A 54,776-nucleotide genomic window follows, 5' to 3' on the forward strand; every position below is an offset into this window, starting at 1 on the left:
CGACGTCAACCACGACACGCCGCTGCTCGCCGACCGGCGCGTGCGGCAGGCGCTGATCCTGGCCACCGACCGCGCGCAGATCGTGCAGCGCCTGTTCGACGGGCGGCAGACTCTCGCGCATGGCAACGTCAATCCGCTCGACTGGGTGTACGACCAGTCCATCCGGCAATGGCCCTACGACCCCGCCCGCGCCCGCGCGCTGCTCGAGGAAGCCGGCTGGCGTCCTGGCCAGGATGGCATCCGCCGCAACGCCGCCGGCGAGCGCCTGACCATCGAGCTGATGACCACCGCCGGCAACCGCTCCCGCGAGGCCGTGCAGCAGGTCATCCAGGGCATGTGGCGCCAGGCCGGCATCGAGGCGCGGATCCGCAACGAGCCGCCGCGCGTGCTGTTCGGCGAGACACTGTCGAAGCGCCGCTTCACCGGCGCCGTCATGTTCGCCTGGATCAGCGCGCCGGAAAGCGTGCCGCGCACCACGCTGCATTCCGACGAGATCCCGACCGCCGAGCGCAACTGGTCCGGCCAGAACTACACCGGCTTCCGCAATGCCGAGATGGACGCGCTGCTGCAGGCCATCCCGATCGAACTGGACCGCGAGAAGCGCCGGGCGCTGTGGCAGCGCCTGCAGGCCATCTACGCCGAGGAGCTTCCGGCGATTCCACTGTGGTTTCGCGCCGATGCGCATGTCTGGCCGCGCTGGCTGGAGGGCGTGCGCCCGACCGGCCATCTGGCGCCGTCCTCGCTCTGGGTGACGGACTGGGCGGTGCGGTGATCCGCCTGCTCGCATCACGTCTGGTGCAGATCGCGGTGACCATGGCGATTCTCTCCTTCGCCATGTTCCTGCTGATCGGGCTGATGCCGGGCGATCCGATCGACCTCGCCATCGCCGGCGATCCGCGGCTGACCGCGGAGGATGCGGCACGGCTTCGCGCGCTGCACGGATTGGACCAGCCGCTGCTCGCCCGCTACGCCGCCTGGGCGGGAGGATTGCTGGAAGGCCGCTTCGGTCATTCGCGGCTTTTCGCGCAGCCCGTGGCGCAGGTGATCCTGCCGGCGCTGGCCTCCACGCTGGTCCTGCTGGGCGCGGCGCTGGCGGTGGCGGGCGGTGTCGGCATCGCGCTCGGCCTGCTGGCGGCGGCGCGCCCGAGGCTGGCCCCGGCGGTGGATGCGGTCGCGATACTCGGCCAGTCGGCACCGTCCTTCTGGCTCGGCATCCTGCTGATCATCCTGTTCGCGGTGACGCTCGGCTGGCTGCCGGCCGGCGGCAGCAGCGAGACGGGAGGGCTGGATGCGCTGCGCTTCCTGGTGCTGCCGGTGGCCACCCTCGCCATCGCCAACCTCGCTGCCTATGCGCGCCATTCCGCGGCCGCGGTCAGCCTCACGCTGCGCGAACCCTGGATCACGGCGGCACGTGCGCGCGGCAACGGGGAAGCGCGCGTGCTGCTGCGCCACGCCTTTCCCAATGCCGCGGTGCCGATCCTGCAGGTGGCGGCACTCGATGCCGGCGCGCTGGTCGGCGGCGCGCTGATAACGGAGACGCTGTTCGCCCGCCCCGGCATGGGCAAGCTGATCTACGACGCGGTGATGGGCAACGACACCAACCTGGCACTGGTCGCGCTGCTGCTGGTCGCGCTGGTGACGATGCTGGCGACGCTGGTGGCGGATCTTGCGCAGCGCGCGCTGGACCCGCGGCTGCGCGACGCCTGATGCGCCTGATCCTCGGCGTCGCGCTGCTGCTCCTTCTCGTCCTCGGCGCGCTCGGCGCGCCGCTGGTGCAGGACTGGCTCGGCCATGATCCCTTCGCACCCGACCTCTTCAGCCGCCACAACCCGGCCTCGCCCGAGCATCCGCTCGGCACCGACGAGCTTGGACGCGACCTGCTGCTGCGCCTGCTCTACGGCGCGCGCGTCTCGCTTGCCGTGGGGCTCGCGACCGCCCTCGCGGCGGCGTTTCTCGGCACCGGCATCGGGCTGCTCGCGGCCTGGCGCGGCGGCGCGCTGGATGCGGTGCTGATGCGCCTTGCCGATGGCATGCTCGCCCTGCCCGCGCTGCCCGTGCTGGTGGTGCTTGCCGCCGCGGATACCGGCCGCATCGGTCTGCCGCGCGGGGAGCCGCTCTCCGATATCATCCGCATCGTCGCGATCCTGACGATCTTCGGCTGGGTGGGCGTCGCACGGCTCGCGCGCGCCGCCGCGCTCTCCGTTCTCGCGCGCGACTATGTCCGCGCCGCGCGCGCGCTCGGCGCCGGGGAGACGCGCATCCTGCTGCGCCACGTCGTGCCGAACATCGCCGGCCCCATCGCGGTCGCCACGGCGCTCGCGGTCGCCGGCGCCATCCTGGCGGAGAGCACGCTCTCCTTCCTCGGCCTCGGCATCGCGCCGCCCATGGCAAGCTGGGGCAACATGCTGTCCAACGCGCAGGACCTGGTGTTCAGCGCGCCCTGGGCAGCGGTGTGGCCGGGGCTCGCCATCCTGGCGGCGGTCGCCGGCTGCACCCTGGTCGCGGACGGCCTGCGGCGGTAAAGCTTCCTCAACCGGGAGCGACGCCATGCCGCAAGGCGAGGACAGGATCCGCACCACCCATACGGGCAGCCTGCCCCGCCCCCGTGCGCTCACCCGCCTGCACGCCAGGCGTGCACGCGGCGAAGCGGTGGATGCGGCGGAGCTCGCCGCCGCCTCCCGCGCCGCGGTCCAGGCCATCGTGCCGAAGCAGCTCGCGGCCGGCATCGACATCCCCAATGACGGCGAGCAGGGCCGCGAATCCTTCGTGCTCTACCTGCGCGACCGGCTGACAGGCCTCGGGGGCGCTTCCGCCCGCGGCGGCTTCGCCGATATCGAGGCCTATCCCGAATTCAAGGCGGAGATGCAGGCTGGCCTTGCCAATCGTGAGGCCGCGAGCGTCACCAGCAACCTGCCCGCCGCGATCGCGCCGGTGGATTACGTCGGCGCCGACGCGATGCGTGCGGAATGCGCGGAGTTCCGCAACGCGCTCGCCGCCGCGGGCGCGGCGGACGGGGCGGCCTTCATGGCCGCACCCTCCCCCGGCATCGTCGCCGCCATCGTGCAGAACCGCCACTACGACAGCGACGCAGCCTATCTGGCGGCGCTCGCCGCCGCGCTGCGGCACGAATACGCCGCCATCCTGGATGCCGGCTTCACGCTGCAGATCGACTGTCCCGATCTCGCGCTGGAACGCCACGGCGCCTGGCAGGATCGCCCACTCTCCGACTTCCTCGGCTTCTGCGAGGGCGTCGTCGCCGCGATCAACACCGTCATCGCGGACCTGCCGAAGCAGCGCATCCGCATGCATGTGTGCTGGGGCAACTACGAGGCGCCGCATGACCACGACGTCCCCTTCGCCGAGATCTGGCCGGTGATCCGCCAGGCGCGCGTCGGCGGCTTCGTGCTGCCCTTCGCCAATCCACGCCACGCGCATGAACACCGCATCTTCCGCGACGCCCCCCTGGCGGACGACCAGGTGCTGGTCGCCGGCGTGATCGACACCACCACCAACTTCGTCGAACACCCCGAGGTCGTGGCGGAACGGCTGGAACGCATCGCGCAAAGCCTCGGCGATCCGTCGCGGCTGATGGCCGGCACCGATTGCGGCTTCGATACCTCGGCCGGGCGCGGGCGCGTCGCGCCCGACGTGGTCTGGGCGAAGCTGCGCAGCCTTGCCGAAGGCGCGCGCATCGCTTCCGACCGGCTGTTGGGCTGAGCGCCATGTGCTGGCTCTGCACGCTGCGCCAGAAGCCGAGACCGAGACCGAAGCCGGCGGAACCGGCAGGCAGTGGGAGAAACGACATGCAACGACGCAGGCTGATCGCCGCCACCGCGGCCGCCCTCGCCGCGCCCGCCCTGGCGCGCGCGCAGGGTGCGGCCTGGCCGGGCAACCGCCAGGTCCGCATCCTCATCACCTATCCGCCCGGCGGCACCAGCGACTTCATCGCGCGCATCGTCGCCACGCAGCTTGCGGCGCAGACCGGCGGCAACTTCATCGTGGACAACCGCTCCGGTGGCGGCGGCGTGGTCGGCTGGACCAATGTCGTCCGCTCGCCCAACGACGGCACCACGCTGCTGCTGACGGACAATTCGCTGGCGACTGCTCCGCCGCTCTATCCCAACCTCGGCTTCGACGTGATGACGGATTTCACGCCGATCTCTCTGATGCTGGACTACCCGACGGTCTTCGTCGTGCCGGCCAGCTCGCCCGCGCGCACGCTGCGTGAGTATGTCGAGCTGGTGCGCGGCAAGCCGGCGGATGCGAATTTCTACGGATCGATGGGCGCCGGCTCCTCGCCGCATCTCTACACCGAATACCTGCAGGACATCGCGGGCATAAGGATGACGCATGTGCCGTATCGCGGCATGGGCCCGGCCTTCGCGGACCTGCTGGCGGGGCGCGTCGGCCTGCTGATCGCAGCGCCCGCGACGGTGATGGGCGCCGTGCAGGATGGCCGCGCGCGCGCCATCGCGATCGGCACCAGCCACGGTCGCATCCCGCTGCTGCCGGATGTGCAGACCGCGAAGGAGCAGGGCTTCGACTTCGCCTATTCCTTCTGGTACGGGATGCTCGGCCCGAAGGGCATGGACCCCGCGCTCGTCGCCACCATCCGCACCGAACTCGACAAGGTGCTGAACACGCCGGAGGTGCGCGCGCGCTTCGTGCAGCAGGGCGCGACGCCGGTGCTGGGCGACGGCGCCGCGCTGCGCGCCGTGATGCAGAGCGACCTGGCGCGCTGGAGCGAGGTGATCCGCGTGAAGGGCATCACCATCCAGAACTGATCGCACCGGGGCGCCGCAGCAAAGGCGGCGCCCCGCGCCTGTCAGCCGCCGATCTCGCCGCCGTCGCGCTTGACGATGGCCACCACCGAAGGCCGCGGCGGCTCGCCCTCCCTGAAGTCGGGCCAGCGCGTGGAGGGGCGTTCGAAGGTGGATCCCACATCCTCGCCGGGATGCTGGATGGCCAGGAACAGCGTACGGTCATCCGGTGTGAAGCGCGGCCCGCACACTTCCGCCCCGGTCGGCGCCTGGAAGAAGCGGCGCGTCAGCGCGCGGCCGTGCCCGGAGGTGTCAGCCGCCCAGATGCCATCGGCGATGCCGGCATTCTCCGGCCCGCCATCGGTCGAGATCCAGATCCGGCCCTTGCTGTCGAAGGCGACGTTGTCGGGGCAGGAGAGCCAGCCATTGTCGCTGGTCGCGCGATGATAACGCGCGCCGGCATCCATCCCCGGCTTGCCGGCCATCAGGAAGATCTCCCACCGCGCCTCCGTCGCGGCGTGGTCCACGCGGCCGGTGCCGGCGCCGGGCGGGATCACCTCCACCACATGGCCATGCACGTTGTTCGCGCGCGGATTGCCCGGGCCGACCTGCTGCGCCGTCCGGCGGTTGTTGTTGGTGAGCATGACGTAGACACGGCCGTTCACCGGGTTGGTCTCGACATCCTCCGGCCGGTCCATCGGCGTCGCGCCCAGCAGGTCGGCTGCGCGGCGCGTCTCGATCATCACATCGGCCTGCGAGGCGAAGCCGTTCGCCGGTGTCAGCGGCCCCTCGCCGAAGACCAGTGGCAGCCAGCGCATGACGCCCCGCTCCTCGAACTTCGCGACATGCAGCGTGCCGTCGTCGAGCAGGTCGCGGTTGGCCGCGCGGTCATTCGGGTTCCAGGGCCGGGCGGTGACGAACTTGTAGAGGTAGTCGAAGCGCTCGTCGTCGCCGGAATAGAAGGCCACCCGTCCATCCGCGCTGATCGCGTGTGTCGCCCCCTCATGCTTGAAGCGGCCCATCGCGGTGCGCTTCACCGGCACGCTCTCCGGGTCGTAGGGGTCGAACTCGACGATCCAGCCGAAGCGGTTCGGCTCGTTCGGCTCCTTGTCCAGGTCGAAGCGGTCGAAGAAGCGCCCCCAGGCCCAGGTCGCGTTGCGCTGCACGCCGTAGCGCTTGTAGTTCGCGGCTTCGGCCCCGGTCTCGGCCGCGGCGCCGCCGAAGTAGTTGTTGAAGTTCTCCTCCGCGGTGATCACGGTGCCCCAGGGCGTGTTACCGCCGGCGCAGTTGTTGAGCGTGCCGAGCACGCGCGTGCCGGTCGGGTCGGCATTGGTGCGCAGGCGGGGATGGCCTGCGGCCGGGCCGCTGAGGCGCATCGGCGTCTCCATCGTGATACGGCGGTTCAGGCGCCCGCCGGGCACGCTACGCCACACGCCCCCTTCCTTGCGCACCTCCACCACGCTCATGCCGTGCGCGGCGATCTCCACCGCCGCCTGCTCGCGGTTGGTGCGGCCGCGGGCCGCGCGGCCTTCGCCAATCCCCGCAAACATCAGGTTGGTGTTGGTGTATTCGTGGTTCACGCACAGCAGGCCATGCTCGGAATTGCGCGAACCCGCCGGCAGCGGCCAGTAGTCGAGGTAGTCGCAATTGTAGCCGAACTGCATCGCCTGCGATTCAGCGGTCAGCGCATGCGGGTTGAAGGGCGGCGCGTCCCTCAGCACCGCATCGCCCCAGCGGATCACCATCTGCACGTCGTAGCCGTCGGCCACCTGGTGCGTCTGGCTGAGCCCCTGCGGCACTTCGTGGAAGGTCAGCGTCGAGGGTCCGCCGCTGCGCGGCACCGGCAAGGGCTGAGCCGTCGCCTCGCTGACCAGCGCCTCGGCCAGCGCAGCAGCCGCGCCTGCGCCCGCCAGGCCGCGCAACGCGGCACGCCGGGTCAGTCGCGACTCGATCAAGGCACCAATCGGCTCGCCCGGCGCGGGATTGCTGCCGATGTCCTCGATCTCGGGGAGGTCCATTTCGGACTCATCCGGTCGCATGGGACATTTCCTCCTGGTTGTCACTGTAGTGTCACAATGCGCGCGCGGCCACTGCGGTCAACCGGATGACCGGGCGAGATGCGCGTGTCGTTGTCACAGGAGCGCAATCGTCCTTTCGCGGAACCGTCGCGGCCCGCCGCTAAGACGCGCTCATCCAGACAACGCCCGGGAGACGCGACGATGCCGGATGACCTGCTTCACCTGCCCCACGACCTCGAGGCAGGCGACGAGATCCCCTCCAACACCTCGGCGAATCCGACCTTCGCCCAGATCGCCGAGGTCCGGCTTGGCCGCCGCGGCATGCTGATGGGCGGCCTCGCCTCCGCCATCTCCGGTTTCATCGGCGCCGGCCCGGCCCTCGCCCAGGGCTCCACCCAGGCGGCCCAGCGCCCGACCATCGGCTTCAAGCCCGTGCCGATCAGCGCGAACGACACGGTCGTGGTGCCGGAAGGCTACTCTGTGCAGGTGCTGATCCCGCAGGGCACGCCGCTCGATGGCCGCCCGTGGCGCGCCCCGACCGAACTGACCGGCGCCGAGCAGGGCATGGCCATCGGCGCCCACCACGACGGCATGCACTTCTTCCCGATCGAGGGCCGCGAGCCCGACCAGGGCAGCAGCAGCGACGGCCTCCTGGTGCTGAACCACGAATATGTCGAGCCGCGCTTCATGCACGCCCGCGCCGCGGGCTTGTCGCTCGGCAGCGGGCGCATGCCGCTGACCGGCGGCGCGCGCGACCCGGACGAGGCGCTGAAGGAGATCAATGCCCACGGCGTGTCCGTGGTGCGGATCGCGAAGGGCGCGAACGGCCGCTGGGCTGTCATGGCCGATCCGCGCAACCGCCGCATCACCGCCGCGACGCCGATGGAGATCGGCGGGCCGGTGCGCGGCCATGCCCTCGTCCGCACGAAGTACAGCCCGGATGGCACGCGGGTGCGCGGCACGCTGAACAACTGCGCGCATGGCGTGACGCCCTGGAACACCTACATCACCGCCGAGGAGAACTGGGCGGGCTACTTCCGCAACACCGACCAGGTGGACCAGAAGCCGGACCTGCCGCGTGAGCAGGCGCGCTACGGCGTGCCGACCGGCCAGGGCCGCTACAACTGGGACCAGGTGCGCGACGGCGGGGACGAGTTCGTGCGCTTCAACGTCTCCAAGACCGGGGCCGACGCCACGCAGGACTACCGTAACGAGGTCAATGCCTTCGGCTGGCTTGTCGAGATCGACCCCTTCAACCCGGGCGCCATGCCGGTGAAGCGCACCGCGCTGGGCCGCTTCGCGCATGAGGGCGTGGTATTCGGACCGGCGCGGGAAGGCCGGCCGGTCGTCGCCTATTCCGGCGACGACAGCACCTTCGAATACATCTACAAATTCGTGTCCGCCCGGCCCTTCAACCGCGCGACGGCGAACGGCGCGCTGCTGGATGAGGGCGTCCTCTACGTGGCGAAGTTCAACGCCGATGGCAGCGGCGAATGGCTGCCGCTGCAGCATGGCGTCGGCCCGCTGACGGCGGCCAACGGCTTCGCCGACCAGGGCGAGGTGCTGGTCAATACGCGCTTGGCCGCGGATGCCGTCGGCGCCACGAAGATGGACCGGCCGGAATGGGGCGCGGTGGATCCGCGCGACGGGCGCGTCTACTTCACGCTGACGAACAACTCGCGCCGCACACCTGCGCAGGTGGACGGACCGAACCCGCGCGCGCAGAACCGCTTCGGCCAGATCATCCGCTGGCGCGAGGCCAATGACGACCATGCGGCGACGCGCTTCACCTGGGACCTGTTCCTGATTGCGGGGCCGGAGGGTGACAGCCGCATTGCCGGCGGCGCGCCGGTGAACGCGGACAACATGCTGGCCTGCCCGGACGGGCTCTGGTTCGACGCCGATGGCCGCATGTGGATCCAGACCGATATCGGCGAGGCCGAACAGCTCAAGGGACCGCTTGCGCCCTTCGGCAACAACCAGATGCTCTGCGCCGATCCCACGACCGGCGAGGCGCGCCGCTTCCTGACCGGCCCACACGGGCAGGAGATCACCGGCGTGGTCACCACGCCGGACAGGCGCACCATGTTCGTCAATGTGCAGCACCCGGGAGCCACGACCACGCCCGCCGAATGGGCAGCCGGCCAGGTCAACAGCCGCTTCCCGAACGGCGACGGCGTGCCGCTGTCGGCCACGCTGGTGATCACCAAGGACGACGGCGGCATCATCGGCAGCTGACCGCCGCGCCATCTGGATCGGCTCGGGGCGGCGGTCGCAAGGTCGCCGCCCCATCCGTCCGCGGTATCGCCCAGGCCGGCCGGCACGGCCGGGCCAGGCTCAGCAGCGCAGTGCGTCGCGCAACTACGGCGCGGTCGCGCCCTCCGGCGGGGCATGCACGCGGATCGGCGTCAGCTCGCCCTCCCAGCGCGCGATCTCCACCAGGCAGGACTGCGCCGCGGAGCCCTGGCCGAGGCGAGAGGTGCCGACATCCTGCGTCAGAACATTCGCGTTGCCATGCAGGCAGGGCGAATCCGTCGCGCCAGGCCGGGCGGGATTCCACCAGGCGCCGGTGGCCATGGCCACGACGCCGGGGCGGATCGCCTCGGTCACGCGCAGTCCGGCGGCGATGGCGCCGCGGTCGTTGAAGACGCGCACCACCTCCCCATCCGCCAACCCACGCGCCGCGGCGTCGTCCGGGTGCATCAGGATCGGCTCGCGCCCCTGCACGCGGTTCGCAGCGGCGACGCGGCCGACATCGAGCTGCCCATGCAGCCGCGTGAAGGGCTGGAAGGACAGCATGTGCAGCGGGAAGCGTTGCGCGAGGCTTCCGCCCAGCCATTCGCGCGGCTCCTGCCACACCGGATGGCCCGGCACTTCCGCATAGCCGAAGCGCGCGATCGTCTCGCAGAAGATCTCCACCTTGCCGGTGGCGGTGTTGAGCGGGTGCGCCTCAGGATCGGAGCGGAACTCGGCGAATTGCGTGTAGCTGGTCGCGGGCGGCGGGATCTCGACGAAGCCCTGCTCCCAGAATTGCGCGAAGTCGGGGACCTCGATCCCCTGCGCCGCGCAGGCCTGCCGCCAGCGGCCATAGAGGTGATCGAGCCAGGCCATCTCGTCGCGCTGCTCCGTGAAGGCGGCACGGAAGCCGAGCGCGTCGGCGATGTCGGCCAGCATGTCCACGTCGTTGCGTGCCTGCCCGACCGGCGCGATCGCCTGGTGCATGGCCCGCACGAAGCGATCGCGGGAGGCGCTGCCGATGTCGTTGCGCTCCAGCGAGGTGGTCGCCGGCAGCACGATGTCGGCATGGCGCGCCAGCGCGGTCCACCAGGGCTCCTGCACCACCACCGTGTCCGCCCGGTTCCAGCCGCGCAGCAGGCGGCCGAGATCCTGGTGGTGATGGAAGGGATTGCCGCCGCCCCACCAGATCATGCGGATGTCCGGCAGGCGCAGGTCGCGCCCGTTGTACTGCAGGATCTCGCCCGGCCGCTCCAGCAGTTCGGTCACGCGGGCGACGGGGATATAGGCGCCGACCGGGTTCTTCACGGAGACGCCCGCCACGCTCGGCACCTCGTGCCGCGGCGTGCCGATGCCGTTCATCGAGCCATAGCCGAAGGCGACGCCCTGCCCTGCCTTGCCGATGGTGCCCAGCGTCGCCGCCAGCGCCACCAGAGCCCACCAGGGCTGCTCGCCATGCTCCGCGCGCTGGATGGACCAGGTGGCGGTGAGCATGTTCGGTGTGGCCGCGATCTCCAGCGCCAGGCGCCGGATCGTCTCCGCGGGCACGTCGGTGAGCTTCGTCGCCCATTCCGGCGTCTTCGCCACGCCGTCCGTCTCGCCGCGCAGATAGGCGGCGAAGGGCGCGAAGCCCACCGCGCAGCGCGCGAGGAAATCATCGTCCTGCCGGCCCGCCTCCAGGATCACCTGCGCCATGGCCAGGATCATCGCGGCATCGCTGCCGGGCCGGATCGGCACCCATTCGGCGCCGAGAAACTCCGCAACGTCGCCACGGAAGGGGGAGATGTTGACGAAGCGCAGCCCGGCCTCGGCCGCGGCCTTCATCAGAGGCACGTATTCATGCGCGCCGCTGCCGCCGGAGGTGATGAGGCCGTTCTTCAGCGGCAGCCCGCCGAAGCAGAGCATGACGCGGGCATTGGCCCGGATCGCCGCCCAGTCGGTGACGGGCCCCTGGATGACCTCGTTGGTGCCGAGGATATGCGGCATCAGCGTCATGCCGGCGCCGTAGGAGTAGTTCGTCACCTGCGCGGTGAACCCGCCGGCGAGGCCGAGGAACCGATGCAGTTGCGTCCGCGCATGGTGGTAGCGCCCGGCCGAGGACCAGCCATAGCTGCCGCCGAGCACCGAGGCATGGCCATGCTCGCCGCGGATGCGCGTGGATTCCTCGGCGACGAGGCGGATGGCTCGGTCCCAGGAGACGGGCACGAAGGCATCGCCGCCACGGGCGCTGCCGCGCCGCTCGCCCTTCAGCCAGCCGGCGCGGACATAGGGACGATCGATGCGCGCGGCGCTATGCACCGCATCGGGGATGGACTGCAGCAGCGACCCCGGAAAGGGATCGCGCGCGAAGGGCCTCGCCTCCACGAGGCGCCCACCTTCAACCACGGCCTCGAAGGCGCCGAAATGCGATCCGTGCGGCTTGATCTCGGTCATGCGCCCGACCCTATCCGAGGCCGCCCCGCGGCGGAAGCGGCGGGGCCGGATCGCCAGGCCATCAGAAGCTCATCCCGAAATTGAGGCTGAAGCCGCCATAGCCGTTGTCACCGCTGAGGATGGTGAATCCCAGCCGGATCGGCAGCGTGTTGCCCGTGCCGCGAACGGGGTTCCCCAGGCTGAGATAGGCGCCGTATTCCTGATAGGATTCCACGTAGAGCGCGTCGCCGGTGAAGCGCGTGTCGATCAGGAAGACCGACCCGCTCACCTCCCGCCCGCGCCAGGTGGTCAGGGCGTGGGTGTAGATCGCGCCGTTGCGGAACATGAAGTTGGTCAGCTCATAGCTGACGTTGTAGTCCTGGAAATTGATCGGCAGCGTCTGCAGCCGGCTGACCATGTTGCCGATGGTCAGCGTGGAGGATCCGCTCAGCCGGAGGTCCAGCACGCTGGTCACGGAAGCCGACCAGATGCCGCCGACCGACCCCGCATCCACCGATCCGACGCCGCCGGCGCGCAGCATCGGCGTCAGCGTCCAGTTCGCCCATTCGCGGTGGAGCGGCACCGGCACGCGCAGCCCGACGCCCACCGAGCCCGAATAGGATTGGGCGCCCGCCGTATCCACCAGCGTCAGCGGCGCATCCAGCAGCAGCGTCATGCCGTTCTCGAAGCCGTAGTCGTAGCCGAGCGGCAGGCTGTAGGCGTCGGTGTTGTAGCCCGAGGCGGAATAGCTGCCGAAACGCGCCGCCGCGTTGAAGCTGCCGCCGGTGCCACGCGCGCCGAAGGCCGCGCCGGTTCCGCCCGAACCGCCAAGCGCGGAGCCGAAATCCGATGCGCCCATCTGCGACATCAGGCTGTTCGGGTTGCCCGCCATCGGGTCCACCGGCGTCGTTGCCACGGCCTGCTGCAGGAAGCGCGTCACCGCCGGCCCGCCCTGGCCCTGCAACCAGTCGAGTGCCAGTTGCTGGGAGTCGTCGCGCGTGGCGCCGGTGAAGCTCTCATCCACCCCGATCGAGGGGATCTGCAGGCGGAGCGTGGTCGAGTTGGCAGGGTAGGACAGGACCGCCGGCACGCCGCGGAGCGAGACATCGGCGGTCGCGGCCGAACTGGTCGTGTAGCCCGCGAACAGGCTGGTCAGCCCGGCATCCGTGAAGAAGTCGGCGAAATCCGTGGCGTTGCTGGAGCCGGCCGATGCCGTCTGGCCGTCCACCGTGAAGGTGCCGCTGAACAGGTCGCGGGACGCGGCCGTCCCCGGCAGGCAAAGCAGCAGTACCGCACCCAGCGCGGCCTTGCTGGCAAGATCGGGCATGTCCCGGGCCTCCTTCCCGCCATTTCGAGCCTGGGCAGGATAGCGACTTGCAACCCCTGCATGAAATGCTTCCGTGCCCCGGCCCCGCGCAAGCCTCGCCTTGCCGCGCGCCCTCGGCTAGCCTTCCGGCTCCGGTGAGAAGCGAGAGTGCCAAATGACCCCGCCCCGCAATTCCAACGCCATCCGCGACATCGCCAATGTCCTGCACCCCTACACCGACCACCGCGCCCATGCGCTGGCCGGCCCGCTGGTGATCAGCCGCGGCGAGGGCGTGCGCGTGTTCGACGACCAGGGCAAGGAATACATCGAGGCGATGGCCGGCCTGTGGTGCGCCTCGCTCGGCTTCGACAACAAGCGGCTGGTGGATGCCGCCTACAGGCAGATGCAGAAGCTGCCCTTCTACCACGGCTTCACCGCCAAATCGCATGAGCCGATGATCGACCTGGCGGAGATGCTGATCGAGCGCGCGCCGGTGCCCATGTCCAAGGTGTTCTTCGCCAATTCGGGATCGGAGGCGAACGACACCGCGGTGAAGATGATCTGGTACGCCAACAACGCGATGGGGCGGCCGAACAAGAAGAAGATCATCGGGCGGCTGAAGGGCTATCACGGAATCACCATCGCCTCGGGCTCCATCACCGGGCTGCCGGCGAACCACAAGATGTTCGACCTGCCCGTCTCCGACCGCTTCATCCATGTCTCGACGCCGCACCACTACCACGGCGCCAATCCCGGCGAGTCCGAGGAGGATTTCGCGACGCGCCTCGCCGAGGAGCTGGACCAGGTGATCCAGCGTGAAGGCCCCGAGACCGTCGCCGCCTTCTTCGCCGAGCCGGCGATGGGCGCGGGCGGCGTGATCGTGCCGCCCGCCACCTACTACGAGAAGGTGCAGGCTGTGCTGAAGAAGCACGACGTGCTGTTCGTGGCGGACGAGGTGATCTGCGGCTTCGGGCGCACCGGCAGCTACTGGGGCAGCCAGACCTTCGGCATCGCGCCGGACATCCTGGTCTGCGCCAAGGCGCTGTCCGCCAGCTTCCTGCCGATCAGCGCGGTGATGGTGAACGACCGCGTCTTCCAGGCGCTTGCCGACGGCTCCGCCACGATCGGCACCTGGGGCCACGGCTTCACCTATTCGGGCCATCCGGTGCCCGCCGCCGTCGCGGTGGAAACGCTCAAGATCTATGACGAAATGGATGTCGTCGCGCATGCGAAGCGCGTGGGCGCGCATATGCAGAAGTCGCTGCGCGCCCGCTTCGCCGACCATCCGCTGGTGGGCGAGGTGCGTGGCGTCGGCCTCGTCGCGGCCATGGAACTGGTGGCGGACAAGCCGACGCATCGCAACTTCGACCCCGGCGCCAAGGTCGGCCCGCGCCTGGCCAAGCTGGCCGAGGGCGAGGGCGTGATCACGCGCGCCATGGTCAACGACTCCATGGGCTTCTCGCCGCCGCTGATCATCACCGAGGCCGAGGTGGACGAGATGGTCGCCCGCGTCGGCCGCGCCCTCGATGCGCTGACGGTGCAGCTCCGCCGGGAGAGCATCGCGCTGGTGTGACGCCGGCACGCGCGGGAGGCGTCCGCCGCCTCCCGCCAGCGACGGGCAGCCATGACCTTCTCACCGCATCCGGGTCGCCGGGAAAGTCCGCCTGACTTGAGAGTGCTTCAGCGCGCGCGGCTGATGCAGAATTCCACGATATCCGCCAGGGCCCGCTTCTCCGCGCCGTCGGCGAACATCTCCAGCGCCGCCAGCGCCTTCGCGCCGTAATCGCGCGCGCGCCCCACCGTGTCGGCGAAGGCGCGGTGCTTCTGCATCAGCGCGATCGCGGTCGAGAGATCCGCTTCCGTCTGCTCACGCCCTTCGACCGTGCGGCGCCAGAATTCGCGCTCCTCCTCGCTGCCGCGGGCGAAGGCCAGCAGCACCGGCAGGGTGATCTTGCCCTCGCGGAAATCGTCGCCGACAGTCTTGCCCAGCCGCTCCTGTTCGGCCGAGTAGTCCAGCGCATCGTCGATCAGCTGGAAGGCCACGCCGAGATTGTGGCCATAGGCGCGCAGCGCCGACTGCTCCGCCGCGCCGCATTCGGCGACGACCGCTCCGACTTCGGTCGCGGCCGCGAACAGCGCGGCGGTCTTGCCCTCGATCACGGCGAGATACTGCGCTTCGGTGCTGCCGGTGTCGTTCTGGATTACCAGTTGCAGCACCTCGCCTTCCGAGATCGTGGCGGAGGCTTCCGACAGGATGCGCAGCACTTCGAGCGAGCCGTCGGTGACCATCAACTGGAAGGCGCGGGCGAAGAGGAAGTCACCGACCAGCACGGAAGGCTTGTTGCCGAACAGCGCATTCGCGCTGGCCTGGCCGCGGCGGAGCGCGCTTTCGTCCACCACGTCGTCATGCAGCAGCGTCGCGGTGTGGATGAACTCCACGCAGGCGGCCAGCGCCACATGGCGCGTGCCGCGATAGCCCGCCATGCGCGCGGCCGCGAGCGTCAGCAGCGGGCGCAGCCGCTTGCCGCCGGCCGCGACGATATGCGCGGCAAGCTGCGGGATCAGCGCAACCTCGCTCTGCATGCGCTCGACGATCAGCCGGTTGCAGGCTTCGAGATCGTCGCGGACGAGTGCCGTGAGCGCCGTGAGCGCATCCTCGCCGGCGGCGGGTGCGACGGGTTCGGCGCTCGCCGGCATTGGCAGATCCACGCTCACTTGACCCCGTTCCAGGTGGCGGCAACCTAGCCCCCGCCCCTGCCAGCGGCAAGCATGGCGGCCCGCCGTGGCAGAGTGGGAAGGAACGGAAGGAACGGGAACAGCGGGATGCGCGTGCTGATCGCCACCACCGATCCGGTGCGGCTGTCCTTCCTGGTGGCGTTGCTGCGCGACGCGGGATGCACGCCCGTTGTCTTCGATGCCGCCATCAGCGCCGTGGAGGGCGGCATCGGCATATTCCCCCGCCGCCTCGCCGTGCCGGATGACGAGGCCGCGCAGGCGCTGCGCGTGCTGCGCGAGGCGGGCGAGACCGAGGGGATGGCGTGAGCGACGTCAGCGAGGACAGGCTGCTGGATGGCCGGGTGCGGCTGCGCCAGCCGCGCCAGGGCCTGCGCGCCGGGCATGACGCCGTGCTGCTGGCGGCCGCCGTGCCGGCCCGCCCGGACGAGAGCGTGCTGGAACTCGGCTGCGGCACCGGCGCCGCCTTCCTGTGCCTCGCCGCGCGGGTGCCGGGACTCGCCGTCGTCGCGGTGGAGCGCGAGCCGGAACTTGCCGCGCTGGCGCGGGAGAACGCGGCGCTCAACGGCCTGGCAGACCGTGTGACGGTCATCGAGGGCGATGTCGCCGATCCCGCGCTGCGCCGCGCGCTGCCGCGCTGCGCGCATGGCTTCGCGAATCCGCCTTATTGGGACGCTGGCACCGCGCCGCCGACGCGGCTGCGCAGTGCTGCAACCCATGCGGAAGCAGGACTCGACGCCTGGACCGCCTGCCTCGCAGCAGCGGTCGCCCATCGCGGCAGCGCGACCCTCATCCTGCCGGCCGCGCGGTTCGCCGACGGGCTGGCCGCCCTGGCCGAGGCCGGATTCGGCAGCCCCGCCCTGCTACCGCTCTGGCCCCGCCCCGAGTCGCTGGCGCGGCGCGTGCTTGTCGCCGCGCGACGCGGCGGGAAGGGGCCGGGGCGGATCCTGCCGGGACTCGTGCTGCATGCGCAGGCGGGGGACAGCCCGGCGGCGCTCGCGATCCTGCGCGACGCCGCGGCCCTGCCGGTCTGAGCCGCGCTACTTCTCGTTCGCGTCGGGGTGGCGCAGCAGCCACAGCCTTTCATGCGCCGCGACAAGGCTTTCCATGTTCTTGCGGCGGTTCACATCCGGCGCCACCGGGCGGCGGGTGAGCATCATCTCCAGGATGCGCAGCAATTCCTCCGCGACCTCGTAGTCGCCCTGGTCGCAGGCGTGATGGAACGCGATCAGGATCTTGTCGGAAAGACGCCGCGTGTGGCGCGGCGGACCGGCCGCGGAACGCCCCGCTTCCCGTGCCGGCGGGCCCCGATCCTCTTCGGACATCAACGAAGCAGCTCCCTTGGCCCCCGGCCGGCAGATGCCGAGGCCTTCAAGATTACATCATAGCCGCGGATAACGCCCACAGAAACCCTCCGGCCATTTCCAACAGACGATGCCGGTGCCGGCATGTCACGCGCCGCGCAACTGGCCGCGCACCGCCGCGGCCATGGCTTCCGGCGCCGTCTCCGGCCGGAACAAGGCACGAACGCGGCCATCCGGGCCAACCAGGTAGGTGAAGGAGGAGTGGTCCATCAGATACTGCGTCATCTCCGGCCGCTGGACCTTCGCATAATACACGCGATAGGCGCGCGCCGCCGCCGCAACCTGCTCCGGCGTGCCCGTCAGGCCGATCATCCGGGGGTGGAAACGGGACACATAGTCGGCCAGGGCCTCGGGCGTGTCGCGCTCCGGGTCCACGCTGACGAACACCGGCGTGACGCGCGCGGCATCCTCGCCCAGAGCGTCCATCGCATGCGCCATCACGCCGAGCTCGGTCGGGCAGACATCGGGACAATAGGTGTAGCCGAAATAGACGAGCAGGAACTTCCCGGCGAAGTCCGCCTCGGTCACCGCCTTGCCGGACTGGTCCACCAGTCGGAACGGCCCGCCCAGCGCCATGCCCTGCGGCATCTGCACGCCGGCGGAGGGGGCGGGCATCCCGCCGCCGAACAGGCTGGCCACCAGGCGACCGAATGACTCGCCGGGCCCCTCGCCTTCGCCACGGCCGAGCCATGCGGCGGCCCAAAGCCCGCCGAAGAGCACGACCAGCATGAGCGCGACGATGCGAACCGCTTGCAGCATGTCGGAGGAGATAGGCTCCCGGCGCGCCCGCGTCCACCGGCGCTACAACACCGGCCCGAGCACGGCGAGCGCGTTGTTCCAGAGGCGTCGCGACATCGGCCAGGCCGCGACATCCGCAGCCCGCACGGGGCGGGATTGCGCGATCCAGCGTTCCTGCCGGTCGCGCAACGCCCGTGTTGACGCCGGATCGTAGAGCAGGATGTTGTTCTCGTAGTTCAGGTCGAAGCTGCGGCGGTCCATGTTGGCCGAGCCGATCAGCGCCACCTCGCCATCCACGCAGAGCGTCTTGGCGTGCAGCAGGCCGCCGCCGAATTCCAGGATGCGCACCCCGGCGCCGAGCAGCCCCGCATAATAGCTGCGACTCGCGGCGCCGACGGCAAGGTTGTCGTTGCGCGCGGGGAAGACGATGGTCGTGGCCACGCCACGGAAGGCGGCGGCGCAAAGCGCCGCCTGCATCGCCTCGTCCGGGACGTAGTAGGGCGTGGTGATCACCAGTTCCTGCCGTGCCGCGAACATCAGGCTCTGGAACATCTCCGGCACGGCGGAATGCCGCGCGGTGGGGCCGCTGGCCACGACCTGCGCGACGATGCCGCCCTGCGCCGGCGGCACGGGGCGGCGGAGCAGGTCCGTCAGGTCCTCTCCGGCATAGGTCATCCAGTCGCTCGCGAAGAGGTGCTGGTTCTGCCAGGCGACTGGCCCTTCGAAGCGCATCACCACATCCACCCAGGGCGCGAAGCGCGCCTTGATGCGGAAGGCCGCATCCGCGCAGTTCTGGCTGCCGCAATACGTGACGGCGCCGTCGATCACCACGATCTTGCGATGGTTGCGCAGGTCGATGCGGCCCGACAGAGGACGCAGCAGCGGATTGCCCACGGGCAGTGCGCGGCCGAGCCGGACGCCCGCTTCCTGCATCCTCGGCCAGAGCGGGCTCTTGATCAGCAGCCGGCTGCCGAGGTCATCCACCATCGCGCGGCAAGTGACGCCACGCTTTGCCGCGCGGCACAGCGCCTCGGCCACCGCGGTGCCGCTGCCATCGGGCAGCCAGATGTAGAAGAGCAGATGCACGTCCTGCCGCGCGGCGTCGATGTCGGCGACGAGCGCCGCGATGACCGCCTCGGAGTCCGGCAGCACCGCGCCGCGGTTGCCGCCGACGGGGGCGTAGCCGCTGATGGACTGCCCGACGCGGAACAGCGGGCGTTCGGCCTCCGGGATCGCCGCCAGCGGCACGTCGCCCGGCGGGCGCGCGGGATCGGGCAGTTGCGCCAGCACCGCCCGCAGCCTGGCCACGCGGCGCCGGCCGATATTCGTCTCGCCGAGCAGCAGATAGGCGAGCATGCCGAGGATGGGGACGGCCAGGATCACCACGATCCAGGCAATGCGGGAAGCGGGGTCGCGATGCGGCCGCAGCAGGGCGCGCAGGATGAGCGCGCCCTGCAGGGCGACATGCAGGGCGAGGTTCAGCCAGATCCACATGGAGGATCAGGGTGGCAGGCTTTGCGCGCGCATGCACGCCAGGGAAGCGGCGCGGGCGTCGTGTTCGACGCCCTGCGGCGGGTTGCGCCGCTCGCCCTGGCTAATGCCGCGGCAGCGCGATCTCCCCCTCCGGCTGCGCGGAGGTGAAGGTGGAATCGGCGAAGGCCTCCTCCCAGGAACCGGCCGTGGAAGCGCGGGAATACTCCGTTGCGCGGTTCTCGAAGAAGTTCGTGTGCTCCACCGCATTCAGCATCTCGTCGAGCCAGGGCAGCGGGTTCTTCTCGATCCGGTAGAGCGGCTCGAGGCCGAGCTGCTGCAGGCGGCGATCGGCGATGAAGCGGATGTACCGCTTGGTCTGCGTCGCATCGAGGCCCTGCACGCCGCCGAGCTCGAAGGCGAGGTCGATGAAGGCGTCCTCGTGGTCCACGATGGTGGAGCAGATCAGGTAGAGGTCGCGCTTCAGTTCCTCCGTCCAGATCTCCGGATTCTCCTGCACGAAGGTGCGGAACAGGCGGATCACCGACAGGCAATGGAGGGTCTCGTCCCGCACGGACCAGGAGACGATCTGCCCCATGCCCTTCATCTTGTTGAACCGCGGGAAGTTCATGAGGATGGCGAAGGAGGCGAAAAGCTGCAGCCCCTCGGTGAAGGCGCCGAAGGCGGCCAGCGTCTTGGCGATCTCGGTCTTGTTCTCCACCGAGAAGGCCTGCATGTAGTCGTACTTGTCCTTCATCTCCTTGTATTTGAGGAAGGCGGTGTACTCGATCTCCGGCATGCCGATGGTATCGAGCAGGTGCGAATAGGCCGCGATGTGGATCGTCTCCGTATTGGAGAAGGCCGACATCATCATCAGCACTTCGGTCGGCTTGAAGACCTGGCTGTACTGCTTCATGTAGCAGTTGTTCACCTCGACATCCGCCTGGGTGAAGAAGCGGAAGATCTGCGTCAGCAGGTTCTTCTCGGACGGCGTCAAGTTCTTCTGCCAGTCCTTCACGTCATCCGCGAGCGGCACCTCCTCCGGCAGCCAATGAATGCGCTGCTGCTGCAGCCACGCCTCATAGGCCCAGGGGTAGCGGAAGGGTTTGTACACCGGGTTCGCGGTAAGCAGGTCGAAGCGGATCGGCAATTCGTCGCGGGCAGGCGCGTCGTCCGGCATGGGTGCTCTTTCCGGGCCTTGTCAGTCGTTGCGTGGGAAGGTCAGCGCTGCGCGTCAGTCGCGCGCAGCGCCTTAGCCAGATCGCTGGAGATGGAATCAAGATCAGCGATCAGCCGCCGCACCTGTTCCACCGGCCCGCGCTCGTCGATCATCAGGTCGAGCTGGCGCGAGACATGCGCGCGCCGCGCGGCCAGGCGCAGCGCCTCCGGCTGCGCGGCGGTTTCCGTCACTGGCATGCCAGGCACTCCTCGTAGTTCGTCGGATTCGCCGCCGGCGTGACAAGGTTCAGCGAAGGCTGCCCGCCATCCTCCTGGTGCGCCGCCATCACGTCCGACTGGCCCACCACCTTCTCGCTGATCGCGTCGGCGCGCTGGATCGACAGCGAACGGCAATAATACAGCGACTTCACGCCGCGCTTCCACGCCATCACATGGATCTGGTGCAGGTCGCGCTTGTGCACATTGGCCGGCAGGAACAGGTTCACCGACTGCGACTGGCAGATGAAGGGCGCGCGATCCGCCGCATGCTCCACCACCCAGCGCTGGTCGAGCTCGAAGGCGGTCTTGAAGGTCGCCTTCTCCTGCTCGTCGAGGAAATCGAGGTGCTGCACGCTGCCCTTGCGCACCGTGATCGTGGTCCAGGTGTCCTCGTCGTCGCGGCCGTGCTTCGCCAGCACCTTCTTGAGATACGGGTTGCGCACGATGTAGCTGCCGGACAGCGTCTTGTGGTTGTACACATTCGCCGCGATCGGCTCGATGCCCGGGCTGGCGCCGCCGCAGATGATCGAGATGGACGCCGTCGGCGCGATCGCGATCTTGTGCGAGAAGCGCTCCATCATGTCGTATTCCGCGGCATCCGGGCAAGGCCCGCGCTCCAGCGCCAGTTCCCGCGAAGCGCGGTCGGCACCCTCGCGGACATGCTTGAACATCCGCTTGTTCCAGCTTTTCGCTACCACGCTCTCGAAGGGCACGTTCAGCGACTGCAGGAAGCTGTGGAAGCCCATCACGCCGAGGCCCACGCTGCGCTCGCGCATCGCGCTGTAGCGCGCCCGCGCCATCGAATCCGGCGCGGTGTCGATGAAGCTCTGCAGCACGTTGTCCAGGAAGCGCATGACGTCCGGGATGAATTGCGGGTCCTTGTGCCACTCGAACCAGGTCTCGCAGTTCAGCGAGGACAGGCAGCACACCGCGGTGCGCTCCATGCCGTGCTGGTCGGTGCCGGTCGGCAGCGTGATCTCGGAGCACAGGTTCGAGGTCTTCACCGCCAGCCCGGCCAGCTTGTGATGCGCGGGCTGCGCGCGGCTCACATGGTCGGAGAAGATGATGTAGGGCTCGCCGGTCTCGATCCGCGCCGTCAGGATGCGGATCCAGATCGCGCGCGCGGAGACCTTGCGCACCAGCGCGCCATCCTTCGGCGAGACCAGCGCCCATTCCTCGTCGGCCTCCACCGCGCGCATGAAGGCGTCGGGGATCAGGATGCCGTGGTGCAGGTTCAGCGCCTTGCGGTTCGGGTCGCCGCCGGTCGGGCGGCGCATTTCGAGGAATTCCTCGATCTCCGGATGGTTCACCGGCAGGTAGCAGGCCGCCGAGCCGCGGCGCAGCGAGCCCTGGCTGATCGCCAGCGTCAGGCTGTCCATCACCCGGATGAAGGGGATGACGCCGGAGGTCTTGCCGTTGCGCCCGACCTTCTCGCCGATGCCGCGCAGATTGCCCCAGTAGCTGCCGATGCCGCCGCCCTTCGCCGCCAGCCAGACATTCTCGTTCCAGAGGCCGACGATGCCCTCCAGGCTGTCCGAAGCCTCGTTCAGGAAGCAGGAGATCGGCAGCCCGCGCGTCGTCCCGCCATTGGACAGCACGGGCGTGGCCGGCATGAACCAGAGCTTCGAGATGTAGTCGTAGATCCGCTGCGCATGCGCCGCGTCGTCCCCGTAGGCCGAGGCCACGCGGGCGAACAAATCCTGGTAGGATTCGCCCGGCAGCAGATACCGGTCGTCCAGCGTCGCCTTGCCGAAATCGGTCAGCAGCGCGTCGCGCGAGCGGTCGATGCGGACCTGGCCGTGGCCTTCAAGCTGGACTGCGTCGAACACGACTACCCCCATGATCAGCCCCGGCCCCCCGAGGCGACTCCCCCATGCCCGGCACCTTGCCCCCGGCCGGCCCACCGCAACAAGATGTAGTGTTGCCACACTCCCGCGAACACCACCGCTGCGCCGAAGGTTACCCGTTGCATTTTCCCGCAACCCCGACCTAACCAGCCCATGTTCCCGTTTCGTTCGTTAAAACGCAAGCGCCAATCCGCCTGATCGGCCGAGGTCGCGCGCACCGCCTGCTTCACCGCAGCCCGCCTCCCCCTTGGACCATGCGCAGGCCCCGCGGCGGAAGGGCCCTTCTCATTCCATCCCCGATGTCCTCGTTATTCACAGCCTGTTCACCCTCCTCCCGCGGCCGGCGACGATCCGTGCGGGGGCGCCGCGACAGCGCGTCGTCGCGATGGGTTGGCGGGCGGCATCGCAGGACGGAAGATCGCCCGCCCAACCGGAGAGAACACGATGCGCCTTTGCACGCCGCTTCCCCGCCGCTCCCTGCTCGCGGCCGCCCCCGCGGCCACCCTGCTCACCCACCCCGCGCGCGCCCAGCCCGCCTGGCCGACGCGCCCGGTGCGCATCGTCGTGCCCTTCGGCCCCGGCGGCGGCTCCGATGTGACGCTGCGGATCCTCGCCCCGAAGCTGTCGGAAATCCTCGGCCAGCCTGTGGTGGTGGAGAACCGGCCGGGCGCCGGCGGCGTGGTCGGCACCGACTATGTCGCGAAGTCGCCGCCCAACGGCGACATCCTGGTGCAGTCCACGCTGTCCCCCATCGGGCTCGCGCCTGGCCTGCCGGCGCCGATGCCGTTCGATCCGGTGCGCGACCTCACCCCGATCGCGCCGGCCGTCTTCGTGCCGATCGGCCTCGCGGTGACGACCAAGGGCCTGAACGTCCGCACCGCGCAGGAATTCGTCGACCTGATCCGCGCCAACCCGGGAAAGTACCAGTTCGGCAGTTCCGGCGTCGGCTCCTCCGGCCACATCGCCGCCGCGACCTTCGCCATCAAGGTTGGCGCGGAGACGGTGCATGTGCCTTATCGCGGCGGCGGGCAGGTCTTCGCCGCGCTGAACAGCGGCGAGATCCACTATTGCTGCGACATCTCCGCCCTGCTGAAGCCCTTCCACGAGGCCGGCACCGCGCGCGTGCTGTTCATGGCGACCGATGAGCGCAGCAGCCTGCTGCCGGACGTGCCGACGGCGCGCGAAGCCGGCATGCCGGAATACAAGGCCTATTCCTGGTTCGGCTTCTTCGGCCCGCCGGGCCTGCCGCGTCCCATCGTGGACCGCATGGCCGCGGCGGTGGAGCAGGCCGTCTCCGACCCCGCGATGATCGCCCGCTTCGAGCAGGCCGGCACGCCGGTGATGCGCGGCTGGACGCCGGAACGCTTCGCCACCTTCGTGCGGGAGGAGAACGCCATGTGGGCGCCGCTGGTGCGCAGCCTCAACATCCGCGAGTGATCGGCGGCGCGCCGCATGGCACCGGGCGGCGAAACCGCCCGGCAACATGCGCGCATCGCGCAACATCCGCGTGCAACCTGCCGCGCGCAGTCTCCGCCCACCCGCAGCACGGAGACACCGCCATGCATCGCCGCTTCCTTCTCGCCGCCCTGCCCGTCCTCGCCGCCACCCGCGCCGGCGCCCAGGCCTCGCCCGCCGTCCAGCTCTTCCAGGTGCGCACCCAGCGCGGCGAGGTGCTGCTCGGCTTCACGCCGCAGCAGCTTGCCGCCCTCGGCAGCGGGCCAGAGGTGGAGCGCATCGCGCGGCGCATCGCCGAGGCCGGGCAGGTCACCGCCTGGCGCTACGCCGTCGGCCGCGCGCCCGATGGCAGCACGCGGCTCGCCACGCGCGACAGGGTCGCAGTGATGCGGCAGGAAGCCGTGACGGTGGAGCCTTACCGCCCCGCCCTGCCGGTGGTCCCGCCCCCGACAGAATAGCGCCCCGTCCTCCGATGCGCTTTGATGCGCCGCAGGAGGACCCCGACATGACGCAGTTCACCCGACGCGGCGCGCTCGCGCTGCCGCTTGCAGGCCTTGCCGCGCCGGCGCTCGGCCAGGGCGCCTGGCCGACACGACCGATCCGGATCGTCGTCGCCTTCGGCACCGGCGGCGGCACCGACATCACCACCCGCGTGCTGGCGCCGAAGCTTTCGGAGATCCTGGGCCAGCCCGTGGTGGTGGAGAACCGGCCCGGTGCCGGCGGCACGCTCGGCGCGGACTATGTCGCGAAGCAGCCGCCGAATGGCGAGACCTTCCTGCTTGCCACCGTCTCCAACATGGCGCTGGCGATCCCGCTCTACGGGTCGCGCCTGCCCTACGATCCCGTCCGCGACTTCGTCGGCATCGCGCCGACGGTGTTCATCCCGATCGGCATGGCCGCCTCGACGAAGCTCGGCGTAAACGACGCGGCCGCCTTCATCGCGCTACTGAAGGCCAATCCCGGCAAATACAGCTATGGCAGCGCGGGCGCCGGCACCAGCGGGCACATCGCCTCCTCCGCCTTCCTCTCCCGCATCGGCGCGACGGCGGAGCACGTGCCCTATCGCAATCCCGGCCAGACCTACCTGGCGCTGCAGCAGGGCGAGATCGCCTTCACCAGCGACATCCCCTCCATCCTCGCGCCGTTCCATCGCGCCGGCACCGCGAAGCTGATGTTCGTCGCGACCGACGAGCGCAGCCCGCACGCGCCGGAGGTGCCGACCGCGCGGGAGGTCGGGCTTGGCGACTACAAGGCGTATTCCTGGTACGGCATCTATGGCCCGGCCGGCACGCCGCAGCCGATCGTCGCGCGCATGGCCGCCGCCATCGAACAGGCGCTGGCCGATCCCGCGATTGGCCGTCGCTTCGACGAGATGGGCACGCCCGCGATGCGCGGCTGGAGCCCGGAGCGCTTCAGCGACTTCCTGAAGTCGGAAATCGCCCTCTGGGTCCCGCTGGTCCAGGCCAGCGGCGCCCGCGCCGATTGAAGGCAGGGGGCCGGGGAGCCTCGGGCTCCCCGGCGGGAGCGCGAGGGCAGAGCCCTCGCCTCCGTCAGCTCAGCGCATCGGCGGCGCGTATTGCAGCCCGCCCTTGGTCCAGAGGTTGTTGACGCCGCGCGGGAAGCCGATCGGCGTCATGTTGCGCTCCCAGATCTCGCCGTAGTTGCCGACGGCGCGGATCACCTTCACCGCCCAGTCGTTCTCCAGGCCCAGCATGCGGCCGAGATCGCCGGTCCGCCCGACGAAGCGCTGGATGTCCGGATTGTTGCTGGTCAGGAAGCTGTCCACATTGGCCTGGGTGATGCCCATCTCCTCGGCAGTCAGCAGCGCGAAATGCGTCCAGCGCACGATGTCGAAGAAGCGCGCATCGCCCTTGCGCACCGCCGGCCCGAGCGGCTCCTTGGAGATGATCTCCGGCAGCAGCAGGTAACGGCCCGCATTGGCACCCTGGCTCGCCGCAAAGGACGCCAGCGAGGAACTGTCATTGGTGTACACGTCGCAGCGGCGGTTGATGAAGGCGCTGCGCACCTCCTCCACGCTTTCGATCACCACCGGCGTGTAGCGCAGGTTGTTGGCGCGGAAATAGTCGGCCAGGTTGAGCTCCGTCGTGGTGCCCGGCTGCACGCAGACCGTGGCGCCATCCAGCTGGCGGGCGGAGGTCACGCCGCTGTCGCGATGCACCATGAAGCCCTGGCCGTCATAGACGTTGATGCCGGCGAAGAGCAGGCCGAGCGAGGCTTCGCGCGCCAGCGTCCAGGTCGTGGTCCGCACGATCAGGTCCACCTCGCCCGACTGCAGCATGGTAAAGCGCTGCTGCGTGGAGGAGGGCGTGATGCGGATGCGGTTGCCGTCGCCGAAGATCGCGGCCGCCACGGCGCGGCAGTAATCCACGTCGATGCCGCGCCACACGCCCTGGCTGTCCGGCAGCGAGAAGCCGACGGTGGAGGGCGAGACGGTGCAGATCAGCTGCCCGCGCTGGCGGACCGACGCGACCGTGTCAGCCGCGGGCTGCGCAAATGCAGGCGCGGCGACGCCCGCACCGAAAAGGGCGGCGCCGAGCAGGGCGCCAAGTTTGGCCAGACGCATGCGAAAGCTCTCCCGTTGGATGCGCTGCCCCATGGCGGCGCCCGCAACGATTCTTGGCGCGCGGCGCGGGAAGGGCAAGGGGGGAGGTAGAACGCCGCAACGACGCGGGGCTCCGCCCCGCAAACCCCGCCGGGGACGATGATCGTCCCCGGACCCCTGCGTTCAGAAGATGCGCTCGTACTGGTCGGGGGAGAAACCGACGGCCAACTGGCCCTTGGCAGACAGGACGGGGCGCTTCACCAGGGACGGGTTGGCGAGCATCAGGGCCACGGCCTTGGACTCGTCCAGGTCGGCCTTCTCGGCATCGGGCAGCTTGCGGAAGGAGGTGCCGGCCCGGTTCAGCAGCCTCTCCCAGCCGACCTCCTTCACCCAGCGCTCCAGCATCCCGCGCTCCAGCCCGGCAGTCTTGTAGTCGTGGAATGCATGCGCGATGCCGCGCGCCTCGAGCCAGGCCCGCGCCTTCTTCATCGTGTCGCAGTTCCTGATACCGTGGATGATGACGCTGTCCGGCACGATGCAAGCTCCGCCTGTCTCGAGCGCCAGCCTACGCCGATTCCGCGCGCAGCGCGCGATAGGCGGCGGTCAGCCGGCCCAGCACATCCGTGCCCGGATCCGCAGCGCCGAGATGCCGGTGCCGCAACTCCTGCATGAACTCTGCCCAGAGCGACGGTCCGCCCTCCTCCAGCAATTGCGCCCGGATGGACAGCGCCGGCGTCGCCGGGGTGTGCCGCCGTCCCCAGGCGGCAAGCTGCGCCAGCACCGGCAGCAACTGGATGCCCGCTTCCGTCAGGCTGTAGATTCCCTTCTGCCGGTGCGTCGGATCGTCCCGCCGCGTCAGAACCCCCGCCGCGACCAGCCGCTTCAGCCGATCCGCCAGGATGTTGGAGGCGATCCCCTCCTCCGAGCCTTGCAGCAGGGTCCGGAAATGCCGGCGATCGCCGAAGATGATGTCGCGGATGACGATCAGGCTCCAGCGGTCCCCCAGCACCTCCAGCGTGAGGTTGATGGGACAGCCGGAACGCGGTGCCTGATTCTCGGCGAGGGGGCGGGACATACCGGTTGCAATTTAGGATCGGTCGGCGCAGAACGCTACCGCTTGCGTTTCGCAATCGGCTCCGGAGACGCGGGAGGAACGCGATGGCCGACCTGGTCCTGTCCATCTTCACCAGCCTGGACGGGTATTTCGTGAAGCGCGGCGGCGTATTCGCCCCGCCCCCCTGGTCCGAGGAGGTCGAGCGCGAATGGTCCCTCGCCGCCATGAAGCGTGCCCGGCACCTGCTCTATGGCCGCGTGAACTTCCTGTTCAACAAGGGCTTCTGGGAACCCGCGGCGACCGATCCGACCAGCGTCGCTGCCGGCATCGCCTATGCGGGCCAGATGAACGCGCTTCCCAAGACCGTCGTCTCCACCACGCTGCAGGGCGACCCGGGATGGAATGCGCGCCTCGCAGGCCCGGACCTTGCGGCCGAGGTTGCGGCGCTGAAGCGTGACGTCGCCGGCGGCGACATCTTCGCCTTCGGCGGCGGCGGCCTCGCCGACAGCCTCATCCGGCGCGATCTGGTGGACGAGCTCTGGCTGATGATCACGCCGCACCTGCTCGGCGATGGGGAGCGCTTCTTCCGCGACGGCAGGCCGGAGGCGGCGATGGCGCTGATCGAGGCGCGACCGCTCGATGTGGGTTCCGTGATCCTGCGCTACCGGCGCATGCGACAGGCCTGAACGCGATGGCCCTTACCCTCTTTGCCCATCCCTTCTCCGCCTACTGCCAGAAGGCGCTGGTGGCGCTCTATGAAAACGCCACGCCCTTCACCTTTCGCGCCGTGAACCTCGGCGACGAGGCGGACGCCGCGGCGCTGCGCGCGCTCTGGCGCTTCCGCCGCTTCCCCGTTCTGGTGGATGGCGAGCGCGTAGTGCCGGAAGCGAGCCTGATCATCGAGCATCTCGACCGCCGCCATCCCGGCGTCGTGCGCTTCATCCCGGAGGACGCCGACGCAGCCATGGAGGTGCGGCTGTTCGACCGTGTCGTGGACAACGACCTGATGACGCCGGTGCAGAAGATGGTCTTCGACGCGATACGGCCCGAAGGCGTCCGGGATGCCTACGGCGTGCAGCACGCGCGCCGCATGCTGCACACGACCTATGACTGGCTTGAGGAAAGGCTGGCCGGCCGAAACTGGGCGGCTGGCGCGGACTTCACCCTGGCGGACTGCGGCGCCGCCCCTGCCCTGCTCTACGCCGACTGGGCCGAGCCGATCCCGCAACGCTGCACCCGGCTGCGCGGCTACCGCGCCCGGCTGCTCGCGCGCCCATCCTATGCGCGGGCGCTGGACGAGGCGCGGCCGTACCGCCACCTCTTCCCACTCGGCGACCCCGGCCGGGATTGAGGAGCGACGCGATGACCGACCGGTCCCAGGGTACCTGTTTGTGTCAGGCCGTGCGCTTCGAGGTCCAGGGCGAGTTTGACCGCTTCTACCTCTGCCACTGTTCGCGCTGCCGGAAGGGCACCGGCTCGGCGCATGGCGCGAACCTCTTCGCTCCCGGCGCGCGCGTCACCTGGCTTTCGGGCGAGGAGATGGTGCGACACTACGAACTGCCGGGCACGCGGCACACGCGCAGTTTCTGCGCCCGCTGCGGCTCGGCACTGCCGCGCATGATGGCGGCGGAAGGCATGGTGATCGTTCCCGCCGGCAGCCTGGACAGCCCGGTGACGGTGAAGCCGACCGCGCACATCTGCATGGCCAGCCGCGCGGCGTGGGAGGACGGGCTGAGGGATGCCCCGCGCTTCGACGGCCTGCCTGCCTAGACTACCACAGGCGCCACCACCGCCTTCAGCAGCGCCGCCGCATCGCGCGGCGCCAGCCGCACTTGCAGGCCACGCTGCCCGCCATTCATGTAGACCTGCGGATGCGCCAGCGCCGTCTCCTCCATCGCGGCGCGCGCCGGGCGCATCTGGCCGAAGGGGCTGATGCCGCCGACCTTGTAGCCGGTGATCCGCTCGGCCTCCGCCGGCTTCATCATCTCCGCCGACTTGCCGCCGAAGGCCGCGGCGAGACGCTTCATCGAGACCTCCCTGTCGGAGGGCACGATCACGCAGGCGGGCTTGCCATCCACCAGCGCCATCAAGGTCTTCAGCACGCGCGCGGGGTCCTCGCCCAGCGCGGCCGCCGCCTGCAACCCGATGCTCGGCGCATGCGGATCGTACGCATAGGCGTGAATCGTGAAGGCGACGCCGGCCCTGGCCAAGGCGGTCGTCGCGCGGGTCGCTTTCGACATGGCGGTCCCGCGCGTCATAGTCCCGCCTTCCGCCCCAGGACAAGCAGGAGACGCGGCATGGCGCAGGCCCCCCCGCAAGCGCGACTTCCCCGTGCACCAGGTGCGCCGCTACCTGGAGCCGGGGCCGATCGTGCTGGTCTCCTCGCACTGGCGCGGGCGAAGCAACGTCATGACGCTGGGCTGGCACGTCGTGCTGGAATTCTCGCCCTCGCTGGTCGGCCTGATGATCGCGCAGGGCAACCACAGCTTCGGCATGATCCGCGCCAGCCGCGAATGCGTCATCAACCTGCCGACCACGGCGCTGACCGACACGGTCGTGCGCATCGGCAATTGCAGCGGCGCGACCACCGACAAATTCGCCGCCTTCGGCCTTACGCCGGAACCAGCCAGCGCGGTGGCCGCACCGCTGATCCGCGAATGCCATGCCTGCTTCGAATGCCGCCTGCACGACGCCGCGCTGGTGAAGCGCTACAACCTGTTCGTCTTCGAGGTGGTGAAGGCGCATGTTGCACCCTCCCCGAAACACCCGCAGACGCTGCACTACACCGGCGACGGCGTGTTCATGGTCGCGGGTCGCACCATCAGCCGGAAATCGCTGTTCCGTCCGGAGATGCTGGGCTGAGCGCCACAAGCCAGGCCGGCAGATGGAAGACGCTCATCAGCAGGTACATCGCCGCCATGCCGTCGAGATCGCCTCCGCCGCAGAGCGCATCCAGCGGCGCTTCCGGCCGCAGCGCGGCCAGAAGCGCCAGCATCGCGAAGCAGGGCGCGGCCGCCAGCCTCAGCCACCGCGCCGCGCGCGCCGCGCCGTCACGCCGCATCGTATTCGTCATGGCGGCGCCACCAGATGCCGGTCTCGTTCCGTCCCAGCGGCGCACGATCCAGCCATGGATACATGCCCCACAGCGCGTCCACGCCGCGCGAATAGGTGGCGTAGGTGTGATGCACCGCGCCGTCCTGCAGCGCGAAGGCGCTCATTCCCGGACGGTCCCGCAGATAGGTCGCGGTATCGGTGCCGGAGCTTGCCGCCATTGCGGCGGCGGGGCCACCTGCACCCTGGAAAGGCGGCTCGCGGCGGTAGTTGTACTCGATGCCATCGCGCTGCTCGGCCGCGCTGAACCAGACGCTGAAGTCGGCATTGAAGTCGCTGCCGCCGGAGGATGCCCAGGGGAAGCTCCAGCCCATCCGCCGCGCATAGGCCTGCAGCCTCGGCAGTGGCGCGCGCGAGACCGCCCAGAACATCACGTCATGATGCGGCAGGTGACGGGCGAAACCGTTGAACCCCTCCGCGATCATCGTGCAGGAGGGGCAGCCCGCCTCGTAGTCCGGCCCGAACATGAAGTGATAGACCAGAAGCTGCGAACGCCCGCGGAACAGGTCCTTCAGCGTCGCCGCGCCGTCGGCGGTGTCGAAGCGGTAGGGCTTGTCGATGCGCACCCAGGGCAGCGCCTGGCGCTGCACGGCCAGCGCATCGCCTTGCCGCGTCAGCGCCTTCTCCGCCTCCAGCAGGCCGATGCGGGCGGCGAGCCAATCCTCCCGGGTTCCGGTGGCATGGGTCATGGTGGTGTCTCCGTTTGCGGCGTCGTGCCGTGCGCTAGAGTGGGGAGGCCGGCGCCGGGACGGGGAGTGACAAGCGTGGCGCGATTGCTGCCGTGGACTCGCTGATCACCGCCGCCGCGCGTGCGCTCGCCGCCGGCGATCCCATCGGCGCGCTGAACCGCGTTGCGCTGCGCGAGGATGCGCCGGCGCTGGCCCTGCGCGGCATCGCGATGGCGCAGCTCGGGGACCTGCCGCGCGCGAAGCATCTGGTGCGCCGCGCCGCCCGCGCCTTCGGTCCGCGCGAGGCCGTCGCCCGCGCGCGCTGCGTCGTCGCGGAAGCCGAGATCGCGCTGGCCGCGCGCGAGCTGGCCTTTCCCGCCCGTGCGCTGGACGCCGCGCGCGCGGTGCTGGACGCGCGCGGCGATGCCGCGAATGCGGCGCATGCCCGGATCCTGGCGGCGCGCCGCCTGCTGCTGCTCGGCCGGCTCGACGCGGCGGAGAGCACGCTGGATGCGAGCAATGCGTCAGCCCTGCCGCCCGCGCTGCGCGCCGCCCATGCGCTGGCGCGTGCCGGGCTCGCGATGCGGCGCCTGCGCGCCGGGCCTGCCCGCGCCGCGCTGCGGGACGCCACGCAGGCCGCGCGACGCGCCGGCATTCCCGCCTTGTCCGCGGAGGTCGAGCAGGCGGCGCGGCTCCTCAAGGCGCCGGCGGCGCGGCTGCTCACGCGCGGCACGGAGCGCGCGCTCACCCTGGCCGGGGTGGAGGCGCTGCTGGCCTCCCCTGCCCTCGTCGTGGATGCCGCCCGCAATGCCGCGCGGGCCGAGGGCGTCACCGTGGCGCTTGCGCGCCGGCCGGTGCTGTTCGCGCTGCTGCGCGCGCTGGCCGAGGCCTGGCCCGCCGACGCGCCGCGCCACGCCCTGATCCGCCACGCCTTCCGCGGCAAGGAGGCGGACGAGTCCCACCGCGCGCGGCTGCGCGTGGAGATCGCGCGGCTCCGCACCGCGCTGCGTCCCCTCGCCGGCATCCGCGCGACGCGCGACGGCTTCCTGCTGCTGCCGGAGGTGGGGCGCGACGTGGTGGTGCTCGCGCGGCCGGTGGAGGAGGCGCAGGCCGCGCTGCTGGCGCTGCTTGCCGATGGCGAGGCCTGGTCCAGCTCCGCCCTTGCGCTGGCGCTCGGCGCCAGCCAGCGCAGCGTGCAGCGCGGGCTGGAGGCGCTGGCGGAGCAGGGCAAGGCCAGCGCCATCGGCAGCGGCCGCGCGCGGCGCTGGATCACGCCGCCGATGCCGGGACTCGCGACACGCTTGTTGCTCCCGCCGCTGCTGCCGGGCGACTAGGGTCGGGGGCATGAGCACATTCGACGCAGACATCATCCGGGACTACGGTCCCTTCCCCGAGGTCGAGCAGGTCGCCGGCGTCACCTTCGACGGCCACCACGTCTGGTTCGCCGCCGGCGAGACGCTGAACGCGCTGGACCCCGAGAGCGGGCAGGTGGCGCGCAGCATCGCCGTGCCCGCCCATGCCGGCACCGCCTTCGACGGGCGGCACCTGTTCCAGATCGGCGAGGACCGCATCCGGAAGATCGACCCCGCCACCGGCGAGGTCCTCGCGACCATTCCCGCGCCGGCAGGCGGCGGCGATTCGGGCATGGCCTGGGCGGAGGGCTCGCTCTGGGTCGGCGATTATCGCGGCCGCCGCATCCACCAGGTGGACCCCGAGACCGGCACCATCCTGCGCAGCATCGCCTCCGACCGCATGGTCACCGGCGTGACCTGGGTGGAGGGCGCGCTGTGGCATGGCACCTGGGAAGGCGAGGAGAGTGAGCTGCGCCGCATCGACCCGGAGAGCGGCGCCGTGCAGGAGCGCATCGTCATGCCGGAAGGCACCGGCATTTCCGGCCTGGAAAGCGACGGCGCGGAGCGCTTCTTCTGCGGCGGCGGGCGCAGCGGGAAGGTGCGTGCGGTGCGGCGGCCGCGGAGGGGGTGAGGCGCGGGCCTGCCTTGCCGCCGAGGGTCAAAGCGACTAGTTATCGGACTAGTCACTTTGCGGGATCTGACCATGCCGAGCTGGCCCGTGCAGGACGCCAAGGCGCGCTTCTCCGAACTGCTTGACACCTGCCTTGCCGATGGCCCGCAGGTGGTGACGCGTCGCGGTGCCGAGACGGCGGTGCTGGTGCCCATGGCGGAATGGCGCCGGCTGCAACAGGCCGCGCGGCCGGGCCTGAAGGCCCTTCTTCTCGGCCCCGGCCCGCGCGGCCCGCTGCCGCTGCCGACACGCGGCCGCGCGCAGCGCCGCACGCCGCCCGATCTCGGCTGAGCGACAGGGTGTATCTGCTCGACACCAACGTCGTCTCGGAACTGCGCAAGCCGCGCCCGCATGGCGCGGTGCTGGCCTGGATCGAAGGCGTTCCAGAGACGGATCTGCACCTCTCCGCCGTCACGATCGGGGAGATCCAGGCCGGCATCGAGATCACGCGGGCGCAGGACGCGGCAAAGGCGGCGGAGATCGAGGCCTGGCTCGATCAGGTGGCCACCGGCCTCAACGTCCTGGCCCTGGATGCCGAGACGTTCCGAATCTGGGCGCGCCTCATGCACGGAAAGACCGCGGCCCTGATCGAGGACGCGCTGATCGCGGCGACTGGGTTGCGGCACGGGCTAACGGTCGTGACGCGGAACACGAAGGATTTCGTCCGGTTTGACGTGCGGGTCCTGAACCCCTTCAAGCCAGCAGCGTAATCGCCCTCATTCCCACTCGATCGTCCCCGGCGGCTTGCTCGTGATGTCGTAGGTCACGCGGTTGATCCCGCGCACCTCGTTCACGATGCGGTTCGCCACGCGCGACAGGAACTCCATGCTGAACGGATAGACATCCGCCGTCATGCCGTCCGTGCTCGTCACCGCGCGCAGCGCGCAGGCCTGGTCGTAAGTGCGGCCGTCGCCCATCACGCCCACCGTGCGCACCGGCAGCAGCACCGCGAAGGCCTGCCAGATCGCGTCGTACAGCCCGGCCGTGCGGATCTCCTCCAGGTAGATGCTGTCCACCCTGCGCAGCAGGTCGGCCGTGTCGCGCGTGACCTCGCCGGGGATGCGGATGGCCAGGCCCGGCCCCGGGAAGGGATGGCGGCCGACGATGGCCTCGGGGATCGCAAGCTCCCGGCCCAGCGCGCGCACCTCGTCCTTGAACAGCTCGCGCAGCGGCTCCACCAGCGTCATGCGCATGCCCTCGGGCAGGCCGCCGACATTGTGGTGCGACTTGATGGTCACGCTCGGCCCGCCGGTGGCCGAAACGCTCTCGATCACGTCGGGATACAGCGTGCCCTGCGCCAGGAAGTCAGCGCCGCCGAGCTTGTTCTGCTCCTCCTCGAACACCTCGATGAACAGCCGCCCGATGATTTTTCTCTTCTGCTCGGGGTCCGTCACGCCGGAGAGCTGGCCGAGGAACAGGTCGGACGCGTCGCGGTGGATCAGACGGATGTTGAAGCGGTCGCGGAAGGTGGCGACGACCTGCTCGCTCTCGCCCGACCGCATCAGCCCGTGATCGACATAGATGCAGGTGAGCTGATCGCCGATCGCCTCATGGATCAGCACCGCGGCGACGGAGGAATCGACGCCGCCGGAAAGCCCGCACACCACGCGGCCGCCGCCGACCTGCGCGCGGATTTTCTGGACCATCTCCGCGCGGAAGGCGCCCATCGTCCAGTCGCCGGTGCAGCCGCAGACGAGATGCGTGAAGTTCTTCAGAAGCTGCGCGCCATGCGGCGTGTGGACCACCTCCGGATGGAACATCGTGCCGTAGTAGTGGCGCGCATCATCGGCGATCAGCGCGAAGGGCGCGCCCTCGCTGCTGGCGACCACGCGGAAGCCCGGCGGCAATTGCGTGATGCGATCGCCATGGCTCATCCACACCTGCTCGCGCGCGCCCTTCGCCCAGACGCCCTGGGTGATGGCGCAGTCGCCGGTCACGTCGATGAAGGCGCGGCCGAATTCCCGCGCATGCCCGCCCTCCACCGTGCCGCCGAGCTGATGCGCCAGGGTCTGCTGCCCGTAGCAGATGCCGAGGACCGGCAGGCCGGAGGCGAAGACATACTCCGGCGCGCGGGGGCTCTCCCCCTCCGTCACGGAAGCCGGGCCGCCCGACAGGATGATGCCCTTCGGCGCGAAGGCGCGGATGCGCGCCTCGGGGGCGGCGTTGAAGGGCCAGATCTCGCAATACACGCCGGTCTCGCGCAGGCGACGCGCGATCAGCTGCGTCACCTGGCTGCCGAAATCGAGGATCAGGATGCGCTCGTGGCGCTGGGCGGGTGCGGAGTCGGCGGGGGGCGTCATGGCGGGCTATGACCACAGCCCCGCCCCGCGGGCAAGCGGGAAGCGCCCCTACCCAGGGCAATCGCCTGAAGGCGGTCGGGATTCCTGTCCCCTCTGAAGTCTGGATCATGGGAGGCCTCAGTGTTGGAGGCTCCCCCGATGGCTGTCGTGTCGCTGCTGGACCACTTCTCGGCGCTGGAGGACCCGCGGCAGCCCGGCAAGGTGCTCTACCCCCTGCCGGAGGTGATGCTGTTGGTGCTGTGCGCGACGCTGGCCGGGGCGGAGGATTTCGTCGAGGTGCGGCTGTGGGGGCGGGAGAAGCTCGGCTTCCTACGCACCCTGCTGCCGTTCCGGCGCGGCATCCCGTCGCACGACACGTTGAACGACGTGATCAACGCCCTTGACCCCGACCTGTTCGGTGCCTGCTTCGCCGCCTGGGTCGAGGGGCTGCGCGAGGACGAGCCCGACATCGTCGCCATCGACGGCAAGTCCTCGCGCCGGTCGCGGCGCGGCGAGGACCACCCGCTGCACGTCGTCAGCGCCTGGGCCACCCGCCAGCGGCTGGTGCTCGGGCAGCGGGCGGTCGGCGGCAAGTCCAACGAGATCACCGCCATCCCGCTGCTGCTCGAGCGGCTGCACCTGGCCGGCGCGCTGGTCACCATCGACGCCATCGGCTGTCAGACCAGGATCGCGCAGGCCATCCTCGACCGCGGCGCCGACTATCTCCTCGCCCTGAAGGACAATCAGCCGAGCCTGGCCGGCGAGGTCGCGCTGTTCTTCAGGACGCCAGAGGCCACGACGGCGCGGGTCTTCGAGACCGTCGACGCCGACCACGGCCGGATCGAAACCCGCCGCCACCATGTCAGCCACGACGTCGCCTGGCTGACCACCGACCGGCGCTTCCCCGGGGAGCCGCGCTTCCCGGGCCTCAAGGCCATCGCCATGGTCGAGGCCACCGTCGAGCGCCGCGGCACCGTCACCACCGCGCGCCGCTACTTCCTCTCCTCCCTGCCCCTCGATCCGCGCACCCTCGCGCGTGCTGTCCGGGCGCATTGGGGCATCGAGAACCGCCTGCACTGGGTCCTCGACGTCGTCTTCCACGACGACCTGATGCGCCTGCGGACCCTGCACGGCCCAAAAAACATGGCCACCATCAAACACATGGCCATGAACCTCCTGCGCGGCGCAGCCGGAAAGGACAGCCTGAAGAGCCGCAGGAAGGCCGCAGCCTGGAACCACGACTACCTACGTGCACTGGTCACACGAACAGCACGCTGACCTTCAAGCGATTCCCCTGCGCCCCTACCCCTCCTGCACCGGCGCCGTCGCGCTCAGCAGGACGTCGATCGGGTCCCAGGTCAGCGCGGTCTGCTGCACGGGCCGGCCGGCGACGCCGATGGTCTCCGTCATCGACGGCCGCCCGCCGAGATGGCGGTAGAACCAGCGGGCATTGTTGTCGGCCAGCACCCAGACCAGGGCGGAGCGGCAGCCGATGGCGCGCAGATGCGCCGCCATCGCCCGCATCAGCCGTCGCCCCACGCCGCGTTCCCGGAAATCGTCCAGCACGTAGAGCGTCTCCACCTCGCCCTCCGCCAGGCCGGCGCGGCGTGCCCGCCCTCCGGAGGCGAAGCCGACGATCGACGCTCCGGGCCCGGCCTGGTCGCCCGGCAGGTCGGCGCCGCCCGCGGTCGCGACGAACACAACATGACCCTGCCGCCGGTCCAGGATGGCCCGCTGGTAGAAGGCAGCGAGCCGCACCTCCGACAGGCCCGCCAGATAGGCGTCGTCCAGGATGCCGGCATAGGCGCTGCGCCAGGCAGCGACATGGACGGCGGCGATGCCCGCGGCGTCGTCGGCCCGGGCGCGGCGGACGCAGATCATGGCCGCCGCTCCAGCACCGCCGCGAAGAAGCCGTCGGTCCCGTGGCGGGCGGGAGACAGGGCCAGCATGTCGGCCTCCACCGGGCAGGGCACGCCCGGGCAAAGCTCCGCCCACAGCGCCGGGATGGGGCGCTTGACGAAATCCTGATGGCGCCCGAGGAAGCGCTCGATCTGCATTTCGTCCTCCTCCGGAAGGAGCGAGCAGGTAGCGTAGACCAGTCTTCCGCCCGGACGCACCAGCTCTGATGCGTCCTCCAGGATCACGCCCTGTTTGGCGGTGAGCTCGGCCAGATCGGTCGCCGTGGTGCGCAGCCGCGCATCGGGATTGCGCCGCCAGGTGCCGCTGCCGGTGCAGGGGGCGTCCACCAGCACGCGGTCGAAGCTGCGCCCGCGGCGCTTGCGCCATTTGTCGCCGGGCTCCAGCAGGTGGCGCTCGGCATTGTTCACCCCCGCCCGGCGCAGGCGGCGCACGGCGCCTTCCAGCCGCGGGGCGGAGACGTCGCAGGCCACGATATGGCCGCGGTTGCCCATGCTCGCGGCCAGCGCCAGCGTCTTGCCGGCCGCGCCCGCGCAATAATCCGCCACGCGCATGCCGGGCCGCGCATCGGTCAGCAGGGCGATGATCTGGCTGCCCTCGTCCTGCACCTCGACCAGTCCTTCCTTGAACGCGGCGGTGCCGGTGACCGGCTTGCGCTCCGCGACTCGCAGCCCCCAGGGGGAGAGCGGGGTCGGCAGGGCGGCGATCGCCTCCCCCGCCAGCGCCAGCCGCGCGGACTCCCGGCTGGTGCGCAGCAGGTTGGCGCGCAGGTCGAGCGGCGCCGCCGCCTCCATCCCCGCCGCCTCGGCGGGGAGCGTGTCGCCGAAGCGCGCGCGAAGACCGGGCAACGCCCAGTCCGGCAGGTTCAGCCGCGTGCCCTCCTCCATCTCCGGATGGACCAGCGGCGTCCCGGCGAGGCGGCGCAGCAGCGCGACCTCCTCGGCCGCCAGCGGCGCCGGCGCGAAGCGGTCCCCGGTGAAGTGGCCGCCGAGCTTCTGCAGCGTCCAGCCCTCGGCCAGCAGCAGATGCGCCGCCAGCACCAGGCGTGGCGCGGGGCGGACGCCGAGCCGCGCGAGATGCCAGTCCAGCCGCAGCTTCTGGCGGATCGCGCCCCAGGCGAGGTCGGAGACGGCGCGGCGGTCGCCGCTGCCGATGTAGCGGCGGGTGCGGAAGAAATCCGTCGCGATGGCGTCCGCGGGCCGGCGGGGCTGCTCCTCCACGGCGGCGAGCAGGTCGATCGCCGCCTGCAGGCGGCCTGCGGGGGTCACGGCGCGAGCAGCCCCGGCAGGTCCGCAAGCGTCCCGATGCGCGCCGCAGCCAGTCGGTCCAGCCAGTATTCCGTCGGCACGGCCGACCGGTTCAGCCAACACGTCCGGAAGCCGAAGCGCGCGGCGCCATAGGCGTCCCAGGCATTGCCGGAGACGAAGGCAATCTCATGCGGCTGGCAGGCGAAGCGGTCGGTGGCAAGCGCATAGACCGCCCGTGCCGGCTTGTAGCACCGCAGCGGATGCACGGAGAGTACCGCGTCCAGCAGCGGCGCGAGGCCGGCGGCCTCCACCGCCTCGGCCAGCATGCCAGGCTCGCCGTTGGAGAGGATGGCGGTTGCCATGCCGGCCCCGCGCAGCGCGGAAAGCGCCGGCGCGGCATCGGGAAAGGCGTCGAGCCGGCGGTAGGCGCCGAGCAGATCCTCGCACAAGGCCGCGTCCGCGACGCCATGCGCCGCCAAGGCAACGTCCAGCGCGCGCGCGGTGACGCAAGAAAAATCCTCGTAGTCGCCCGTCGCGGAAAGAATCCATGAGTATTCGAGCTGCTTCGTTCGCCACAGCGCGGAAACGGCGCCGGCCTGCGGGCCGATCCGCCCGGCATGCCGCGCGACCGCGGCGTGCACATCGAGCAGTGTTCCGTAGGCGTCGAAGACAACCGCGGCGATGCGGATGTCGCGTGTGGGCATGCCGTGCGCATCCCGTCCGATGGGGCTCCATGCTCGGCCCGCGCGAGGCCGGCCGCAAGAGCGGCGGGGAATAACCCCCCGGCCAGGTCGTTCTCGGGCTGGCCGGATGACCGGCGCAACCGACGGAGAGACCCATGCCACCCTTTCCCACAGATGCCGACGACACGATCATCGGCACCGACTTCGCCGAGGTTGTCGACGGCCTCGAAGGCAACGACCAGCTCGAGGGCTTCGGCGGCAATGACCGCCTGCTCGGCAACAAGGGCAATGACCGCCTGTTCGGCGACGACGGCAACGACACCGTGGATGGCGGCGAGGACGACGACCTGGTCGAGGGCGGCGACGGCGACGACCGCGTGCTCGGCGGCAAGGGCCTCGACACGCTGTTCGGCGGACGAGGCGCCGACTTCCTCGATGGCGGCGAGGACGGCGACGAGGTCTTCGCCGGCGATGGCAACGACCGCGCCTTCGGCGGCTCGGGCGACGACCTCGTCTTCGGCGGTTTCGGCAACGATACGCTCGACGGCGGCGCGGACAGGGATCTCGTCGAGGGCGGGGATGGCGACGACCGCGTCCTCGGCGGCAGCGGCGAGGACACGCTGTTCGGCGGCCTGGGCAACGACGTCCTCGACGGCGGCCAGGATGCCGACGAGATCTTCGCCGGCGACGGCAACGACATCGTGGCTGCCGGCGATGGCGACGACTTCGTCGGCGGCGGCTTCGGCAACGACACCGTGGATGGCGGCGACGGGTCCGACCTGGTGTTCGGCGATGCGGGGGCCGACATGCTCCGTGGCGGGCTCGGCGACGACGATTTGCGCGGCGGCGACGGTGCCGACCGGCTGGATGGCGGCATCGGCACCGACTGGCTGCGGGGCGGCGCAGGCGTGGATCGCCTGACCGGCGGCGCCGACACCGATTATTTCGTGTTCGGCAATACCGCCGCCGACCGCGACATCGTCACCGACTTCCAGGTGGGGGTGGACCGCATCGCGATCGAGGGCGAGTTGTTCGGCGGCGGCCTCCAGGCCGGCAATTCGCTGCAGCCCTGGCAGGTGGTGGCGAACAGCGCGCCGGTCGCGGGCGTGGCCGGCGTCGGCACCTTCCTGCTCGACACGGATACCGGCGTGCTGCGCTGGGATGCCGACGGGCGCGGCGGCCAGGGGCCGGTGACGATCGCGACGCTGCAGGGCGTCACGACGCTCAGCAACAGCGATTTCGAAATCTTCTGACATCCGGGGGGCGCGGGCGATCCCCGCGTCCCCTCCGTCATCACCTTCCAGGGAGCCGACACCATGCTGATGCTGCCTGAGCCGGAGACGGCCACGCCGGAGGCGCGTGGGCCGAACATCATCGAATTCCTCTGCCGCCCCGAGGACGAGGGCGTGATCGCCGCGCCGGTGCCGGCGCGATCCATGTTGCCCGACTGGTTCCGCCGGTTGCCCGCGGTGGACCCCGCGCATCTCTCCGCCACCAACAACGCGCTGACCGCGAAGCGCTGCATGCCCTTCTTCGATGCGCTCGCCACCGGTTGGATCCTGCCGATCGCGGCGACCGTGCGGCTGCAGGTCTCCGATGAGGGGCGGACGGTGCAGGCCGGCTGGGAGTTCGACCGCGTGATGGTGAGCAACCACGCATCGCCACAGGTCGCCGGGCACCCGATGCAGCCGCGCCCGCCGGTGAAGTTCCACAACCATTGGACCATCCGCACTGCGGCGGGCTGGTCATGCCTGTTCCTGCCCCCGCTGAATCGCCCGCATCCTGCCTTCGAATGCGTGGCGGGCATCGTCGACACGGACAGCTACGCCTCGCCGGTGCATCTGCCCTTCTTCGCGACCGGCGCAGACGGCGTGCATGTCATCGAGCGTGGCACGCCGCTCGTGCAGGTCATCCCCTTCCGCCGCGCCGACGCCGCGCTCTGCGGCGTCGTGCGCGCGGAGACAGCGGAGGAGGCGGCGGCACGCGAGCGCATCTTCCGACAGACCCTCGCGGCGGAAGGCTGGTACCGGCGGGAGATGCGCGACCAGCGCCGCGGCGGCGGGGAATAGACGCCGCTTTCCTCCGTTGTCCTGACGCCGGGGCTTTTCCCGGCATCAGAGACCCGAGAGGGAGACACCAGATGAGCCGCACTACCCTGCCGCTGGCCGCCATCGCCACCGGCTTCGTGCTGATCGCCAGCACCGCCGAGGCCCGCCCCGCCATCCCGGCGGCGGGCGCCGAGGCTCAGGCGGCGAAGGGGATGCTGCATTTCGCGAGCAACTCCAGCTCGAACAGCTCCTCGAACAGCAGCTCGAACTCGAGCAGCAACTCCAGTTCGAACAGCTCCTCGAACTCGAGCAGCAACTCCAGCTCGAACAGCTCCTCGAACTCGAGCAGCAATTCCAGCTCGAACAGCAGCCGCTGATCGGGCGAGGCGGCCGGCCCCCAAGCCGGCCGCCGATGCTACCGCCAACCGCGCCGCAAGGCGGCGGCTTCGCTCTCCAGATCGAGCGGCGGCTCCGCACCCAGGCCTTCGAGCGCCGCGGCGATCACCGGATGGTCGGCCGAGGCCGTCCGCAGCGCGTCGCCGCCGCCGAGCGCGACGCTCGCGCGAAGCGCCCATCCCGCCGCGTCGCGGCAGGCGACGCCCAGCACAGCGCCAGCGGGCGAGTCCAGCAGGAAGTCGCGGCAGATGCCGCCCGCCACGCGATGCGACGCAAGCGGGCGGACCGTCAGCCCGTCCGCGTGCCGCTCGCCGCCGGACGCCACGCTCTGCAGCGTCTCGGCGACCAGCGCCGACGCCCCGCGGAGCGGATCGCGCAACCCACCGCCCGCGCCGCCGCTCCCGAGCATGTAGCCGGCCGGCAGCGCGAGCAGCGCCGCGACGGAGGCGGCCAGCGCGAGCGGCAGCAGCCGCGCGCGCATGGACCGTCGCGGCATCGGGATCACCTCGGCCGCGCGCTGCCGGTCCGGACGCGCCGCCGCGTCGGCGGCCAGCACCGCGGCCAGCAGGCGGTCGGGTACGGGCTGCGCAGCCACCGGCGCGAAGGCGCCAGCTGCCGCCCGGCCGGTCCGCTCGAAGACGGCGAAGCGCGCGGCGAGCGCCGGATCGGCAGCGATGCGCGCGCGCAACGCGGCGGCCAGCGGTTCATCGATCTCACCATCGGCCAGCCGCATCAGCATCTCGTCACTCGGCTCGTCACCGCTCATCGCCTAGTCACCCTCTCCGCCACCCGCCACATCCAGGAAGCCGAGGCGGATGGCCAATCCGCGCCGAGCACGGAACAGCCGGCTCATGACCGTGCCGGTCGGGACGCCGAGAACCTCGGACGCCTCGGCATAGGACAGGCCCTCGATGCACACCGCCGCCAGCACCGCCCGCTGGTCGTCGCTCAGCGCCTCCATCGCCGACGCGACGCGTTCCAGCGTAAGGTTCGCCTCTGTCACCCGGCGGCCATCCTCTCCCACCAGGGCCGCAAGCGTCTCCGGCTCCGTCGCCGGGATGCCGGCGCGGGCGGCAGCGCGGCGCTGGTCGATCCAGATGTTCTGCATGATTCGGAACATCCAGGAGTCGAGCCGCGTGCCCGGCGTGAAACGCTCCGGCGCGCGCAGCGCGCGTTCGCACGCGCTCTGTACGAGATCGTCCGCCGCGTCGAGCGAGCCGGTGAGGCCGGCGCCGAACCGGCGCAGCCGCGGCAGCAGCGCGACGAGTTGCAACGCGAAGGCGCTCGGCGCATGGGCGTTGTCCGTCACTGTCCTCGGCCTGCCTCCATATCGTCGCAGCCCCGCACATATTCCGCTACGCACCGTCGAGGGCCGCTTCGCCGCATGCGGATGCGGCGATACGGCCCCGGCATCTTCGTGTGATCGCTTTTTCCGTGTCGCCAAGCGATTCCGCTTGGCCTGAAAAAGCTCTGGCGGCGCCTCGCCTCCGCGCCTCGCCTACGCCAGAACGGCACGGAAGGGAATTGTCTGCTACCGCATTCGTTGCGGAGGACGGCATCGGCGGCGGGAGGGGCTGTAGGCATGGCGTGCTGGGGACGGATCGGCCTTCCGGTGCTGCTCGTGGCGCTGGCGCTGGGCGCCGCACCGGCAAGCGCCGATGACGACGACGACGGTGGCGGGGCCGGCGGTGCGGCAGGGGGCGCATCGGGTGGCGCCGGCGGCTCGCCGGGCGGCGGAGGCACGGGCAGCGACGGCACGGGCGGAGGCGATCAGGGACGTTCCCTCGGCCTGGGCGCGCCGGGCACGGGCAGCTTCTCGCGCGACCTGCGCGGCGTGCTCGGCCTGTTCGGGACCAGCGCGACGCCGCCGGCCGCGCCGCAGCCGCCCGCGGCGCCAGCGCCGGCGCCCGCGCAGCGGCAGTCGCCACCCGGCCGTGCTGCCACCGTGCCGAGGCAGATCACCGGGATCGGCGTGGACGGCCCGAGCCTGGCGCGGCTGCTGGCGGGCGGTTTCCGCGTGCTGGAAGAGACGCCCGCCGGCCTCGTGCCTGGCAGCCTTGTGCGGCTCGCGCCGCCGCCGGGCGTCGGCGATGCGGCAGCGCGCGACCGTGCCCGTGCGCTGGCGCCGGCGGCACGCTTCGACCTGACGCATCTCTACTGGCCCGAGGCCGGGCCGCTTCCGGCCGCCCTGCCCGAGGCATCCACGACCTGCCCCACCAAGCCTGTGGGCGTGGTGGATACCGGCTTCGATGCCGCTCACCCAGCCTTGGCAGGGCGGCCGGTGCAGCTGGTGACGCGGCGCAGCCCCGGCCGCGCGCCGGCGCGCAACGGCCATGGCACCGCGGTGACGGCGCTGCTGGTCAAGGCGCTCCCCGACACGCAGGTGGTGGTGGTCGACGCCTTCCATCGCCGTCCCGACGGCGACGCAGCCGATGCCTTCGATGTCGCCGCCGCTCTCGCGCTGCTGCTCGAGCGGCGCATCGAGGTGGCCAACCTGTCCTTCGCCGGTCCGCCGAACGACGTCCTCGCTTTGGCCACCGAGCGCGCCGCCGCGCGCGGCATGCTGCTGGCCGCGGCAGCCGGGAATGATGGGCCGCGCAGCCCCCCGCGCTATCCGGCGGCCTATCCCTGGGTGGTGGCAGTGACGGCCGTGGACGCAGCCCGGCGGCCCTTCGTGCGCGCCGTGCGCGGCGCGCATCTCGCCTTCGCCGGACCGGGCGTCGGGCTTGAAGCCCCGGGCCGCAACGGCGCGCGGCTGAGCGGCACGTCCTACGCCGTGCCGGCGGTGACGGCCGCCTTCGCGATCGCGATGCGCACCAGCGACCGGGAGCAAGCTCTCGCGCAGCTTGCCGGCACGGCACTCGATCTCGGGACACCGGGGCGCGATCCGGTATTCGGCTGGGGCCTCATCAGGTCGCCGGGCTGTTCCGCGGCGGAGAACCCGGCGCCGGAGGCCGGCACCGCGCAGCCCGCGGGGTGAACGCGCGGCGAGGCGGCGCGCCGCCTGCCCGGTGTGCCCCTATCCTTCCATGCGGTAGTTCGGCGCTTCCCGCGTCACCGCGACGTCATGCACATGGCTCTCGCGCAGGCCGGCATTGGTGATGCGGCGGAAGCGCGCGGTCTTCTGCATGTCGGCAATCGTGGCGCTGCCGGTGTAGCCCATGGCGGCGCGCAAGCCGCCCACCATCTGGTGGACCACCGCGCCCACCGGGCCCTTGTAGCCGACGCGGCCCTCGATCCCTTCCGGCACCAGCTTCAGCTTGTCCGCGACCTCCGCCTGGAAGTAGCGGTCGGCGCTGCCCCGCGCCATCGCACCCAGCGAGCCCATGCCGCGATAGGATTTGTACGAACGCCCCTGGTACAGGAAGACCTCGCCGGGCGCTTCGTCGGTGCCGGCGAAGACGCTGCCCATCATCACGCAATCGGCGCCCGCAGCCACAGCCTTGGCGATGTCGCCGGAGGAGCGGATGCCGCCATCCGCGATGCAGGGCACCCCGCGCTCGCGGCAGGCCGCGGCGCTCTCCATCACCGCCGTCAACTGCGGCACGCCGACGCCGGCGACGATGCGCGTCGTGCAGATGGAGCCCGGGCCGATGCCCACCTTCACCGCATCGGCCCCCGCCTCGATCAGCGCCAGGGCCGCTTCCGGCGTCGCGATGTTGCCGGCGACGACCTGCACCGAGTTCGACAGGCGCTTGATCCGCTCGATCGCCTTCATCACGCCGGCGGAGTGACCATGCGCCGTGTCCACCACGATCACATCCACCTCGGCCTTCACCAGCAGGCCGGCGCGGTGGAAGCCGTCCTCCCCCACGCCGGTGGCGGCCGCCACGCGCAGCCGCCCCATCGCGTCCTTCACCGCGCTGGGGTTGGCCTGCGCCTTCTCCATGTCCTTGACGGTGATCAGGCCGACGCAGCGATAGGCCTCGTCCACCACCAGCAGCTTCTCGATCCGGTGCTTGTGCAGCAGCGCGCGCGCCTGCGCCGGCGTGACATCGGTGTTGGCGGTCACCAGGTTCTCCCGCGTCATCAGCTCATAGACGCGGGTATTGGGATCGGAGGCGAAGCGGACATCGCGGTTGGTGATGATGCCGACCAGGCGCCCGGAGTCGCGCTCCACCACGGGGATGCCGCTGATCTTGTGGGCGTCCTGCAACGCGTGGACATCGGCCAGCGTCTGGTCGGGGTGGATGGTCAGCGGGTTCACCACCATGCCCGATTCGAACTTCTTGACGCGCCGGACCTGGGCCGCCTGGTCCTCCGGGCTCAGGTTCTTGTGGATCACCCCGATCCCGCCGGCCTGGGCCATGGCGATGGCCATCGGCGCCTCGGTGACGGTGTCCATCGCCGCGGCGACGAGGGGAATGTTCAGCGCGATCTCCCGCGTCAGGCGGGTGCGCGTGTCGGTCTCCGCCGGCAGCACGGTGGAATAGGCGGGCACCAGCAGGACGTCGTCGAAGGCGAAAGCTTCCTCGAAGCGCGGCATCCGATGCAGGCCTCCGGCGCTCGCGGCGTCGCGCCGTTCCGCCCTCCGGTCATCGGAAGCCGGGGCAGTCAGGCTGGCAGGGCTGTCGGGGGGCGCCATGGCGGGAACCTCTCGGGGAACGCGACCTTGGCGGCCCGCCCTACACCCGTTGGTGACCCCGCGTCCAGCGGATGCGCCGTGAAGCCTGCCTGACGGTTCGTCGGGTCAGGGTTGCGCGCCCTTGAAGCCGGTCGCCACCACATACAGCTCCGCGCTGTCCTTGCGGCTGGCCGGCGGCTTGGCGTGGCGGACCTGGGCGAAGTTCCGCTTCAGAATGTCGAGGAACGCCTTCTCCGACCCGCCGGCGAAGACCTTCGCCACGAAGCCGCCACCGGGCGCCAGCACGCGCAGCGCGAAATCCAGCGCCAGCTCGGCCAGCGCCATGATGCGCAGATGGTCGGTCGCCGCATGGCCCGTGGTGTTCGGCGCCATGTCCGACAGCACCAGGTCCGCCTGGCCGCCGAGCGCCTGCTCCACCGCCGCTTCCGCCGCCGGGTCCTGGAAATCGCCCTGCAGGATCGTGGCGCCCGGAACGGGATCGACCGGCAGCAGGTCGAGCCCCACCACCCGTCCCCGCTCGCCGCCCTTGCGCACCGCCACCTGCGTCCAGCCACCCGGGGCGCAGCCAAGATCCACCACGCGCGCGCCTGGCTTGAGCAGCCGGAACTTCTCGTCCAGCTCGATCAGCTTGAAGGCGGCGCGGGACCGCCAGCCCTGCGCCTTCGCGGCTTGCACGTAAGGATCGTTCAACTGCCGTTCGAGCCAGCGCTGGCTCTGCGGGCTGCGGCCCTTGGCGGTGCGCAGCCGCGCGGAAAGGGACCGGCCGCTGGTCGGTGTCCTGGTCATCACCCGGATATCGGCGATCAGGCCTGGCCGTGCCAGCCCTGGCGGCGCGGCGCATGGCTGCGCGCGGCATGGCGGTCGGCGCGCATCAGCCGCAGCAGCATCCCCTCCCGCAGCCCGCGATCGGCCACCGTCAGCCGCGGCACCGGCCAGACGCGGCGGATCGCCGCATAGACGGCGCAGCCCGGCAGCACGAACTCCACGCGCTCCGGTCCGACGCAGGGGTGCGCGGCCAGGCCTTCGCGACCCAGGGCGAACAGGTCGCCCAGCGCCTGGTCGGCCAGGCAGGCATCCAGAGTCTGCCCGTCCACCAGCGGGCGGCGGTAGCGGGGCAGGGCCATGGCCACGCCCGCCAGGGTGGTGACGGTGCCGGAGGTGCCCATCAGCCGCACGCCGCCCGAGCGGATCTCCTGCGCGATGCGATGGACGGCATCGAAGCCGGACAGGCGTTCCGCCACCTCGTTCACCACGGCGTGAAAGCCGGCCTCGGTGAAGCAGGACGGGCCGCCGCGTTCGGACAGCGTGACCACGCCAACGGGCACCGAGAGATAGCCGATCAGCTCCGGCGCGGGGCGATGCGGCTGGATGCGGATCCAGGCGATCTCGGTGGAGCCGCCGCCGATGTCGAACAACAGGGCGCGCCGGTCCTCCGACTCCAGCAGCGGGGCGCAGGATTCCATGGCGAGCTCCGCCTCCTCCCGCGCGGAGATGGTGCGCAGGCGGAGCCCGGTCTCCTGCTCGACCCGGGCGAGGAAGGCAGGGCCGTTGGTGGCGCGGCGGCAGGCCTCGGTGGCCACGGCCTGCAGCGCGCGAACCGGGCGGCGATGCAGCTTGTCCGCGCAGGCGCGAAGCGCGGCCATGGCGCGGTCCATCGCCGCGTCGGAGAGAATGCCGGTCGCCACCAGCCCCTCGCCGAGCCGGACGATGCGGCTGAAGCTGTCCACCACCCGGAATCCGCCCCCGGAGGGGGTCGCCACCAGCAGCCGGCAATTGTTGGTGCCGAGATCGAGCGCCGCGTAGCTCGGCGCATGCATCGCGTCGCGCCGGGGCAGCAGGGCCGGGCGGGGGGCTGGGGTGGGTGCCGGGACGGGGGCGGGTCGGGCGTCGTCAGGCATGTCGTTCGGCTGGCGGCAGGCCCGCGCGGCTGGTGGAGCACCGCGGCGGTTCGGTCGCCAAGTGCATGATCCGGCGAGCTTGCCTCCGGGGCAAGGCATTTCCGTGAAGGGAAACGAGCCGCTGTTGCCTGCCCCGGGTCGCTGTGGTAACCCCCGCCCCCTCGCCGCGTTAAGGGGGCGAGCCCGCCGGCGGTGGGGGATAGTTTAGTGGTAGAACTCCGGATTCTGACTCCGGCAGCCTTGGTTCGAATCCAGGTCCCCCAGCCAGCCGCCTAGATCGCGCCGCCGTGCGCGTACGGGCCACGCCGCTTCGATGATGCGCCGTCAGCCCGCCCGTTCCTCCCTCAGTCCCGCCTGACACCCGCGGCCCTCAGGATCGGCCCCCAGCGCTCGAATTCGGCCTTGTGGATCTCCACCATCTCCGCCGGCCGCGGCTGCGGGATGAGGTCGAAGCCGATCTCGGTCAGCCGCTTGCGCACGGCCTCGTCGCCCATCATCGCCTGCGTCACCTCGTACATACGCTGCACGATGGGCGCCGGCGTGCGCGCGACGGTGGAAACGCCGATCCAGGTGCTCATCTCATAACCCGCGACGCCCGCCTCCTGCATCGTCGGCACCTCGGGCAGGTAGGACGACCGCGTCGCGGAGGTGACCGCCAGCGCCTTCAATTCGCCCGACCGGATCAGGCCGAGCAGCGTCGAGATGTTGAAGAAGGCGAAATCCACCTCCCCGGTCTGCGCCGCGAGGATGCCCTGCGGCGCGCCGCGGTAGGGCACATGCGTCGCCTCGAAGCCGGTCATCTGCGCGAACATCGCGGAGGAGACATGGTGCGTCGTGCCGACCCCGCCGGAGGAGTAGGTCAGCTTGCCCGGGTTGGCCTTCCCCGCCGCGACGATGTCCGCGACGCTGTTGAAGGCCGAGCCGCGCTTGACCACCAGCGCGTTGCTGACGGCGACGATGCGGGTGATCGGCTGGAAGTCGCGCAGCGGGTCGTAGGGCAGCGTGGGATACAGCACCGGGTTGAAGGCGATGGAGGTCTGGCCGGTGATGGTCACCGTGTAGCCATCCGGCGCCGCGCGCGCGACCTGGCCGAGCGCCAAAGTGCCGTTCGCGGCGGGGCGGTTCTCCGTCACCACGGGCTGGCCAAGTCGGCTGCTCCAGCCATCGGCGACGGTGCGGGCGACGATGTCGACCGAACTGCCGGCCGCGAGCGGCGCGACCATGGTGATCGGGCGCGTGGGCCAGGCGGGCTGCGCGCGGAGCGCAGCCGGCAGGGCGGTGCTGCCGGCAGCGGCCAGCAGCAGGGAACGGCGACGCATCTTCAGCCTCCTTCGCGGATCAGATAGACCGGGCTCGACCACACCACGGCGCCGTCCTCCAGCGTCGCGCGCAGATAGAGCGCATTGTCCTCGCCGCTGCGCAGCGCGATGCGGCGCGACAGGCGCACGCGGCGATGCGGGCTGGCATCCGGCAGGCGGAAGGCGCGGATGCGCCGGCCGAGCCCGCCGGCCTCGAACACCTTGTCCTCCAGCCCGATCTCCGCGACGGGGATGGTCGCCTGCACCAGGTTGGTCTCGATGGCGAGCGTTCCGGCCCGCGCGTCTTCCAGCACCGTCTCCATGCCGCCGAAGCCGCCCGTCGTCACCGCCTCGAAGGTCACCGCATCGGTTTCCGCCGCGAAATGCTTGTCGAGGTTCCAGCGGTTGATCGGGCGCGTCGCGCCGAAGCGGTTGCCGCTGATGCCGACTTGGCCCTTCCACATCGTCTCGCGCCCGCGGCCGCGATATTCCGAGCCTTCCCAGATCACCCGGATGCGGCGGCCTAGATCGGCCACGGCATAGGGGCGCCAGACTTCCAGCAGCTCCGTGCGGTTGCGCAGCTCGATGCGCTCGATCGGCGCGGCTGCGGCGAGCTCGGCCTCGAACAGAGCCTCCGCATCCGCGACGCCGGTGAGGATGTCGCCCATCATGGCGGTCGCGGCCCGTCCGATCGGCGCGCCGCCAAGTGCCGGGTCGTCCTCATGCAGGTCGGCCGGCGTCGCCAGCGTCACCTTCACGTCCAGCATCGCCCGCGTCGCGGCGGTGGTGGCGTAGTGGTGGCGGCGCTTCAGCGCGCGGAACAGCGCGGGGCGCGAGAGCTCCTCCGCCAGGATGCAGGTGAGGCCGCCATAGGAGCCGAATTGCGAGGCACCGGGATGCGATGCACCCTGCCGCCCCTTGTGGCCATCGGAATTGGCGCTGACGCCCACGCGCGCACCAACGGCGAAGGCATCCTCCAGCAGCCAGTCGAAGGTGCCCCAGTCGGAATGCACCTCCACCGTCCGCTCCAGCGCCTTGTCATGGGCGTAGAACAGGTTGGCGTAGCGGCCGCCGACATGCGGCTGGCTCAGCACGTCGCCTTCCTGGCGCAGCATCGCATGCAGCGCCTTCACGTCCAGCGCGTCCTGCGCCGCGTCGGACAGATCCTCGACCAGCGCGTGGCAGGAGCGGTGGATCGTCGCATCCTCCTTCAGCAGGATCACGTTGCGATCGCCGCCGAGCGCGGTGTTGCCGCTCCACTCGTAGCCCGGGAAGAAGGTGAAGCGGCCGGGCACGTCAAACTCGGCCGTCAGCCGGTTCAGGTCGCGCCAGAACTCCCCCGTGATCTGGAAGTCGTTGCCCTGGTGGCACATCGCATCCACGAAGGCGCAGTCGCGCGCGTATTCCGCCAGGCGCCGCGCACTGTTGCTGCCCACGGTCTCGCCGGACTGGCCATGCAGGTCCGCCCAGAACGGGACCAGCGCCGCGTCGGCCACGACGTCGAGCGGGTTGGAGACGGCGAGCACCCTGCCCGCCTCGTCCAGCCATTCCACGCGCGCCTCGCCGGGGCGTGCGATGCGCAGGCCCTCGATGCGATGCGCACGCGCGCCTTCCGGCCAGTCGAAGCTCGCGGGCAGGCCCTCGATGCCGGCGCCGAGCGCACGCAGCGAAAATCGTCCGTGCAGACGGTCGGTCGGGTTGCCCCAGGCATCGTCGGCACGCAAGCCGAGCGCGAAGCCTTCTCCCGCGCGTCGCCGTGTCGGCAGCACGGCGCGGAAGGTCGCGGCCTCGCCGGCGACGACGGACACCTTCGGCTGGTCGGGCAGCAGCGCCCAGTTGCAGGTGGCAAACACGTCGGCCAGGACGAGGAAGCGGAACTCGTCCTCGCAATAGGTCTGCATGCGCAGCCCCGGCGATCCACCGCGCCGGTCGCCGAGCCGTACCGTGATGGTGTCGCCCGGCGAAAGGAAGCCGCGCTCCACCGTGATGGTGATGGTGCGGCTCCAGGGGCGCATCGCCAGCTTCGGATCAAAGCTCAGGCGCAGCGCGGCGCCGTTCGACGCCTCCGCCGAGACGTAGTTCGGCGCCTTCGGATCGGCGAATTGCGGGCGGGCTAGATCGGAGACCTGGCGCGTGCAGATGCGTAGCGATCCCGTGTCGTCAACGCCGAAGCGCCCCGCGGTGAAGACGATCTCGAAGCTGGCGAAGCTGCCGGCGACGACGGGCGTGGCGGGCGAGAGCGTGACGCGCCCGACCTCGCCGGCCATGTAGTCCGTGTGATGCGCGGTATGGCCCTTGCCGGCGCCGGGAATGGCGAGATGCGCGCAGGGCGGGGCGGAACTGTCGTCGGGCATCGGGCTCGCTCACGGCTTCGCGACCATGATAGGTGCAGGTCGCGCGCGGCTGCAAACCCGCCGGGCTAGCCCTTCGTCGCGCCCGCCGTGAGGCCCGCGACCAGATGCTTCTGCATCAGCCAGACGAAGGCCAGCACGGGCAGAAGCTGCACCGATGTGGCGGCGAACAGCACGCCCCACTCGACACCGTCGAAATTGCCGACGATCTCCGCCAGCACCAGGGGCGCTGTCCGCGCCCGCGTCGAGGTGAAGATGAAGGCGAAGAGGAACTCGTTCCAGGCATAGACGATCACGAAGACCGCGACCGCCAGCATGCCCTGCGCGGCCAGCGGCGCGATGACGCGGACCAGCGTGCGCAGCCGCCCCGCGCCATCCACCGCCGCCGCTTCGTCCAGTTCACGGGGGATCTGGTCGATGAAGGCACGCATGACGAAGGTGCCGAGCGAGACGAAGAAGGTCGCGTAGAGGATCGCCAGCCAGACATGCGTGTCCTGTAGCCCCAGCGCATTCGCCGCGGGGAACAGCGGCAGGGTGCAGACGATCGGTGGGATCAGCCGCACCGCGATCAGGAACAGCGCGGAGCCTTCCACGAAGCGGCCGCGGAAGCGCGAATAGGCGTAGCCCGAACACAGGCTCGCCGCGACCGCCAGGATCGTCGCCATCACCGTGACGATCAGGCTGTTGAACAGCGCCGTGAAGAAATCCGGCCAGCGTTCCCACAAGGCGGCGTAGTGGGTCAGCGTCGGCGTGAAGCCGAGGCGTGGCGGGAAGGCGAAGATCTCGCGCTCCGGCTTGAAGGACGCGCTGACGATCAACGCGATGGGCGCGAGCGACCAGACGAGGATCAGGGCGACCGCGCACGCCTTCCCCAGCGCGACGAGGGGCCGGCTACGCATCGGCCCGCCGTGCCTTCGCCAGCCGCCACAGATAGGGCGCGGCCAGCAGCAGGCTGCCCACCACCATCAGCCACCCCGTCGCGGAAGCCGCGCCGAAGGCGTTGTAGCGGAAGGCTTCCAGATACAGGTACACCGCCACCACTTCCGTGCTGCGCGCCGGCCCGCCGCCGGTCAGCAGCCACACCTCGCTGAACAGGCGGAAGGCGAAGATCATGCGGAACAGCGCCGCGATCAGGATCGCCGGCACCAGCAGCGGCAGGCTGACGCGCCGGAAGGCCTGCCAAGGGCTGGCGCCGTCGATGCGCGCGGCCTCGTAGAGTTCCAGCGGGATGGCCAGCCGCGCCGCGTAGAGGATCATGAAGGTGAAGGGCAGGTGCAGCCAGATGCTGAGCAGCGCCACCAGCAGCAGGCCATGCGTCGGGTTCACCGCCCAGTCGAGCGCCGGCAGGCCGAGCGCCTGCAGGGCGTAGCTGACATGCCCGACCTCCGGGTCGAACAGGTAGCGCCACATCACCACCGCCGCGACCTCGCTGACGGCGTAGGGCGCAAGCACCACCGCCAGCAGCAGGCGCCGCATCGGCAATCCGGCGGCGAACAGCAGCGCCATGCCGAGGCCGAGCAGCAACTCGACATGCACCACCACCAGCACGATCAGCGCGGTGTTCCATAGCGCGCGCCAGAAATAGCCATCCGCCAGGATGCGCGCGTAGTTCTCCAGGCCCACGAAGCGCGGCTGCAGCCCGAAGGAGGAGACATGCAGCGACAGCCACACCAGATACAGTGCCGGTATCAACAGCACGACGAAGACCAGCGCCGGCGCGGGCGCCAGCAGCGCAAGCCGCGTCGCCAGCGCTTCCTTCATGCCTTGAGGTGGATGCTGACCAGCAGCGTGATGGATTCGCCCGCGCGCAGCGTGCCGGCCAGGCGCAGCCAGCCACCGAACTGCGCCAGCGGCAGCGCCGTCATGTCCTCCGTGCTGGCGGGCAGCGCGATCTCGCTGCCATGCGGCGCCCAGTGCATGCCGTCCGGCCCGACCTGCACGGCGAGCTTCGGCGCGCCCTGCGGAAAGCGCGGCGGCTTCAGGGCACGGATGAAGACCATGGCTTCCCGCGCCCAGCCGCATTCATGCGGCTCCGTCGCGAAGTCGCCAGGCCCTTCCCAGGTGATGTTGCGGGTGACGATGGCGAGGTGGCTGTTCGGCAGCATCGGTCTCACTCCGCCGAGAGGCAGACGGAATCGAGCGCGGCCCAGGCGCGCTTGTCCACATCCGTCTCCACGAAGAACAGGATGTTCAGCATGCACCACAGGTTCTTCCAGGCGGGCATGCGCATCTCCGCGAAGTTGCGCATGTCGTGCACGCGGTCGTTGATGCGGAAGCCCGTCACGCGCAGGTCGCGCAAATCCAGGTCGATGCGGCCGTAATGCCAGTTCACCTTGGTCGGGATCTCATTGTAGCAGAGCTTCTGCGTGCCGCCGGGCAGGTCCTCCCAGCCGCTATCCGCCATGTGGTCATGCGTGGCGGACTTGGCGGACAGCGTCGCGGCCTTCTCGACCGCGCGCTTGAACTGCCATTTCTGCACATGGTCGCCATCGCGCGCATTGAGGAAGCGCAGATGCGGCATCACCCGCTCGCCATTGGGCGTGGCATCGCCGGACTGCAGGTCGAAGAGCAGTCCGAAGGACCGCACATCGGTCTCCGAGAGCGTCAGCGCCGTCGCCTCGGGCTTGAAGGTGAAGTAGAATTCCAGCCGGATCGCGCCCGCTTCGCGGAAGGTCAGGCGCTTGACGCAGGATGTGCGCGCACCGCGGTTCGGCAGCGTCTGCACCTTCAGCACGTAGTTGCCGTCGATGCCGCCATGGCTGCCGAAATCCCAGTTCGGCAGCGTGGAGAGCATCGGCGGCTGCATCTGCGCATAGCCCGGCAGGACGGAATCGAAATCGCCGTCGTAGTTGCCCTGGTGCTGCACCCAACCGCAATGGCC

Annotated in this window: 56 protein-coding genes and 1 tRNA gene (2 of these 57 only partly in view); 25 read left to right on the forward strand and 32 right to left on the reverse strand. The window is 70.6% G+C overall.

Annotation, left to right across the window (positions count from 1 at the left end):
- From E4T13_RS06335 to E4T13_RS06355, 5 genes are all read left to right on the forward strand, one after another.
- A protein-coding gene (locus E4T13_RS06335) for a peptide ABC transporter substrate-binding protein (protein ID WP_137177348.1) crosses the window boundary here: on the forward strand, window positions 1-772 show its 3' portion. The gene continues 899 nt to the left of window position 1, outside the view; only the last 772 of its 1,671 coding nucleotides appear in the window; the start codon falls outside the window, past its left edge; its stop codon occupies window positions 770-772.
- Window positions 769-1,707 carry an ABC transporter permease gene (locus E4T13_RS06340; RefSeq protein WP_240791003.1) on the forward strand — a complete coding sequence of 313 codons (939 nt, stop codon included), beginning with the start codon at window positions 769-771 and terminating at the stop codon, window positions 1,705-1,707. Before E4T13_RS06335 ends, E4T13_RS06340 begins: the two co-directional genes overlap by 4 nt.
- The gene (locus E4T13_RS06345) at window positions 1,707-2,522 is read left to right on the forward strand and encodes an ABC transporter permease (RefSeq protein WP_240791004.1); all 816 of its coding nucleotides are present in this window, start codon (window positions 1,707-1,709) and stop codon (window positions 2,520-2,522) included. The genes E4T13_RS06340 and E4T13_RS06345 overlap by 1 nt, the downstream gene beginning before the upstream one ends.
- Window positions 2,523-2,547: 25 nt before the next feature.
- Window positions 2,548-3,717: an epoxyalkane--coenzyme M transferase gene (locus E4T13_RS06350; RefSeq protein WP_137177350.1), complete on the forward strand. Its 1,170-nt coding sequence runs from the start codon at window positions 2,548-2,550 to the stop codon at window positions 3,715-3,717.
- Between the two features lie 86 nt (window positions 3,718-3,803).
- On the forward strand, window positions 3,804-4,784 hold the full coding sequence (locus E4T13_RS06355) for a tripartite tricarboxylate transporter substrate binding protein (protein ID WP_170984835.1): 981 nt from the start codon (window positions 3,804-3,806) through the stop codon (window positions 4,782-4,784).
- A gap of 41 nt (window positions 4,785-4,825) precedes the next feature.
- On the opposite strand, the gene E4T13_RS06360 is transcribed toward E4T13_RS06355, so the two are convergent.
- Complete coding sequence (locus tag E4T13_RS06360) at window positions 4,826-6,799, reverse strand: PhoX family phosphatase (RefSeq protein ID WP_137177352.1); 1,974 nt, start codon at window positions 6,797-6,799, stop codon at window positions 4,826-4,828.
- Window positions 6,800-6,979: 180 nt separating this feature from the next.
- On the opposite strand from E4T13_RS06360, the gene E4T13_RS06365 reads away from it, so the two are divergent.
- Window positions 6,980-9,016: a PhoX family phosphatase gene (locus tag E4T13_RS06365; RefSeq protein ID WP_137177353.1), complete on the forward strand. Its 2,037-nt coding sequence runs from the start codon at window positions 6,980-6,982 to the stop codon at window positions 9,014-9,016.
- A 123-nt stretch (window positions 9,017-9,139) separates the two neighbouring features.
- Here E4T13_RS06365 and E4T13_RS06370 read toward each other — a convergent pair whose 3' ends face one another.
- Together E4T13_RS06370 and E4T13_RS06375 are read right to left on the reverse strand one after the other, a co-directional pair.
- Window positions 9,140-11,446, reverse strand: coding sequence for a molybdopterin-dependent oxidoreductase (locus tag E4T13_RS06370; protein WP_137177354.1), 2,307 nt, complete (start codon window positions 11,444-11,446; stop codon window positions 9,140-9,142).
- 61 nt (window positions 11,447-11,507) lie between these two features.
- Entirely contained in the window at window positions 11,508-12,752 is a 1,245-nt protein-coding gene (locus E4T13_RS06375; protein ID WP_137177355.1) for a hypothetical protein, read from the reverse strand.
- A gap of 154 nt (window positions 12,753-12,906) precedes the next feature.
- Here E4T13_RS06375 and E4T13_RS06380 point away from each other — a divergent pair, with 154 nt between their 5' ends.
- Window positions 12,907-14,304 carry an aspartate aminotransferase family protein gene (locus tag E4T13_RS06380; RefSeq protein ID WP_137177356.1) on the forward strand — a complete coding sequence of 466 codons (1,398 nt, stop codon included), beginning with the start codon at window positions 12,907-12,909 and terminating at the stop codon, window positions 14,302-14,304.
- A gap of 107 nt (window positions 14,305-14,411) precedes the next feature.
- On the opposite strand, the gene E4T13_RS06385 is transcribed toward E4T13_RS06380, so the two are convergent.
- The gene (locus E4T13_RS06385) at window positions 14,412-15,428 is read right to left on the reverse strand and encodes a polyprenyl synthetase family protein (RefSeq protein ID WP_137177357.1); all 1,017 of its coding nucleotides are present in this window, start codon (window positions 15,426-15,428) and stop codon (window positions 14,412-14,414) included.
- Between the two features lie 126 nt (window positions 15,429-15,554).
- On the opposite strand from E4T13_RS06385, the gene E4T13_RS06390 reads away from it, so the two are divergent.
- Both E4T13_RS06390 and E4T13_RS06395 read left to right on the forward strand, forming a co-directional pair.
- The gene (locus E4T13_RS06390; protein ID WP_137177358.1) at window positions 15,555-15,773 is read left to right on the forward strand and encodes a DUF2007 domain-containing protein; all 219 of its coding nucleotides are present in this window, start codon (window positions 15,555-15,557) and stop codon (window positions 15,771-15,773) included.
- Entirely contained in the window at window positions 15,770-16,498 is a 729-nt protein-coding gene (locus E4T13_RS06395; RefSeq protein ID WP_137177359.1) for a methyltransferase domain-containing protein, read from the forward strand. Before E4T13_RS06390 ends, E4T13_RS06395 begins: the two co-directional genes overlap by 4 nt.
- 6 nt (window positions 16,499-16,504) lie before the next feature.
- Here the strand turns inward: E4T13_RS06395 and E4T13_RS06400 are convergent, their stop codons facing one another.
- The 6 genes from E4T13_RS06400 to E4T13_RS06425 form a co-directional block, all read right to left on the reverse strand.
- On the reverse strand, window positions 16,505-16,789 hold the full coding sequence (locus tag E4T13_RS06400) for a hypothetical protein (RefSeq protein ID WP_137177360.1): 285 nt from the start codon (window positions 16,787-16,789) through the stop codon (window positions 16,505-16,507).
- A gap of 126 nt (window positions 16,790-16,915) precedes the next feature.
- Complete coding sequence (locus E4T13_RS06405) at window positions 16,916-17,587, reverse strand: SCO family protein (RefSeq protein ID WP_137177361.1); 672 nt, start codon at window positions 17,585-17,587, stop codon at window positions 16,916-16,918.
- Window positions 17,588-17,629: 42 nt separating this feature from the next.
- Window positions 17,630-19,060, reverse strand: a complete 1,431-nt coding sequence (gene cls, locus E4T13_RS06410; protein WP_137177362.1) for a cardiolipin synthase — start codon at window positions 19,058-19,060, stop codon at window positions 17,630-17,632.
- Between the two features lie 100 nt (window positions 19,061-19,160).
- Complete coding sequence (locus E4T13_RS06415; protein WP_137177363.1) at window positions 19,161-20,216, reverse strand: ribonucleotide-diphosphate reductase subunit beta; 1,056 nt, start codon at window positions 20,214-20,216, stop codon at window positions 19,161-19,163.
- 41 nt (window positions 20,217-20,257) lie between these two features.
- Window positions 20,258-20,452 (reverse strand): hypothetical protein, encoded by a 195-nt coding sequence (locus E4T13_RS06420; RefSeq protein WP_137177364.1) that lies wholly within the window; start codon window positions 20,450-20,452, stop codon window positions 20,258-20,260.
- On the reverse strand, window positions 20,443-22,314 hold the full coding sequence (locus E4T13_RS06425) for a ribonucleoside-diphosphate reductase subunit alpha (protein WP_137177365.1): 1,872 nt from the start codon (window positions 22,312-22,314) through the stop codon (window positions 20,443-20,445). The genes E4T13_RS06420 and E4T13_RS06425 overlap by 10 nt, the downstream gene beginning before the upstream one ends.
- A gap of 450 nt (window positions 22,315-22,764) precedes the next feature.
- Here E4T13_RS06425 and E4T13_RS06430 point away from each other — a divergent pair, with 450 nt between their 5' ends.
- The 3 genes from E4T13_RS06430 (at window position 22,765) to E4T13_RS06440 (ending at window position 25,261) form a co-directional block, all read left to right on the forward strand.
- Window positions 22,765-23,757, forward strand: a complete 993-nt coding sequence (locus E4T13_RS06430; protein ID WP_137177366.1) for a tripartite tricarboxylate transporter substrate binding protein — start codon at window positions 22,765-22,767, stop codon at window positions 23,755-23,757.
- A gap of 122 nt (window positions 23,758-23,879) precedes the next feature.
- Window positions 23,880-24,233: a hypothetical protein gene (locus E4T13_RS06435; RefSeq protein ID WP_137177367.1), complete on the forward strand. Its 354-nt coding sequence runs from the start codon at window positions 23,880-23,882 to the stop codon at window positions 24,231-24,233.
- A 47-nt stretch (window positions 24,234-24,280) separates the two neighbouring features.
- A complete protein-coding gene (locus E4T13_RS06440) occupies window positions 24,281-25,261 on the forward strand; it encodes a tripartite tricarboxylate transporter substrate binding protein (RefSeq protein WP_137177368.1) in 981 nt (326 codons plus the stop codon).
- A 69-nt stretch (window positions 25,262-25,330) separates the two neighbouring features.
- Here the strand turns inward: E4T13_RS06440 and E4T13_RS06445 are convergent, their stop codons facing one another.
- The 3 genes from E4T13_RS06445 to E4T13_RS06455 all read right to left on the reverse strand — a co-directional run bounded on the left by E4T13_RS06445 (window position 25,331) and on the right by E4T13_RS06455 (window position 27,413).
- Window positions 25,331-26,359, reverse strand: coding sequence for an amino acid ABC transporter substrate-binding protein (locus E4T13_RS06445; RefSeq protein WP_137177369.1), 1,029 nt, complete (start codon window positions 26,357-26,359; stop codon window positions 25,331-25,333).
- A 162-nt stretch (window positions 26,360-26,521) separates the two neighbouring features.
- Window positions 26,522-26,872, reverse strand: a complete 351-nt coding sequence (locus E4T13_RS06450) for an ArsC family reductase (protein ID WP_137177370.1) — start codon at window positions 26,870-26,872, stop codon at window positions 26,522-26,524.
- A 31-nt stretch (window positions 26,873-26,903) separates the two neighbouring features.
- The gene (locus tag E4T13_RS06455; RefSeq protein WP_137177371.1) at window positions 26,904-27,413 is read right to left on the reverse strand and encodes a helix-turn-helix domain-containing protein; all 510 of its coding nucleotides are present in this window, start codon (window positions 27,411-27,413) and stop codon (window positions 26,904-26,906) included.
- A gap of 83 nt (window positions 27,414-27,496) precedes the next feature.
- Here E4T13_RS06455 and E4T13_RS06460 point away from each other — a divergent pair, with 83 nt between their 5' ends.
- Genes E4T13_RS06460 through E4T13_RS06470 form a run of 3 tightly spaced genes read left to right on the forward strand, consistent with a single transcriptional unit; the run spans window position 27,497 to window position 29,162 of the window.
- Window positions 27,497-28,078, forward strand: coding sequence for a dihydrofolate reductase family protein (locus tag E4T13_RS06460; protein ID WP_137177372.1), 582 nt, complete (start codon window positions 27,497-27,499; stop codon window positions 28,076-28,078).
- Window positions 28,079-28,083: 5 nt separating this feature from the next.
- Window positions 28,084-28,743 carry a glutathione S-transferase family protein gene (locus E4T13_RS06465; RefSeq protein WP_137177373.1) on the forward strand — a complete coding sequence of 220 codons (660 nt, stop codon included), beginning with the start codon at window positions 28,084-28,086 and terminating at the stop codon, window positions 28,741-28,743.
- 11 nt (window positions 28,744-28,754) lie between these two features.
- On the forward strand, window positions 28,755-29,162 hold the full coding sequence (locus E4T13_RS06470; protein ID WP_137177374.1) for a GFA family protein: 408 nt from the start codon (window positions 28,755-28,757) through the stop codon (window positions 29,160-29,162).
- On the opposite strand, the gene ybaK is transcribed toward E4T13_RS06470, so the two are convergent.
- Complete coding sequence (ybaK, locus tag E4T13_RS06475; protein ID WP_137177375.1) at window positions 29,159-29,632, reverse strand: Cys-tRNA(Pro) deacylase; 474 nt, start codon at window positions 29,630-29,632, stop codon at window positions 29,159-29,161. The two genes, E4T13_RS06470 and ybaK, sit on opposite strands and share 4 nt — an antisense overlap.
- 91 nt (window positions 29,633-29,723) lie before the next feature.
- On the opposite strand from ybaK, the gene E4T13_RS06480 reads away from it, so the two are divergent.
- Entirely contained in the window at window positions 29,724-30,254 is a 531-nt protein-coding gene (locus E4T13_RS06480; RefSeq protein ID WP_240791005.1) for a flavin reductase family protein, read from the forward strand.
- Here the strand turns inward: E4T13_RS06480 and E4T13_RS06485 are convergent.
- Entirely contained in the window at window positions 30,214-30,465 is a 252-nt protein-coding gene (locus E4T13_RS06485; RefSeq protein WP_137177377.1) for a hypothetical protein, read from the reverse strand. The genes E4T13_RS06480 and E4T13_RS06485 overlap by 41 nt on opposite strands.
- Window positions 30,443-31,192: a DUF899 domain-containing protein gene (locus tag E4T13_RS06490; RefSeq protein WP_137177378.1), complete on the reverse strand. Its 750-nt coding sequence runs from the start codon at window positions 31,190-31,192 to the stop codon at window positions 30,443-30,445. Before E4T13_RS06490 ends, E4T13_RS06485 begins: the two co-directional genes overlap by 23 nt.
- A gap of 92 nt (window positions 31,193-31,284) precedes the next feature.
- Here E4T13_RS06490 and E4T13_RS06495 point away from each other — a divergent pair, with 92 nt between their 5' ends.
- The 4 genes from E4T13_RS06495 to E4T13_RS06510 all read left to right on the forward strand — a co-directional run bounded on the left by E4T13_RS06495 (window position 31,285) and on the right by E4T13_RS06510 (window position 33,903).
- Window positions 31,285-32,505 (forward strand): helix-turn-helix domain-containing protein, encoded by a 1,221-nt coding sequence (locus E4T13_RS06495; RefSeq protein ID WP_137177379.1) that lies wholly within the window; start codon window positions 31,285-31,287, stop codon window positions 32,503-32,505.
- A 10-nt stretch (window positions 32,506-32,515) separates the two neighbouring features.
- Entirely contained in the window at window positions 32,516-33,154 is a 639-nt protein-coding gene (locus tag E4T13_RS06500; protein WP_137177380.1) for a PQQ-binding-like beta-propeller repeat protein, read from the forward strand.
- A gap of 72 nt (window positions 33,155-33,226) precedes the next feature.
- Window positions 33,227-33,484: a type II toxin-antitoxin system Phd/YefM family antitoxin gene (locus E4T13_RS06505; protein WP_137177381.1), complete on the forward strand. Its 258-nt coding sequence runs from the start codon at window positions 33,227-33,229 to the stop codon at window positions 33,482-33,484.
- Between the two features lie 8 nt (window positions 33,485-33,492).
- A complete protein-coding gene (locus E4T13_RS06510) occupies window positions 33,493-33,903 on the forward strand; it encodes a type II toxin-antitoxin system VapC family toxin (RefSeq protein ID WP_137177382.1) in 411 nt (136 codons plus the stop codon).
- 6 nt (window positions 33,904-33,909) lie between these two features.
- Here the strand turns inward: E4T13_RS06510 and guaA are convergent, their stop codons facing one another.
- The gene (guaA, locus tag E4T13_RS06515; protein WP_137177383.1) at window positions 33,910-35,493 is read right to left on the reverse strand and encodes a glutamine-hydrolyzing GMP synthase; all 1,584 of its coding nucleotides are present in this window, start codon (window positions 35,491-35,493) and stop codon (window positions 33,910-33,912) included.
- Between the two features lie 138 nt (window positions 35,494-35,631).
- Here guaA and E4T13_RS06520 point away from each other — a divergent pair, with 138 nt between their 5' ends.
- Complete coding sequence (locus E4T13_RS06520) at window positions 35,632-36,750, forward strand: ISAs1 family transposase (RefSeq protein WP_137177384.1); 1,119 nt, start codon at window positions 35,632-35,634, stop codon at window positions 36,748-36,750.
- Window positions 36,751-36,774: 24 nt separating this feature from the next.
- On the opposite strand, the gene E4T13_RS06525 is transcribed toward E4T13_RS06520, so the two are convergent.
- From E4T13_RS06525 to E4T13_RS06535, 3 genes are read right to left on the reverse strand one after another with little or no spacing between them, the layout of a single operon-like run.
- A complete protein-coding gene (locus E4T13_RS06525) occupies window positions 36,775-37,353 on the reverse strand; it encodes a GNAT family N-acetyltransferase (RefSeq protein WP_137177385.1) in 579 nt (192 codons plus the stop codon).
- A complete protein-coding gene (locus E4T13_RS06530) occupies window positions 37,350-38,657 on the reverse strand; it encodes an RsmB/NOP family class I SAM-dependent RNA methyltransferase (RefSeq protein ID WP_137177386.1) in 1,308 nt (435 codons plus the stop codon). The genes E4T13_RS06525 and E4T13_RS06530 overlap by 4 nt, the downstream gene beginning before the upstream one ends.
- Window positions 38,654-39,340 (reverse strand): haloacid dehalogenase type II, encoded by a 687-nt coding sequence (locus E4T13_RS06535; RefSeq protein WP_137177387.1) that lies wholly within the window; start codon window positions 39,338-39,340, stop codon window positions 38,654-38,656. The genes E4T13_RS06530 and E4T13_RS06535 overlap by 4 nt, the downstream gene beginning before the upstream one ends.
- Window positions 39,341-39,474: 134 nt before the next feature.
- Between E4T13_RS06535 and E4T13_RS06540 the strand changes: the two genes are divergently transcribed.
- Complete coding sequence (locus E4T13_RS06540; protein WP_137177388.1) at window positions 39,475-40,572, forward strand: calcium-binding protein; 1,098 nt, start codon at window positions 39,475-39,477, stop codon at window positions 40,570-40,572.
- Between the two features lie 63 nt (window positions 40,573-40,635).
- Window positions 40,636-41,388, forward strand: coding sequence for a DUF6065 family protein (locus E4T13_RS06545; protein WP_240791006.1), 753 nt, complete (start codon window positions 40,636-40,638; stop codon window positions 41,386-41,388).
- Between the two features lie 175 nt (window positions 41,389-41,563).
- Here the strand turns inward: E4T13_RS06545 and E4T13_RS29785 are convergent, their stop codons facing one another.
- From E4T13_RS29785 to E4T13_RS06560, 3 genes are all read right to left on the reverse strand, one after another.
- A complete protein-coding gene (locus E4T13_RS29785) occupies window positions 41,564-41,719 on the reverse strand; it encodes a hypothetical protein (protein ID WP_170984836.1) in 156 nt (51 codons plus the stop codon).
- Window positions 41,720-41,782: 63 nt separating this feature from the next.
- Window positions 41,783-42,529, reverse strand: a complete 747-nt coding sequence (locus E4T13_RS06555; RefSeq protein ID WP_137177390.1) for a hypothetical protein — start codon at window positions 42,527-42,529, stop codon at window positions 41,783-41,785.
- A 3-nt stretch (window positions 42,530-42,532) separates the two neighbouring features.
- Window positions 42,533-43,072, reverse strand: coding sequence for an RNA polymerase sigma factor (locus tag E4T13_RS06560; protein WP_137177391.1), 540 nt, complete (start codon window positions 43,070-43,072; stop codon window positions 42,533-42,535).
- A gap of 273 nt (window positions 43,073-43,345) precedes the next feature.
- On the opposite strand from E4T13_RS06560, the gene E4T13_RS06565 reads away from it, so the two are divergent.
- A complete protein-coding gene (locus tag E4T13_RS06565) occupies window positions 43,346-44,743 on the forward strand; it encodes a S8 family serine peptidase (protein WP_137177392.1) in 1,398 nt (465 codons plus the stop codon).
- A 39-nt stretch (window positions 44,744-44,782) separates the two neighbouring features.
- On the opposite strand, the gene guaB is transcribed toward E4T13_RS06565, so the two are convergent.
- The 3 genes from guaB to E4T13_RS06580 form a co-directional block, all read right to left on the reverse strand.
- Window positions 44,783-46,249: an IMP dehydrogenase gene (guaB, locus tag E4T13_RS06570; protein ID WP_206030083.1), complete on the reverse strand. Its 1,467-nt coding sequence runs from the start codon at window positions 46,247-46,249 to the stop codon at window positions 44,783-44,785.
- 204 nt (window positions 46,250-46,453) lie between these two features.
- Window positions 46,454-47,134 carry an RlmE family RNA methyltransferase gene (locus E4T13_RS06575; RefSeq protein ID WP_137177394.1) on the reverse strand — a complete coding sequence of 227 codons (681 nt, stop codon included), beginning with the start codon at window positions 47,132-47,134 and terminating at the stop codon, window positions 46,454-46,456.
- A 17-nt stretch (window positions 47,135-47,151) separates the two neighbouring features.
- On the reverse strand, window positions 47,152-48,165 hold the full coding sequence (locus E4T13_RS06580; protein ID WP_170984867.1) for a Ppx/GppA phosphatase family protein: 1,014 nt from the start codon (window positions 48,163-48,165) through the stop codon (window positions 47,152-47,154).
- Window positions 48,166-48,439: 274 nt separating this feature from the next.
- Between E4T13_RS06580 and E4T13_RS06585 the strand changes: the two genes are divergently transcribed.
- Window positions 48,440-48,513, forward strand: a tRNA-Gln gene (locus E4T13_RS06585).
- Between the two features lie 77 nt (window positions 48,514-48,590).
- On the opposite strand, the gene E4T13_RS06590 is transcribed toward E4T13_RS06585, so the two are convergent.
- The 6 genes from E4T13_RS06590 to E4T13_RS06615 form a co-directional block, all read right to left on the reverse strand.
- Complete coding sequence (locus tag E4T13_RS06590) at window positions 48,591-49,565, reverse strand: tripartite tricarboxylate transporter substrate binding protein (RefSeq protein ID WP_137177396.1); 975 nt, start codon at window positions 49,563-49,565, stop codon at window positions 48,591-48,593.
- Between the two features lie 2 nt (window positions 49,566-49,567).
- Entirely contained in the window at window positions 49,568-51,898 is a 2,331-nt protein-coding gene (locus E4T13_RS06595; protein ID WP_206030084.1) for a DUF3604 domain-containing protein, read from the reverse strand.
- Window positions 51,899-51,963: 65 nt separating this feature from the next.
- Entirely contained in the window at window positions 51,964-52,794 is an 831-nt protein-coding gene (locus E4T13_RS06600) for a carbohydrate ABC transporter permease (RefSeq protein ID WP_137177397.1), read from the reverse strand.
- Entirely contained in the window at window positions 52,787-53,656 is an 870-nt protein-coding gene (locus tag E4T13_RS06605; protein WP_137177398.1) for a carbohydrate ABC transporter permease, read from the reverse strand. The genes E4T13_RS06600 and E4T13_RS06605 overlap by 8 nt, the downstream gene beginning before the upstream one ends.
- Entirely contained in the window at window positions 53,653-54,000 is a 348-nt protein-coding gene (locus tag E4T13_RS06610; protein WP_137177399.1) for a hypothetical protein, read from the reverse strand. The genes E4T13_RS06605 and E4T13_RS06610 overlap by 4 nt, the downstream gene beginning before the upstream one ends.
- A gap of 5 nt (window positions 54,001-54,005) precedes the next feature.
- Window positions 54,006-54,776, reverse strand: the 3' portion of a protein-coding gene (locus E4T13_RS06615) for a DUF6772 family protein (RefSeq protein ID WP_137177400.1). It continues 66 nt past the right edge of the window; the window shows 771 of its 837 coding nt (coding positions 67-837); its start codon lies beyond the right edge, outside the window; the stop codon is at window positions 54,006-54,008.

Source organism: Roseomonas sp. AR75 (genome assembly GCF_005222815.1).
Taxonomy (GTDB): Bacteria; Pseudomonadota; Alphaproteobacteria; order Acetobacterales; family Acetobacteraceae; genus Falsiroseomonas.

Coding starts and splice junctions, on each gene's coding strand:
- E4T13_RS06360 (WP_137177352.1), bottom strand. CDS start 6,799: ATGCGACCGGATGAGTCCGAAATGGACCTCCCCGAGATCGAGGACATC.
- E4T13_RS06430 (WP_137177366.1), top strand. CDS start 22,765: ATGCGCCTTTGCACGCCGCTTCCCCGCCGCTCCCTGCTCGCGGCCGCC.
- E4T13_RS06600 (WP_137177397.1), bottom strand. CDS start 52,794: ATGCGTAGCCGGCCCCTCGTCGCGCTGGGGAAGGCGTGCGCGGTCGCC.
- E4T13_RS06365 (WP_137177353.1), top strand. CDS start 6,980: ATGCCGGATGACCTGCTTCACCTGCCCCACGACCTCGAGGCAGGCGAC.
- E4T13_RS06345 (WP_240791004.1), top strand. CDS start 1,707: ATGCGCCTGATCCTCGGCGTCGCGCTGCTGCTCCTTCTCGTCCTCGGC.
- E4T13_RS06380 (WP_137177356.1), top strand. CDS start 12,907: ATGACCCCGCCCCGCAATTCCAACGCCATCCGCGACATCGCCAATGTC.
- cls (WP_137177362.1), bottom strand. CDS start 19,060: ATGTGGATCTGGCTGAACCTCGCCCTGCATGTCGCCCTGCAGGGCGCG.
- E4T13_RS06490 (WP_137177378.1), bottom strand. CDS start 31,192: ATGACCCATGCCACCGGAACCCGGGAGGATTGGCTCGCCGCCCGCATC.
- E4T13_RS06415 (WP_137177363.1), bottom strand. CDS start 20,216: ATGCCGGACGACGCGCCTGCCCGCGACGAATTGCCGATCCGCTTCGAC.
- E4T13_RS06540 (WP_137177388.1), top strand. CDS start 39,475: ATGCCACCCTTTCCCACAGATGCCGACGACACGATCATCGGCACCGAC.
- E4T13_RS06590 (WP_137177396.1), bottom strand. CDS start 49,565: ATGCGTCGCCGTTCCCTGCTGCTGGCCGCTGCCGGCAGCACCGCCCTG.
- E4T13_RS06610 (WP_137177399.1), bottom strand. CDS start 54,000: ATGCTGCCGAACAGCCACCTCGCCATCGTCACCCGCAACATCACCTGG.
- E4T13_RS06390 (WP_137177358.1), top strand. CDS start 15,555: ATGCGCGTGCTGATCGCCACCACCGATCCGGTGCGGCTGTCCTTCCTG.
- E4T13_RS06350 (WP_137177350.1), top strand. CDS start 2,548: ATGCCGCAAGGCGAGGACAGGATCCGCACCACCCATACGGGCAGCCTG.
- E4T13_RS06525 (WP_137177385.1), bottom strand. CDS start 37,353: ATGATCTGCGTCCGCCGCGCCCGGGCCGACGACGCCGCGGGCATCGCC.
- E4T13_RS06375 (WP_137177355.1), bottom strand. CDS start 12,752: ATGCCCGATCTTGCCAGCAAGGCCGCGCTGGGTGCGGTACTGCTGCTT.
- guaB (WP_206030083.1), bottom strand. CDS start 46,249: ATGCCGCGCTTCGAGGAAGCTTTCGCCTTCGACGACGTCCTGCTGGTG.
- E4T13_RS06455 (WP_137177371.1), bottom strand. CDS start 27,413: ATGTCCCGCCCCCTCGCCGAGAATCAGGCACCGCGTTCCGGCTGTCCC.
- E4T13_RS06445 (WP_137177369.1), bottom strand. CDS start 26,359: ATGCGTCTGGCCAAACTTGGCGCCCTGCTCGGCGCCGCCCTTTTCGGT.
- E4T13_RS06575 (WP_137177394.1), bottom strand. CDS start 47,134: ATGACCAGGACACCGACCAGCGGCCGGTCCCTTTCCGCGCGGCTGCGC.
- E4T13_RS06435 (WP_137177367.1), top strand. CDS start 23,880: ATGCATCGCCGCTTCCTTCTCGCCGCCCTGCCCGTCCTCGCCGCCACC.
- guaA (WP_137177383.1), bottom strand. CDS start 35,493: ATGACGCCCCCCGCCGACTCCGCACCCGCCCAGCGCCACGAGCGCATC.
- E4T13_RS06535 (WP_137177387.1), bottom strand. CDS start 39,340: ATGCCCACACGCGACATCCGCATCGCCGCGGTTGTCTTCGACGCCTAC.
- E4T13_RS06605 (WP_137177398.1), bottom strand. CDS start 53,656: ATGAAGGAAGCGCTGGCGACGCGGCTTGCGCTGCTGGCGCCCGCGCCG.
- E4T13_RS06400 (WP_137177360.1), bottom strand. CDS start 16,789: ATGTCCGAAGAGGATCGGGGCCCGCCGGCACGGGAAGCGGGGCGTTCC.
- E4T13_RS06470 (WP_137177374.1), top strand. CDS start 28,755: ATGACCGACCGGTCCCAGGGTACCTGTTTGTGTCAGGCCGTGCGCTTC.
- E4T13_RS06385 (WP_137177357.1), bottom strand. CDS start 15,428: ATGCCGGCGAGCGCCGAACCCGTCGCACCCGCCGCCGGCGAGGATGCG.
- E4T13_RS06355 (WP_170984835.1), top strand. CDS start 3,804: ATGCAACGACGCAGGCTGATCGCCGCCACCGCGGCCGCCCTCGCCGCG.
- E4T13_RS06505 (WP_137177381.1), top strand. CDS start 33,227: ATGCCGAGCTGGCCCGTGCAGGACGCCAAGGCGCGCTTCTCCGAACTG.
- E4T13_RS06405 (WP_137177361.1), bottom strand. CDS start 17,587: ATGCTGCAAGCGGTTCGCATCGTCGCGCTCATGCTGGTCGTGCTCTTC.
- E4T13_RS06485 (WP_137177377.1), bottom strand. CDS start 30,465: ATGACGAATACGATGCGGCGTGACGGCGCGGCGCGCGCGGCGCGGTGG.
- E4T13_RS06520 (WP_137177384.1), top strand. CDS start 35,632: ATGGCTGTCGTGTCGCTGCTGGACCACTTCTCGGCGCTGGAGGACCCG.
- E4T13_RS06460 (WP_137177372.1), top strand. CDS start 27,497: ATGGCCGACCTGGTCCTGTCCATCTTCACCAGCCTGGACGGGTATTTC.
- E4T13_RS06500 (WP_137177380.1), top strand. CDS start 32,516: ATGAGCACATTCGACGCAGACATCATCCGGGACTACGGTCCCTTCCCC.
- E4T13_RS06595 (WP_206030084.1), bottom strand. CDS start 51,898: ATGCCCGACGACAGTTCCGCCCCGCCCTGCGCGCATCTCGCCATTCCC.
- E4T13_RS06565 (WP_137177392.1), top strand. CDS start 43,346: ATGGCGTGCTGGGGACGGATCGGCCTTCCGGTGCTGCTCGTGGCGCTG.
- ybaK (WP_137177375.1), bottom strand. CDS start 29,632: ATGTCGAAAGCGACCCGCGCGACGACCGCCTTGGCCAGGGCCGGCGTC.
- E4T13_RS06545 (WP_240791006.1), top strand. CDS start 40,636: ATGCTGATGCTGCCTGAGCCGGAGACGGCCACGCCGGAGGCGCGTGGG.
- E4T13_RS06425 (WP_137177365.1), bottom strand. CDS start 22,314: ATGGGGGTAGTCGTGTTCGACGCAGTCCAGCTTGAAGGCCACGGCCAG.
- E4T13_RS06555 (WP_137177390.1), bottom strand. CDS start 42,529: ATGAGCGGTGACGAGCCGAGTGACGAGATGCTGATGCGGCTGGCCGAT.
- E4T13_RS06420 (WP_137177364.1), bottom strand. CDS start 20,452: ATGCCAGTGACGGAAACCGCCGCGCAGCCGGAGGCGCTGCGCCTGGCC.
- E4T13_RS06580 (WP_170984867.1), bottom strand. CDS start 48,165: ATGCATGCGCCGAGCTACGCGGCGCTCGATCTCGGCACCAACAATTGC.
- E4T13_RS06465 (WP_137177373.1), top strand. CDS start 28,084: ATGGCCCTTACCCTCTTTGCCCATCCCTTCTCCGCCTACTGCCAGAAG.
- E4T13_RS06370 (WP_137177354.1), bottom strand. CDS start 11,446: ATGACCGAGATCAAGCCGCACGGATCGCATTTCGGCGCCTTCGAGGCC.
- E4T13_RS06440 (WP_137177368.1), top strand. CDS start 24,281: ATGACGCAGTTCACCCGACGCGGCGCGCTCGCGCTGCCGCTTGCAGGC.